This is a genomic window from Sphingopyxis sp. (assembly GCF_036261875.1).
GTDB lineage: Bacteria > Pseudomonadota > Alphaproteobacteria > Sphingomonadales > Sphingomonadaceae > Sphingopyxis.
In genome coordinates this window covers 57672-115342 of record NZ_DATAJZ010000022.1, presented here as the reverse complement: position 1 = coordinate 115342, position 57671 = coordinate 57672, and the positions used below count along the sequence as shown (strand labels likewise).

Annotated in this window: 49 protein-coding genes (1 of these 49 only partly in view); 24 read left to right on the top strand and 25 right to left on the bottom strand. The window is 66.4% G+C overall.

The genetic code is table 11. The annotated features are described in order from the left end of the window. The 3 genes in view from VHO04_RS09825 to VHO04_RS09815 are tightly spaced (at most 57 nt apart) and all read left to right on the top strand, a layout consistent with a single transcriptional unit that may run on beyond the window. On the top strand, positions 1 to 2 hold a 2-nt sliver of the coding sequence (locus tag VHO04_RS09825) for a hypothetical protein (protein WP_329628156.1). The gene continues 1213 nt to the left of window position 1, outside the view; just 2 of its 1215 coding nucleotides fall inside the window; its start codon lies beyond the left edge, outside the window; its stop codon straddles the left edge of the window (only 2 of its three bases are visible, at positions 1 to 2). 57 nt (positions 3 to 59) lie between these two features. Beyond that, positions 60 to 956 (top strand): hypothetical protein, encoded by an 897-nt coding sequence (locus VHO04_RS09820; protein WP_329628155.1) that lies wholly within the window; start codon positions 60 to 62, stop codon positions 954 to 956. Next, positions 953 to 2329, top strand: a complete 1377-nt coding sequence (locus tag VHO04_RS09815; protein WP_329628154.1) for a HAMP domain-containing sensor histidine kinase — start codon at positions 953 to 955, stop codon at positions 2327 to 2329. Before VHO04_RS09820 ends, VHO04_RS09815 begins: the two co-directional genes overlap by 4 nt. Before the next feature lie 158 nt (positions 2330 to 2487). Here the strand turns inward: VHO04_RS09815 and VHO04_RS09810 are convergent, their stop codons facing one another. Together VHO04_RS09810 and gltX are read right to left on the bottom strand one after the other, a co-directional pair. After that, positions 2488 to 3771 (bottom strand): citrate synthase, encoded by a 1284-nt coding sequence (locus tag VHO04_RS09810; protein WP_329628153.1) that lies wholly within the window; start codon positions 3769 to 3771, stop codon positions 2488 to 2490. Between the two features lie 39 nt (positions 3772 to 3810). Next, on the bottom strand, positions 3811 to 5277 hold the full coding sequence (gene gltX, locus VHO04_RS09805) for a glutamate--tRNA ligase (RefSeq protein ID WP_329628152.1): 1467 nt from the start codon (positions 5275 to 5277) through the stop codon (positions 3811 to 3813). 98 nt (positions 5278 to 5375) lie between these two features. On the opposite strand from gltX, the gene VHO04_RS09800 reads away from it, so the two are divergent. Next, positions 5376 to 7517, top strand: coding sequence for a ComEC/Rec2 family competence protein (locus tag VHO04_RS09800; protein ID WP_329628151.1), 2142 nt, complete (start codon positions 5376 to 5378; stop codon positions 7515 to 7517). Here the strand turns inward: VHO04_RS09800 and lexA are convergent. The 9 genes from lexA to VHO04_RS09755 all read right to left on the bottom strand — a co-directional run bounded on the left by lexA (position 7471) and on the right by VHO04_RS09755 (position 17212). Continuing rightward, the gene (lexA, locus tag VHO04_RS09795; RefSeq protein ID WP_329628150.1) at positions 7471 to 8154 is read right to left on the bottom strand and encodes a transcriptional repressor LexA; all 684 of its coding nucleotides are present in this window, start codon (positions 8152 to 8154) and stop codon (positions 7471 to 7473) included. The two genes, VHO04_RS09800 and lexA, sit on opposite strands and share 47 nt — an antisense overlap. 77 nt (positions 8155 to 8231) lie before the next feature. Further along, positions 8232 to 9419 (bottom strand): molybdopterin molybdotransferase MoeA, encoded by a 1188-nt coding sequence (locus VHO04_RS09790; protein WP_329628149.1) that lies wholly within the window; start codon positions 9417 to 9419, stop codon positions 8232 to 8234. After that, positions 9416 to 9889: a cyclic pyranopterin monophosphate synthase MoaC gene (moaC, locus tag VHO04_RS09785; RefSeq protein WP_329628148.1), complete on the bottom strand. Its 474-nt coding sequence runs from the start codon at positions 9887 to 9889 to the stop codon at positions 9416 to 9418. Before moaC ends, VHO04_RS09790 begins: the two co-directional genes overlap by 4 nt. A gap of 315 nt (positions 9890 to 10204) precedes the next feature. Further along, on the bottom strand, positions 10205 to 10990 hold the full coding sequence (trpC, locus tag VHO04_RS09780) for an indole-3-glycerol phosphate synthase TrpC (RefSeq protein WP_329628147.1): 786 nt from the start codon (positions 10988 to 10990) through the stop codon (positions 10205 to 10207). Then, on the bottom strand, positions 10987 to 11985 hold the full coding sequence (gene trpD / locus VHO04_RS09775; protein WP_329628146.1) for an anthranilate phosphoribosyltransferase: 999 nt from the start codon (positions 11983 to 11985) through the stop codon (positions 10987 to 10989). The genes trpC and trpD overlap by 4 nt, the downstream gene beginning before the upstream one ends. Then, positions 11982 to 12572: an aminodeoxychorismate/anthranilate synthase component II gene (locus VHO04_RS09770; protein ID WP_329628145.1), complete on the bottom strand. Its 591-nt coding sequence runs from the start codon at positions 12570 to 12572 to the stop codon at positions 11982 to 11984. Before VHO04_RS09770 ends, trpD begins: the two co-directional genes overlap by 4 nt. Positions 12573 to 12653: 81 nt before the next feature. Beyond that, entirely contained in the window at positions 12654 to 13715 is a 1062-nt protein-coding gene (locus tag VHO04_RS09765; protein ID WP_329628144.1) for an alpha/beta fold hydrolase, read from the bottom strand. Positions 13716 to 13751: 36 nt separating this feature from the next. After that, positions 13752 to 15269 carry an anthranilate synthase component I family protein gene (locus VHO04_RS09760; RefSeq protein ID WP_329628143.1) on the bottom strand — a complete coding sequence of 506 codons (1518 nt, stop codon included), beginning with the start codon at positions 15267 to 15269 and terminating at the stop codon, positions 13752 to 13754. Then, positions 15269 to 17212, bottom strand: a complete 1944-nt coding sequence (locus VHO04_RS09755; RefSeq protein ID WP_329628142.1) for a SurA N-terminal domain-containing protein — start codon at positions 17210 to 17212, stop codon at positions 15269 to 15271. Before VHO04_RS09755 ends, VHO04_RS09760 begins: the two co-directional genes overlap by 1 nt. Positions 17213 to 17381: 169 nt before the next feature. Between VHO04_RS09755 and tpiA the strand changes: the two genes are divergently transcribed. The 7 genes from tpiA (at position 17382) to VHO04_RS09720 (ending at position 24276) form a co-directional block, all read left to right on the top strand. Continuing rightward, positions 17382 to 18131, top strand: a complete 750-nt coding sequence (tpiA, locus tag VHO04_RS09750) for a triose-phosphate isomerase (protein ID WP_329628141.1) — start codon at positions 17382 to 17384, stop codon at positions 18129 to 18131. A 163-nt stretch (positions 18132 to 18294) separates the two neighbouring features. Then, positions 18295 to 18729 carry a preprotein translocase subunit SecG gene (gene secG, locus VHO04_RS09745; protein WP_329628140.1) on the top strand — a complete coding sequence of 145 codons (435 nt, stop codon included), beginning with the start codon at positions 18295 to 18297 and terminating at the stop codon, positions 18727 to 18729. A 121-nt stretch (positions 18730 to 18850) separates the two neighbouring features. Beyond that, on the top strand, positions 18851 to 20479 hold the full coding sequence (locus VHO04_RS09740; RefSeq protein ID WP_329628139.1) for a CTP synthase: 1629 nt from the start codon (positions 18851 to 18853) through the stop codon (positions 20477 to 20479). Positions 20480 to 20505: 26 nt separating this feature from the next. Then, positions 20506 to 21192: a Crp/Fnr family transcriptional regulator gene (locus VHO04_RS09735; protein WP_329628138.1), complete on the top strand. Its 687-nt coding sequence runs from the start codon at positions 20506 to 20508 to the stop codon at positions 21190 to 21192. Between the two features lie 631 nt (positions 21193 to 21823). Beyond that, complete coding sequence (locus VHO04_RS09730; protein ID WP_329628137.1) at positions 21824 to 23074, top strand: lipoprotein-releasing ABC transporter permease subunit; 1251 nt, start codon at positions 21824 to 21826, stop codon at positions 23072 to 23074. Next, a complete protein-coding gene (locus VHO04_RS09725; RefSeq protein WP_329628136.1) occupies positions 23067 to 23744 on the top strand; it encodes an ABC transporter ATP-binding protein in 678 nt (225 codons plus the stop codon). Before VHO04_RS09730 ends, VHO04_RS09725 begins: the two co-directional genes overlap by 8 nt. A 55-nt stretch (positions 23745 to 23799) precedes the next feature. Then, entirely contained in the window at positions 23800 to 24276 is a 477-nt protein-coding gene (locus tag VHO04_RS09720) for a glutathione peroxidase (protein ID WP_329628135.1), read from the top strand. Positions 24277 to 24289: 13 nt separating this feature from the next. Here VHO04_RS09720 and VHO04_RS09715 read toward each other — a convergent pair whose 3' ends face one another. After that, a complete protein-coding gene (locus tag VHO04_RS09715) occupies positions 24290 to 25105 on the bottom strand; it encodes a hypothetical protein (RefSeq protein ID WP_329628134.1) in 816 nt (271 codons plus the stop codon). A gap of 323 nt (positions 25106 to 25428) precedes the next feature. Between VHO04_RS09715 and dnaE the strand changes: the two genes are divergently transcribed. Further along, the gene (dnaE, locus tag VHO04_RS09710) at positions 25429 to 28932 is read left to right on the top strand and encodes a DNA polymerase III subunit alpha (protein ID WP_329628133.1); all 3504 of its coding nucleotides are present in this window, start codon (positions 25429 to 25431) and stop codon (positions 28930 to 28932) included. Positions 28933 to 29006: 74 nt separating this feature from the next. After that, positions 29007 to 30611, top strand: a complete 1605-nt coding sequence (locus VHO04_RS09705) for a long-chain fatty acid--CoA ligase (protein ID WP_329628253.1) — start codon at positions 29007 to 29009, stop codon at positions 30609 to 30611. A gap of 112 nt (positions 30612 to 30723) precedes the next feature. Here the strand turns inward: VHO04_RS09705 and VHO04_RS09700 are convergent, their stop codons facing one another. From VHO04_RS09700 to VHO04_RS09685, 4 genes are all read right to left on the bottom strand, one after another. Further along, the gene (locus tag VHO04_RS09700; protein WP_329628132.1) at positions 30724 to 31812 is read right to left on the bottom strand and encodes a PA0069 family radical SAM protein; all 1089 of its coding nucleotides are present in this window, start codon (positions 31810 to 31812) and stop codon (positions 30724 to 30726) included. A 76-nt stretch (positions 31813 to 31888) separates the two neighbouring features. Further along, the gene (gene moaB, locus VHO04_RS09695) at positions 31889 to 32413 is read right to left on the bottom strand and encodes a molybdenum cofactor biosynthesis protein B (protein WP_329628131.1); all 525 of its coding nucleotides are present in this window, start codon (positions 32411 to 32413) and stop codon (positions 31889 to 31891) included. Then, positions 32403 to 34154: a lytic transglycosylase domain-containing protein gene (locus VHO04_RS09690; RefSeq protein WP_329628130.1), complete on the bottom strand. Its 1752-nt coding sequence runs from the start codon at positions 34152 to 34154 to the stop codon at positions 32403 to 32405. The genes moaB and VHO04_RS09690 overlap by 11 nt, the downstream gene beginning before the upstream one ends. A 14-nt stretch (positions 34155 to 34168) precedes the next feature. Further along, positions 34169 to 34954: a uracil-DNA glycosylase family protein gene (locus VHO04_RS09685; RefSeq protein ID WP_329628129.1), complete on the bottom strand. Its 786-nt coding sequence runs from the start codon at positions 34952 to 34954 to the stop codon at positions 34169 to 34171. Between the two features lie 120 nt (positions 34955 to 35074). Between VHO04_RS09685 and VHO04_RS09680 the strand changes: the two genes are divergently transcribed. From VHO04_RS09680 to VHO04_RS09645, 8 genes are all read left to right on the top strand, one after another. Next, positions 35075 to 36730, top strand: coding sequence for an electron transfer flavoprotein-ubiquinone oxidoreductase (locus VHO04_RS09680; protein WP_329628128.1), 1656 nt, complete (start codon positions 35075 to 35077; stop codon positions 36728 to 36730). Positions 36731 to 36779: 49 nt separating this feature from the next. Beyond that, entirely contained in the window at positions 36780 to 38384 is a 1605-nt protein-coding gene (locus VHO04_RS09675; RefSeq protein ID WP_329628127.1) for a hypothetical protein, read from the top strand. Further along, positions 38384 to 39232 (top strand): 4-(cytidine 5'-diphospho)-2-C-methyl-D-erythritol kinase, encoded by an 849-nt coding sequence (locus VHO04_RS09670; RefSeq protein ID WP_329628126.1) that lies wholly within the window; start codon positions 38384 to 38386, stop codon positions 39230 to 39232. Before VHO04_RS09675 ends, VHO04_RS09670 begins: the two co-directional genes overlap by 1 nt. Continuing rightward, complete coding sequence (locus VHO04_RS09665) at positions 39229 to 39960, top strand: N-formylglutamate amidohydrolase (protein WP_329628125.1); 732 nt, start codon at positions 39229 to 39231, stop codon at positions 39958 to 39960. Before VHO04_RS09670 ends, VHO04_RS09665 begins: the two co-directional genes overlap by 4 nt. A gap of 59 nt (positions 39961 to 40019) precedes the next feature. Further along, the gene (gene ilvD / locus VHO04_RS09660; protein ID WP_329628124.1) at positions 40020 to 41879 is read left to right on the top strand and encodes a dihydroxy-acid dehydratase; all 1860 of its coding nucleotides are present in this window, start codon (positions 40020 to 40022) and stop codon (positions 41877 to 41879) included. Continuing rightward, complete coding sequence (locus tag VHO04_RS09655; RefSeq protein ID WP_329628123.1) at positions 41876 to 42262, top strand: hypothetical protein; 387 nt, start codon at positions 41876 to 41878, stop codon at positions 42260 to 42262. The genes ilvD and VHO04_RS09655 overlap by 4 nt, the downstream gene beginning before the upstream one ends. Positions 42263 to 42381: 119 nt before the next feature. Beyond that, a complete protein-coding gene (locus tag VHO04_RS09650; RefSeq protein ID WP_329628122.1) occupies positions 42382 to 43728 on the top strand; it encodes an NAD(P)H-hydrate epimerase in 1347 nt (448 codons plus the stop codon). A gap of 1 nt (position 43729) precedes the next feature. Then, positions 43730 to 44929 carry a class I SAM-dependent RNA methyltransferase gene (locus VHO04_RS09645; protein ID WP_329628121.1) on the top strand — a complete coding sequence of 400 codons (1200 nt, stop codon included), beginning with the start codon at positions 43730 to 43732 and terminating at the stop codon, positions 44927 to 44929. Positions 44930 to 44964: 35 nt separating this feature from the next. On the opposite strand, the gene VHO04_RS09640 is transcribed toward VHO04_RS09645, so the two are convergent. The 5 genes from VHO04_RS09640 to VHO04_RS09620 all read right to left on the bottom strand — a co-directional run bounded on the left by VHO04_RS09640 (position 44965) and on the right by VHO04_RS09620 (position 50014). Next, entirely contained in the window at positions 44965 to 45399 is a 435-nt protein-coding gene (locus tag VHO04_RS09640; protein WP_329628120.1) for an MAPEG family protein, read from the bottom strand. Positions 45400 to 45409: 10 nt separating this feature from the next. Next, complete coding sequence (locus tag VHO04_RS09635; RefSeq protein ID WP_329628119.1) at positions 45410 to 45841, bottom strand: MAPEG family protein; 432 nt, start codon at positions 45839 to 45841, stop codon at positions 45410 to 45412. Positions 45842 to 45906: 65 nt separating this feature from the next. After that, positions 45907 to 47067 carry a CoA transferase gene (locus VHO04_RS09630; RefSeq protein WP_329628118.1) on the bottom strand — a complete coding sequence of 387 codons (1161 nt, stop codon included), beginning with the start codon at positions 47065 to 47067 and terminating at the stop codon, positions 45907 to 45909. Positions 47068 to 47149: 82 nt separating this feature from the next. Further along, positions 47150 to 48499, bottom strand: coding sequence for an NADP-specific glutamate dehydrogenase (gene gdhA / locus VHO04_RS09625; protein WP_329628117.1), 1350 nt, complete (start codon positions 48497 to 48499; stop codon positions 47150 to 47152). Positions 48500 to 48820: 321 nt separating this feature from the next. Then, positions 48821 to 50014 (bottom strand): type III PLP-dependent enzyme, encoded by a 1194-nt coding sequence (locus tag VHO04_RS09620; RefSeq protein WP_329628116.1) that lies wholly within the window; start codon positions 50012 to 50014, stop codon positions 48821 to 48823. A 333-nt stretch (positions 50015 to 50347) separates the two neighbouring features. Here VHO04_RS09620 and VHO04_RS09615 point away from each other — a divergent pair, with 333 nt between their 5' ends. Beyond that, complete coding sequence (locus VHO04_RS09615) at positions 50348 to 52006, top strand: FAD-dependent oxidoreductase (RefSeq protein ID WP_329628115.1); 1659 nt, start codon at positions 50348 to 50350, stop codon at positions 52004 to 52006. Here the strand turns inward: VHO04_RS09615 and VHO04_RS09610 are convergent. The 4 genes from VHO04_RS09610 to VHO04_RS09595 all read right to left on the bottom strand — a co-directional run bounded on the left by VHO04_RS09610 (position 51987) and on the right by VHO04_RS09595 (position 55938). After that, positions 51987 to 53159, bottom strand: a complete 1173-nt coding sequence (locus tag VHO04_RS09610; RefSeq protein ID WP_329628114.1) for a carboxynorspermidine decarboxylase — start codon at positions 53157 to 53159, stop codon at positions 51987 to 51989. The two genes, VHO04_RS09615 and VHO04_RS09610, sit on opposite strands and share 20 nt — an antisense overlap. Positions 53160 to 53175: 16 nt before the next feature. Next, a complete protein-coding gene (locus VHO04_RS09605) occupies positions 53176 to 53526 on the bottom strand; it encodes a DMT family protein (protein WP_329628113.1) in 351 nt (116 codons plus the stop codon). After that, positions 53523 to 54611, bottom strand: a complete 1089-nt coding sequence (locus VHO04_RS09600) for an alpha/beta hydrolase (RefSeq protein ID WP_329628112.1) — start codon at positions 54609 to 54611, stop codon at positions 53523 to 53525. Before VHO04_RS09600 ends, VHO04_RS09605 begins: the two co-directional genes overlap by 4 nt. A gap of 106 nt (positions 54612 to 54717) precedes the next feature. Beyond that, positions 54718 to 55938, bottom strand: coding sequence for a saccharopine dehydrogenase family protein (locus VHO04_RS09595; protein ID WP_329628111.1), 1221 nt, complete (start codon positions 55936 to 55938; stop codon positions 54718 to 54720). Between the two features lie 67 nt (positions 55939 to 56005). Between VHO04_RS09595 and VHO04_RS09590 the strand changes: the two genes are divergently transcribed. Next, positions 56006 to 56995, top strand: coding sequence for a threonine/serine dehydratase (locus VHO04_RS09590; protein WP_329628110.1), 990 nt, complete (start codon positions 56006 to 56008; stop codon positions 56993 to 56995). 49 nt (positions 56996 to 57044) lie between these two features. After that, complete coding sequence (locus tag VHO04_RS09585) at positions 57045 to 57485, top strand: hypothetical protein (RefSeq protein WP_329628109.1); 441 nt, start codon at positions 57045 to 57047, stop codon at positions 57483 to 57485. Positions 57486 to 57671: the final 186 nt, after the last annotated feature.

The following is a 57671-nucleotide window of genomic DNA, read 5'->3' as shown; positions in this document are numbered from 1 at the left end:
AAAACAAAGCGCTGCAAGGTTTAACGCCTATTAACGATAGGCTGCTATCGCGGGCGTGCATGGCCGAATCCCTTTCCTCGCCCGGCATCGAATTGCCGTCGCCGATGCTATCGGCGCGCCTGCGCGAACTCGCCGGTTTCCTGGCGGCGCCGATGGCCGGACGGCTGACCGAGGAGCAGCGCGCGCTGTCGCTGGGCATCGCGCGGCGACTGGTCGCCGATGCGGCGCAGATGCCGGGAGACGCGATCGATGCCGCGATGCTGTGGGGAGAATGGCTCGAAGGCGGATTGCCGACGGCGGCACGGTTGGCGGCCGCCTGCTATGCCCGCGCCGAAGAGCATCGCTGGCGCGAGCATTCGGCGATGCGGGCGATCGCGCCTGTGTCCGCAGCCGACGAGTCCGGCGACCCCGCCACTGCCGCCGTGCCGGAGATGCCGCCCATGGTTGACCGCGCCTATCTGGCGCTTCAGATCGCCGACCGGCGGCGCTTCGACGCGCGCGGCCATCCGCGCATCGCGCTGGCCGATGCCGACCCCGAACTGCTCCGCGCGCTGCTTGGCGACATTGCGGCGTGGCGCGTGCGCCAGCCGGGCAAGGGCGGCGTGTCGGCGTTCGACCCCGACGATTTCGTGCAGCGCGCGCTCGATCGGCATTCACCGGCTGCGGGGATCGACCGCGCCGCGCGGGCCTATCATGCGTCGCTCGGCACCGCTTCCGCCGTTGCTGCAGCGGCGACAGCGGCGATCGCGGCGCACGACTGGCCCGCGCTGATCGCGCTTGCCGCGTGCGAGCAGCGGCGATCCTATGCCGATATGGCGTTCGCGCTGCTCAGCGCCGAGCCTGCGGCGCTGCCGGCGCTGCTCGCCCCGTTGCGTCTCGACCGGGCGGCGCTCGCGCCGCTAGAAGCGTCGCTGGCAGCGCTTCCGTCGCGCACCGATGGCGAGGCGGCCCGATGAGCGAACGCGTCATCCGCGGGCGGATCGACCGCGCGGGCGCGCTGGTCAGCGCCGATGCGCCGTTGCTCCGGCTTCAGCAGCGCGCCGGGGCCGGGATTGGCAAGCCGCTCGCGCTGCCGCACCTCGCGCGGCTCGTCGCGCTGGCGCAGCGGCTGCAACGCGACCTTTCGCGGCCGCTTTATGCCGCCGACGATCATAGCGATATTCACGCGCTCGTCCGCGTTCTGCCCGACGGTGACGGCGCCAGTCTGGAAATTAGCGACTGGCGCGCCGGCGCAATGACGATGCCGCAAGCGGCGACCGCCGACGCGGCCCCGCCGCTTCGCGGATGGACATGGGAATGCGACCAGCAATTGCGGATGATCGCCTTGCAGGGCGCCGCTAATGCGCCACTCGTTCCTGCGGAGTGGGAAGGACGGTCGCTGTCCGAACTGTTCGAGTTGCAGCCCGATGAGCAGGGACGGTTTCCGGTGCTGCGCGCGCTCGCGAGCCAATCGCGTTTCGAGGGGCAGCGCGTCCGCGCCGACGGTTCGACGGGGCGGGTCGCGATGACGCTTGCCGCCGCCCCCATCTTCGATGCGACCGGACGCTTTACCGGCTTTCGCGGCGAGGCGGATGTCGAGCAAGAGACTGCGGCGAGTGGGGGCAGCGTGACCGCCACGCTCGCCGACCCCGCGTTCGGATCGCTGCCGCTGTCGGACCCGCAATTCGGACGGCGGATCGATGGCGCGCTGCGTGGACCATTGAGCCGCATCATCGCGACCGCCGAGACGATCCACGGCCAGTTCGACGGGCCGATCCGCGCCGATTATGCGCGCTATGCCGGCGATATCGCGCACGCCGGGCGCCATTTGCTCGGGCTGGTCGACGATCTCGCCGATTTGCAGAATATCGAGCGTCCCGGGTTCAAGGCGGCGGCCGACGAGATCGACCTTGGCGACCTGGCGCGCCGCGCGGTCGGACTCCTCGGCATGAAGGCCGAGGAAAAGCGCATTCGCATCGACGCGCCGAAGATCGATGACAAGATGCCCGCGACGGGCGAATTCCGCCGCGTCTTGCAGGTGCTGCTCAACCTGCTCGGCAATGCGATCCGCTATTCGCCAGAAAACTCGCAAATCTGGATCCGCGTCGATCGCGAGGGCGACCGCGCGATGGTCACCGTCGCCGACCAGGGACAAGGGATTTCGGGCGAGCAGCAGGCGGTGGTGTTCGAGAAGTTCGAGCGGCTCGGCCGCACCGACAGCGGCGGATCGGGGCTGGGCCTCTATATCGCGCGGCGTCTGGCGCGGGCGATGGACGGCGACCTGACGGTCGAAAGCGCGCCGGGGCAGGGAGCGCGGTTCACGCTGAGCCTGCCGGCGCGGGATAGCTAAGGTCGTCGCCCCCGCGAAGGCGAGGGCCGTCAGAGGTGCAGCGCAAGGCTGCCTGCGGCCCCCGCCTTCGCGGGGGCGACGATTGTCTTGGGGTGTACCGCCACGAAAAAGGGGCCGCGGAACGGCCCCTTTTCCTGATTTCGATTTCTCGCGAGTGTTTAACGCTTGTCGACGGGCACGAACGGACGGTGCGTCGGGCCTGTGTAGAGCTGACGCGGACGACCGATCTTCTGCGCGGGGTCGGAGATCATTTCGTTCCACTGCGCGACCCAGCCGACGGTGCGGGCGAGCGCGAAGAGCACGGTGAACATCGTCGTCGGGAAACCGATCGCCGACAGGATCACGCCTGAATAGAAATCGACGTTCGGGAACAGCTTCTTCTCGATGAAATAGGGGTCGTTCAGCGCCATTTCCTCAAGCTGCAACGCAACCTCGAACACCGGATCGTTGACCTTGAGCGCGTCGAATACCTCGCGCACCGTCTTTTGCATCACGGTCGCGCGCGGGTCGTAATTCTTGTAGACGCGGTGGCCGAAGCCCATCAGGCGGAACGGATCGTCCTTGTCCTTGGCGCGAGCGAGATATTCGGGGATGCGTTCGGGGCGCCCGATCTCGCGCAGCATGTTGAGCGCCGCCTCGTTCGCGCCGCCGTGCGCCGGACCCCACAGGCAGGCAATACCCGCCGCGATGCACGCGAAGGGATTCGCGCCCGACGAGCCCGCGAGGCGGACTGTCGAGGTCGAAGCATTCTGCTCGTGATCGGCGTGGAGGATGAAGATGCGGTCGAGCGCGCGGACGACCGCCGGATCGACCTCATATTCCTCGGCCGGGACGCCGAAGGTCATGCGCAGGAAATTATGCGTGTAGCCGAGGTCGTTGCGCGGATAGACGAAGGGCTGACCGACCGAATATTTATACGCCATCGCCGCGATCGTCGGCATCTTCGCGATCAGCCGGTGGCTGGCGATCATGCGCTGGTGCGGATCGTGAATCTCGGTCGAATCGTGGTAGAAAGCGCTGAGTGCGCCGACGATGCCGCACATTAGCGCCATCGGATGCGCGTCGCGACGGAAGCCGCGGAAAAAGGTCGACAATTGTTCGTGGACCATCGTGTGGCGGGTGATGGTATTGTCGAAAGCCGTCAGTTCCTCAGCATTCGGCAGTTCGCCGTTGAGCAGCAGATAGCAGGTTTCCATGAAGGTCGAATGTTCGGCAAGGTCGCCGATCGCATAGCCGCGGTGCAGCAGCACGCCTTCGTCGCCGTCGATATAGGTGATCTGCGATTCGCAGCTCGCGGTCGAGGTGAAGCCGGGATCGTAGGTGAAGGCGCCGGTCTGGGCATAGAATTTGCGGATATCGACGACATCGGGGCCGACCGTGCCCTTGAGCACCGGATTTTCGACGGTGGTGTCGCCCAGGGTGATTTTTGCGATATCGGTCATTTTCTTTCCCCTGAAGGTTTAGGGCGGGAGACGTTGCGGCTACGCCCCTGCCGGATAATATTGCGCTGCGTCAAGTCGCGCCAGGCTCGCATCGCGGCCGAGCAGCAGCAACACGTCGAAAATTCCCGGAGATACCGTGCGTCCGGTCAGCGCGGCGCGCAGCGGCTGCGCGAGTTTGCCGAGCCCGATTCCGGCCGACTCGCTCGTCTCGCGAACCGCGGCCTCGATATCCTCCGCATTCCAGTCGTTCAGCCCGCGCAGCTTGTCGGTGACGCTGGCGAGCACTCCCTCCGGCGCATCCCTTAGCACCTGCGCGGCCTTTTCGTCCACCGCGAGCGGCAGCGCCTCGAAAAGGAAGGTCGCGCCCTCGGCGATCTCGTCCAGCGTCTTGGCGCGGGGTTTCAGCGACTCCATCGCGCGCACCAGCAGATCGCGTTCGGCATCGCCCAGCGCGCGGCCGACGCACTTTTCGACGCGCGGGGCGACGAGATCGGCGAGGCGGGCGTCATCGGCTTCGCGGATATAATGGCCGTTCAGATTTTCGAGCTTTTTGAAGTCGAAGCGCGAGGGCGAGCGGCCGACATGATCGAGGTCGAACCATTCGACCGCCTGCTCGCGGCTGATGATCTCGGCGTCGCCGTGCCCCCAGCCGAGGCGAAGCAGATAATTGTTCACCGCTTCGGGCAGATAGCCCATCTCGTCGCGATAGGCGTCAACGCCGAGCGCGCCGTGGCGCTTCGACAGCTTCGCGCCGTCGGCGCCGTGGATCAGCGGGACATGCGCATAGACCGGCTCGCGCCAGTTCATCGCGCGGATCAAAGCAAGCTGGCGGAAGGCGTTGTTGAGATGGTCGTCGCCGCGGATGACGTGGGTGATCCCCATATCATTGTCGTCGACGACGACGCTCAGCATATAGGTCGGGGTGCCGTCGCTGCGCAGCAGGATGAAATCGTCGAGCTCGGCATTCTGGACGGTGACGTCGCCCTGCACGCGGTCGCGGATCGTGACTTCGCCGTCCTGCGGGGCGCGCAGGCGGATGACGTGCGGCGCTGCGGGATCGCCGTCGTCGCGGTCGCGCCACGGGCTGCGGACGCGGAAGGGGACGCGCTTTTCCTGCGCTTCGGCGCGCATCGCCGCGAGTTCGTCCTGCGTCAGATAGCAGCGATAGGCTGCGCCCCTGGCAAGCAGGTCGTGCGCAACCTCGGCATGGCGCGGCGCGCGCGCGAACTGAAAGACGGCATCGCCGTCCCAATCGAGATCGAGCCATTTCATGCCGTCGAGAATCGCGTCGATTGCGGCGTTGGTCGAGCGCGCGCGATCGGTATCCTCGATGCGAAGCAGGAACTTGCCGCCATGGTGGCGCGCGAACAGCCAGTTGAACAGCGCGGTGCGCGCGCCGCCGATGTGCAGATATCCGGTCGGGGAGGGGGCAAAGCGCGTCACCACGTCGGAGCCGGTCGCCTCGGGGGTCGCTTCTGCCAATTTGGTCGGGTTTTCGGTTGCCACTGCGGCCTCTTTCACTCAATTTGCCGCTCCGGTCAGGGGGACCGGGACGGAGGATCGGGGCAGCCCCTAGCATGGCGGCAAGGTCGCTTCAAACGCCCATGTTCGCGCACGCGATTGCGGCCCTTCGCGGGCTTTCGGAACGCGCCGAGGCGTGGCTCGACGTTGAGCGTGAGCGGATTGGGCTCTGGCTTCCCGTCGCGCTCGGCGCGGGGATCGCGGCTTGGTTCACCTTGCCGACGCGGATGCAGTGGGTCGGGCTGCTTTTCCTGCTCGCTGCGGGAGCGCTTGTCGGTTTGCTGGCCGGATGGCAGCGGCGGTTGGGTCGCATCGCAGCGGTCGGCTCTGCGGTGATGGCGGCGGGACTGCTGCTGATCTGGGCGCGCGCGGCATGGGTCGCGGCGCCTGTGCTGGCGCAACCCGCGGTGACCGCCTTTTCGGCCGAGGTCGAAGCGGTCGAGCCGCAGCCCGCGCGCGAGCAGGTGCGGTTGATCGTCCGTCCGCTCGGTCGTCCCGATCTGCCGCCACGCGTCCGGCTAACGCTGCGCGGCAATGGCAGCGATATTGCGCCGGGCGAGTTCGTCGGGCTGCGCGCGCGGTTGATGCCGCCGCCAACGGCGAGCCTGCCGGGCGGCTATGATTTTGCGCAGCGCGCCTGGTTTGACCGGATCGGCGCGGTCGGGACGGTGCTCGGCGACGTCGCCCGGTCGCCCGGACCGCGTCGCGGCGGCCAGCCGCTGCGCGCGCGGCTGAGCGCGCATATCCACGAACAGGTCGCGGGATCGCCGGGCGGGATCGCGGCGGCGCTGGTCACCGGCGATCGCGGCGCGATTTCGCCCGAGGATGACGAGGCGATGCGCCGTGCGGGCCTCGCGCACCTGCTGTCGATCAGCGGGCTGCATGTGACCGCGGTGATCGGTTTCGCGATGCTCGTCGCGATGCGGCTGTTCGCGCTCAGCCGGCGGCTGGCGCTGGCGGGATATGTGCTGCCTATCGCCGCCGCTGCCGGGGCGCTCGCGGGGGCGGGCTATACGTGGCTGGCGGGGGCCGAAGTGCCGACGTTGCGGTCACTGATCGCGGCGCTGCTCGTTCTTGTCGCTTTTCTGATGGGGCGCGAGGCGTTGACTTTGCGGCTGGTCGCAGCGGGGGCGCTGATCGTGCTGTTATGGCGCCCCGAATCGCTTGCAGGGCCTAGTTTTCAGCTCAGCTTCGCGGCGGTGACCGCGCTCGTCGCGCTTCATGAAAGCCCAGCGATGCAGCGCTTCCTCGCGCGCCGCGACGAGGTTCTGCCGCTGCGATGGGGACGGGCGTTGGCCGGATTGCTGATCACCGGTCTCGTGGTCGAGCTGGCGCTGGCGCCGATCGCGCTGTTTCATTTCCACAAGGCGGGGCTTTACGGTGCGCTCGCCAATGTCGTGGCGATCCCGCTCACGACCTTCGTCATCATGCCGATGGAGGCGGCGGGGCTGCTGTTCGATAGCGTCGGGCTCGGCGCGCCCTTCTGGTGGGTGGCCGATCACGCGCTGCGCCTGCTAATCGCGCTCGCGCATCGGGTCGCAGACACACCGGGCGCGGTCGCGACGCTGCCGAGCTTTCCGCGTTGGGGCTTCGCGCTGACCGTCGGCGGCGGGCTCTGGATTCTGATCTGGCGGACGCGCTGGCGCTGGGCGGGGGCGGCGCCGCTGGCGATCGGCATCGCGGCGCTGCTCGCGCAGCCGCGCCCCGATCTGCTCATCACCGGCGACGGGCGCAACATCGCGGCGGCGGTGCCCGGCGGCGGCTATGCGTTGCTGCGCGACCGCGCGGGCGATTTCGTGCGCGATACGATGAGCGAAGCAGCGGGGGTCGACGTGCCGCTGGGCGCGCTCGCCGAGCTCGACCATGTCGAATGCAACGCCGATTTCTGCCGCTGGCAACAGGGCGCGGGGCAGAATGAGACGAGCGCGCCGTACGTCATCCTTGCCTCGCGTGGTCGGGACCGGATCGAGGGCGCCGAAATGGCCGCCGCCTGCGCCGCAGCCGATGTCGTGATCAGCGACCGCTGGCTGCCGCGCGAGTGCGTCGGGCGCTGGCTGACGATCGACCGCGACAGTCTGGCGCAAAGCGGCGGGCTGGCGATCTATCTGGGGGAAAGGCCGCGGGTCGCCGCCGCGCTACGCGCGGGTGACGAGCATCCGTGGCGTCGCCCCGATCAACTCAGTGGTAACGACGAAGCAGTCCCGACAGACGTCCTTGCACCATGACGCGCCCGGCTTCGTAGCGCTGCGGCTCATAGGCGCTGTTGGCGGGATCGAGCCGGATCATCTTGCCCTCGCGGCGGAAATATTTGAGCGTCGCATCCTGCCCGTCGACCAGCGCGACGACGATGTCGCCCTCGCGCGCGGTGTCGGCTTTCTGGATCAGCGCATAATCGCCGTCGAAGATTCCCGCCTCGACCATCGAGTCGCCCGACACTTCGAGCGCATAATGCTCGCCCGCGCCGAGCAGCGCGGCGGGAACAGCGAGTTGGTTGTGATCCTCGAACGCTTCGATCGGCACACCCGCGGCGATCTTGCCGTGCAGCGGCACCTCGATGATGTCGTTCGCGGCGATCGGGCGCAGCGCGGGCGCGGGTTTGCGCAGTGGGACGATATTGTCACGATCACTCAGCACGGGAGCCTTCGCGCCTTCGGGGGTCTTGAGCACCTCCAGCGCGCGGGCGCGGTTGGGAAGGCGGCGGAGAAAACCTCTTTCTTCCAAGGCGCTTATCAGGCGATGGATACCCGATTTCGACTTGAGACCGAGCGCTTCCTTCATCTCCTCGAACGACGGCGAGATCCCGCTCGCGTCGAGGCGCTGCTGGATGAAGTGGAGCAGTTCATGCTGCTTGGCGGTCAACATCGATCATTCTCCATGATGCCCCGAATGGACCGGGCGCCGGACATAGAGAGAACGATAGTGGAACAAATCGGAACTTGTCAAGCGATGTCGATATAATCGGCCAGTTCGCCCGCGGCTTTGGCGGGTGCGCCGATCTCGCGGATCACGAGCGCGTCGGCGTCGGCGAGCGGGAAGGTGCGGCCGCTGTCCTGTCCGTCGAACGGCATGAGGCGCTCGCCGTCACGGCGCGCGCGCAGATAGTCGCGCCGCGTGCCGCCGGGGCCGAGCGCAGCCGCGAGCGGCGCGTGCCGGATTTCGGGCAGCGGGTTGCGCGCGCCTGCAAGATGGCGGACGAGCGGGAGCAGGAACAGGGTCGCGGTGACGAAGGCCGACGATGGATTGCCGGGCAGGCCGAGCAACAGCGCATCGCCGATGCGACCCGCGATCAGCGGCTTGCCCGGCTTCATCGCGATCTTCCAGAAATCGACGCGCCCGCCTGCATCCTCGAGCGCGCCGCGGACATGGTCATGATCGCCGACCGACGCGCCGCCGACGGTGACGATGACGTCGTGACGTCGCGCCAGATCCTTGAGAACGCGGGCGATCATCGTCCGGTCGTCGCGCATGTGCAGCGGCAGCCCGACGTCGGCGGGTTCGCGCGCGAGCAGCGCCGCGAGCATCGGGCCGTTGCTATCGGGAATCTGACCGGGGGCGAGCGTGCGGCCCGGCTGGACCAGTTCGTCGCCGGTGGTCATGATCGCGACGCGCGGGCGCGCGCCGACCGCAAGCTGCGCCGCGCCGCCCATGATTGCGGCGGCGATGGCACCCGGGGTCAGGCGCGTTCCGGCAGTGAGCAGCCGGTCGCTTGCGGCGAAATCACTCGCGCGGGCGCGGATATGCTGACCGCGCGCAGGCGCGTCGCCGGTCAGGGTGAGCGTCGCCCCATCGGCGGCGGCATTTTCTTGGATGAGGATGGTGTCGGCGCCATCTGGAAGCATGGCGCCGGTGAAGATGCGTGCCGCCTCGCCCGCGCCGAGCGGCGCGGATGGCGCGGTGCCTGCGGCCACCTCTCCGCTGATCCGCCAAGGGCCGGGAAGATCGTCGAAGCGGATCGCATAGCCGTCCATCGCCGACAGCGGCGCCGCGGGCTGGTCGCGTTCGGCCGCGATGTCTTGTGAAAGATAATGGCCAAGCGCTTCCGAAAACGCGATAGTTTCCGGCGCGAGCGGCGGGCGCAAGGCGAGCAGGCGCGCCTGTGCCTCCTCGACGGCAAGCAGGCCGCTCATGCGGCGCGCCAGTCGCCCGAGCGGCCGCCGCTCTTTTCGAGCAGGCGGATGCCCTCGAGGATCATCGCGCGGTCGAGCGCCTTTGCCATGTCGTAGAGCGTCAGCAGCGCGACCGAGGCGGCGGTGAGCGCCTCCATCTCGACCCCGGTCGGGCCGGTCGTTTCGGCGGTAGCGCGGACCGAAACGCCGGTGCCTTCCCAGTCGAATTCGACCGAAACCTTGGTGAGCGCGAGCGGGTGGCAGAGCGGGATCAGGTCGGACGTGCGTTTCGCGGCCATGATGCCGGCGATGCGCGCGGTCGAGAGGACGTCGCCCTTGGGCGCGTTGCCGCTGCGGATCGCGTCCAGTGCCTCGGCTGACATCGCGATGCGGCCGCCCGCGACGGCGCGGCGGCGGGTGGCGGGCTTGGCGCCGATATCCACCATATGCGCGGCGCCGCTGTCGTCGAGGTGAGTCGGTTTGCTGGTCATCGGGGCGAGCGAAGCAAGGCAGCGTAAGAAAGGCAAGGGGAGATGGCGGCTTTCGACCGGAAGCGGACCTACCTTACATCGTCATCCCGGACTTGATCCGGGATCCATTCATCCGGCGCTGAGAGAATGGATCCCGGATCAAGTCCGGGATGACGAAAGTCTGAAAGTCGCGCGCAGCATCTCTTATCTTCGTCATTCCCGCGAAAGCGGGAACCCAGAGCGTGCGTCGGCTGACCCCACTCTGGGTTCCCGCTTTCGCGGGAATGATGAAAGTGGGGAAAAGGCCGCTTCCCACCCCAATGCGGAAATGGCGTTTTACCCGTTCAGCAGCGCCCTTGTTGCCGCCTCGACATCCGGCTGGCGCATCAGGCTTTCGCCGACGAGGAAGGCGTGGACGCCGCTCTGCGACAGGCGGTGGCAGTCGGCGTGGGTGGCGATGCCGCTTTCGCCGACGAGCAGCGTGTCGGGCGGCACCAGCTTCGCCAGCCGCTCGGTCACCGCGAGGTCGGTTTCGAAGGTGCGCAGGTCGCGGTTGTTGACCCCGATCAGGCGCGAGCGCAGCTGCGTCAGCGCGCGGTCGAGTTCGGCCTCGTCGTGCACTTCGACGAGGACGTCCATGCCGCGCTCGATCGCCGCATCCTCGATCTCGCGCATCGCGCCGTCGCCCAGCGCTGCGACGATGATCAGGATCGCGTCGGCGCCGATCGAGCGCGCCTCGGCGACCTGCCACGGGTCGATCATGAAATCCTTGCGGAGGACCGGAAGGTCGCACGCGGTGCGCGCCGCGATCAGAAATTCCTCATGCCCCTGAAAATAGGGCGCGTCGGTGAGCACCGACAGGCAGGCGGCGCCGCCCGCGGCATAGGCGCGGGCGTGTTCGGCCGGATTGAAATCTTCCCTTATCAATCCCTTGGATGGCGAAGCTTTCTTGATTTCCGCGATCAGGCCGAAGCCGCCCGCGCCGATCTTTGCCCGCAGCGCTGCCGTGAAACCGCGCGGGGCGCCGGCGTCGATGCCGTCGAGATCGGGAATCGAATAGGCCTGGCGGCGCTGCGCCACCTCCTGCGCCTTGGTGACAAGAATTTCGGTGAGTTTGTTCATTTATAGGCGATCCAGCAATTGAGCAGGGCGTTGGCGAGCCCCTTGTCGATCGCCTCGGCCGCTTCCTCGACGCCGTCGGCGAGCGTTTCGGCGGCGCCCGCGACGACCAGCGCTTCGGCGGCATTGTAGAGCACCGCGTCGCGATAGGCGCCGGGCTCGCCCAGCAGCAGTGCGCGGAGCGCCGCCGCGTTCGCCGCTGCGTCGCCGCCGCGGATGGCGGTGATCGGATGGTTGGGAAGACCGGCGTCGGGGGCGGTGCTGCGCTGCATCCGCACGCCTTCGCGGGTGACGACCGCGACCTCGTTGCCGCCCGCAAGCGACAGTTCGTCGAGCCCTTCGTCGCCCGAAATCACGCGCGAATGATCGGTACCGAGCCGATGCAGCGCCTCGGCATAGACGGGGACATAGGCGGGACGCGCGATGCCGACGAGCTGGCGCGAAACGCGCGCGGGGTTGGCGAGCGGGCCCATCAGGTTGAAGATGGTACGCTGCCCGATCGCCTTGCGGATCGGCTGGATACGCTTCATCGCGGGGTGATGGTTCGCGGCGAAGAGGAAGCAGATGCCCAGATCGGCGAGCTGCGCTTCGGCCATCGCCCCGGCGCGCTCCATGTCGAGGCCGAGCGCCTCCAGCGTATCGGCGGCGCCCGATTTCGATGAAGCCGCGCGATTTCCGTGCTTTGCGACTGGAACCTCGCATGCCGCGACAACGATCGCGACCGCGGTCGAAACGTTGAGCGTGTGGTGGCCGTCGCCGCCGGTGCCGCAGACGTCGATCGCGTTTGCGGGGGCGTCGATCGGGATCATCCGGTCGCGCATCGCCTGCGCCGCGGCGGCGATCTCGACCATCGTCTCGCCGCGATCGGAAAGCGCGATCAGGAAGCCGGCGATCTGCTCGTCGCTCGCGTCCCCGTCGAGGATCGCGGCGAACGCGGTGGCCGCTTCGTCATGCCCCAGCAGCGCGGCGGGGTCGGGGAGCGGGCCGAAACGGCTCATGCCGCGCGCCGCGCCGCGACCGGCAGCCCTGCTATCTTCAGGAAATTGGCGAGCATCGCATGACCCTGCTCGGTCGCGATGCTTTCGGGATGGAACTGGACGCCATGGATCGGCAGTTCGACATGGCGGAAGCCCATCACCGCGCCGTCGTCGCTCGTCGCGTTGATCGCGAGAACCGGCGGAATGTCAACGACCTCAAGGCTGTGATAGCGCGTTGCGGTCAGTGGCGAGGGAAGGCCGGTGAAAAGGCCTGTGCCGTCATGGCAGACCGGCGAGGTCTTGCCGTGCATCAGATGGCCGCGCTGGACGGTGCCGCCGAAATGCTGGCCGATCGCCTGATGGCCGAGGCAGACGCCGAGCAGCGGCTTCCTCGCATCGGCGCAGGCAGCGACGAGATCGAGGCTGATTCCCGCTTCGTTCGGAGTGCAGGGGCCGGGGGAAATCAGGAAGGCCGCGGCACCGGTTGCGAGCGCTTGCGACGCGGTCAGCGCGTCGTTGCGCTCGACGCGCACCTCGGCCCCGAGCTCGATCAGATAATGAACGAGGTTGAAGGTGAAGCTGTCATAATTGTCGATGACGAGGATCATGGCGGCGCCCTAACGGTTTTGCGGCGCGGGGGGAAGCTTTACGAACTATCGGGCGAGCAATTCCACCTTCATCCTTCGGAATCATTCGGCCATCAGCTTCGCCAGATCATCCTTCCAGAATTTCGCCCATGTGTGGGTGCTATGCCCCTTTGTTTCAGCGCTGGCGGGGATCAGGATGAACTTCGCCGCGGGCATCCGCGCAACCGCTTTTTTGGTGATGCCATAACCGGGCGGGTTGATGAAATCGTCGGCGGAATTGATCCACAGCACCGGCACTTCGATCTTTTCGAGATTCGCCCATGGGTTGTAATTTCGGGACGAATCAAACTGATAGATGATGTCGTTGGCATCGTTTCGGCCAAAGGTGCGTGCGAAGGCTTCGTCCTTGTATGTTTCCGCGGCTTCGCGCGTCGGATATTGCGCCTGCAACGCATAGGGGTTCGCGCCCGCGATCATCGACAGCGACGCCGCGGTGCGCAGCCCCGACAGCGGCGGGTCGGTATAATTGCCGTCCTTCCACAGCGGGTCGGCCTTGATCGCGTCGATCGACAGGGTGCGCCACATCCGGTTTTCGCCTGCGATCTCGACCGGCAGGCAGGCGAAGGGCGCGAGCCTTTCGGCGAAGCCCGGATGCACCTCGCCCCAGACGAAGGCGTGCATACAGCCCATCGAAGTGCCGAGGATCAGCTTCAGTTTCGTCACGCCGAGCTTTTCGGTGAGCATCCGATACTGGGCGGCGACCATGTCGTCATAATCATAGCGCGGGAACGCCATTTTGAGGCCGTCGCTTGGCTTCGACGAGCCGCCGTGGCCGATATTGTCGGGCAGGATCACGTAATATTTGCCGGCGTCGAGAACCTGCCCGGGTCCGAACAACTCGTTCGCGAACTGCGGCTGGAAGAATTGCTTGCCGGTGCCGCCGGTGCCGTGGAGGATCATCACCGCGTTGGTGACATGGCCCTGCCGGTCGCGCTGCGGCTTGCCTAGCGTCGTGTAATGGATTCGCAGCTCGGGCAGCTTTTCGCCGGTGCCGAAGGTGAAATCCTTGAGGATCGCGTCACCCTCGACGGCGCTTTCGGGCTGCGCGTGAGCGGGACTGGCTGCGGCGAGGAGCAGGGCGAGCGGGGCGAGGCGTTCCAGCATGGCGACGAAGCTAGCGCTCGCCGGCACCGGGTCAAGCTATTGCCCGTAGTCTGCTTGGCCCGCGATGCGCACCGCTTCGCGCGCCGCCGCGAACAGCGCCCCCGCCTTGGCCTCGCATTCGCGCTGCTCATAGGCGGCTTCGCTGTCGGCGACGATGCCGGCACCGGCCTGGACGTGCATTTCGCCATCCTTGACGATCGCGGTGCGCAGCACGATGCAGCTGTCCATATTGCCGTCGGGGGCGAAATAGCCGACGCCGCCCGCATAAGGCCCGCGCGCGTCGACCTCCAACTCGGCGATGATCTGGCAGGCGCGCACTTTAGGCGCGCCGCTGACGGTGCCCGCCGGGAAGCCCGCGAACAGCGCGTCGATCGCATCCCTGTCGGGCGCGATTCGGCCGATGACGTTCGACACAATGTGCATGACGTGGCTGTAAAATTCGACCGTATAGCTGTCGGTCACCGTGACGCTGCCGCCGGTCGCGGCGCGGCCGACGTCGTTGCGGCCGAGGTCGAGCAGCATCAGATGCTCGGCGCGCTCCTTGGGGTCGGCGAGCAAAGATTCGCGATTCTCGACATCTTCCGCGCTTGTCTTGCCGCGCGGGCGGGTGCCGGCGATCGGGCGGATGGTGATCTCGCCGTCGCGGACGCGCACGAGGATTTCGGGCGACGAGCCGATGATCGCGAAGCCCGGCAGATCGAGGAAATAGAGGAAAGGCGACGGGTTGATGCGGCGGAGCGCGCGGTAGAGGTCGAAGGGCGGCAGGTCGAACGGAGTCGAGAAGCGCTGCGACAGCACGACCTGAAAAATGTCGCCGGCGGCGATATAATCCTTTGCCGTGGCGACCATCTCGGCAAAGCGCTCGGGCGTCGTCGCGGGGATCGCGGCGATGTCGGCGGGCAGCGTCTCGGTGCCGGCGCGCTCGCCGTGGGCGCTGGCGGTTGCGAGGCGCGCGGCGATGGCGTCGAGGCGGTCGGCCGCGGCGTCGATCATCCGGTCGATCGGCGCGCCCGCGTCGGGCCAGATCGGCGCGATCAGGAACAATTCGTCGGCGAGACGGTCGAAGACGAGGATCGTCGTCGGGCGGACGAACACCATGTCGGGCAGGCCGAGCCCGGCGCCCGGCGCGCGCGGGATGCGCTCGACGAGACCGATGGTTTCATAGGCGAAGAAGCCGACGAGCGTCGCGAGCGCCTTCGGCAGCCCCTCCGGCACGTCGAAGCGGCATTCGGCGACGAGGTCGCGCAGCGCCTGCAGCGCGCCGGTTTCGAGCGGGTTGAAGGCGTGTTTGTCGTGCCGCCAGTCGCGGTTGATCCGCGCGGCATCGCCAGTCGCCTCGAACAGCAGGTCGGGGTCGAGCCCGATCAGACTGTAGCGCCCGCGCGTCTCGCCGCTTTCGACCGATTCGAGCACCCAGTCGCCACGGCCTGGCTCGATCAGTTTAAGCGCGGCCGAAACGGGGGTCTCGATATCGGCAATCAGCCGCTGCCAGACGACCGCGCCGCGGCCGCCCGCGAGCGCTTCGAGCGCCGCAGCCCTGCCTTCGAGCGCCACTATTCGGCGACCGGCGTCGCGCCGGTCAGTTCCTTGCGAAGCTGTTCGAGCAGATCCTTGTTGATCTTCACCCCGATGCGGCGCTTCGCCTCGCCGGCGAATTGCTCGACCAGCTCGTTGCCGAAAGCGGGAGCGAGCGGCTGCGCGATCGCATCGACGCGGGCGGGATCGATCGCTTTCGGATCGGGGCGGTCGACCTGGGTCAGCGCGATCACCATCCAGCCGCGATTGCCGGGGATTTCGAGCGTCTTGACGCTGCCCTTCGCCATAGAGAAGAGCAGTGCGAGTTCGGGCGGAACCGGCTTGCCGTCCTGGCCGAGCTCGGCGCGGCGGCCGCCGATCGTCTGGACGCCGGCGTTGGGCCCGGAGGCTTTCGCGGCTTCGGCCAGGCTCTTGCCGCCTTCGACCGCCTTGACGATCGCGCGCGCCTTGTCGCGGGCGACCTTCTGCCCCTCGGCAAAGCGCCATTCGCTGAGCAGGTCGCCGCGAATCTGCGCGAAGGGCGGCGGCGCCGCGGCGACGATCGACTTCACCGAATAGACGGCGAATTTCTCATTCTCGACCAGTGTCGCGAGCTGCGCTTCGCCTTCGCCGCTGGTCTGGAAGGCGCCGCCGATCATCGGCGCATATTCGGGGGCGAGCGCGAAGCCCGGGGTGCCCGGCGCGCGGCCGCTGGGGAGCAGGGCGGGGGTTTCCTCGACCTTGAGCTTGCGGTCGGCGGCGATCTCCTCGATCGAGGCGCCGCTGTTCACCGCGTCCTGGATCGCGTTGTAATAATCGACGATCGCCTCGTTCGCCTTGTTCTTGCTCAGTTCGACGCGAATCTCGGGCGTCGCGGCGGCGAGGTCGCGGGCGGGCTTGGCGGTGACGCCTTCGACGCGCGCGACGACCCAGCCGAGGCCCGACTGGACCGGGCCGAGAAGCTCGCCCTGCTTTGCCGTGAAAGCGGTCTTGGCGATCGCGTCGCTGGTCGTGGCGGCGTAGGCCGATTGCGTCAGTTCGCCGGTCGTCGAGGCCGAAAGCCCCGCGGCCTGCGCAGCGGCGGCGAGCGATGCGCCGCCGCGGACCTTCGCGGCGATGGCGTTCGCAGTCGCCTGATCGGGGGCGATCACCTGCGCGAAGCGGCGCGTCTCGCTTGCGGCATATTGCGCGGCGTTGTCCTTGTAGGCCTTGGCGATCTCGGCGTCGCTAACCGCGGGGACAGGCACGGCGCTGCGGTCGAACAGCGCATATTGCACCACGCGGCGCTCGGGCACCGTGAATTTCGAGGCATTTTGTTTCAGAAAGGTCTTGAGCGTGGCGTCGCCGGGGTCGCCGGCCGGCGCGAAGGCGCTTGCCGGGATGAAGGTCGCCTGGCCCTGCCGCTGTTCGAGCAGAAGCGCCGCATAAGGGCGCGCCACGCCGGGCGAGACGCGAGGAATCGTCCCAATCGGAATACCGATCTGTTCGAGCATGAGCTGCTGCCTGAGCTCCTGGCGGAGTTGCGCTTCGGTCATGCCGTTCTGACGCAGGAAATTCTCGAACGTCTTTTGGTCGAACTTGCCCGACACGCCCGAAAAGGCCGGAATGTCCGCGATACGGCCGTCGATCTGGCGCTTGCTGACGCTGAAGCCGATCTTGGTCGCAAATTGATCGAAGGCCAGACCGTCGACGAGTTGGCCGAGCACCTGATCGAGCCCGCCGCCCTCGACGAAGGCCGCCATGGTAAGGCCCGGCTGCTGCTCGCGCGCCTGATTATACGACTGGCGCACGCGGTCGCGCAGCTCGCCGAGGCCGATCTCGCGATCGCCGACCTTGGCGACATTGGCGCCGCCAAGGCCGCCGAACGAGGCGTTGCCGGTCACGTCGCCCAGCGCGAACAATATGCCGATCAGGACGATGAAGGCGAGCGCGAGGAACTTGCCGATCGTCGAACTGAAAAGGTTGCGGAGGTTCGTGATCATGAAGCGGTCAGTCTTTCGGCAGGCGCGGACGTGCGCGGTCGCGCGCTGCTTTAGGCGGGACGGGAGAGCGCATCAAGGCGGGAAAGTGCGAGCGCGCGTGACCGGCTTGCCTTCGCGGCTTCTGCGCCGCTAGGGGAAACGATCGGATCGATGAACAGGGGAATGGGCGATGACGCGGCGCAAATATGTGGTCGGCAATTGGAAGATGAACGGGCTGATAGCCGCGCTCGACGAGGCGAAGGCGATTTTCGCCGCCGCCGAAGCACATTCTTCAGTAGATGTCGCGCTCTGCCCGCCCTTCACGCTGATCGGCGCGATGGTTGCCGCGGTGCCCGGCGCGGCGGTCGGGGGGCAGGATTGCCATGCATCGGCCTCGGGTGCCTTTACCGGATCGGTCGCGGCGCCGATGCTGGCCGATGCGGGCGCGCACCTCGTCATCGTCGGGCATAGCGAGCGGCGCGAGGGGTTCGGCGAAAGCGACACCGACGTCCGTGCCAAAGCTGAGGCCGCGCTGGCGGCGGGGCTGTCGGTGATCCTGTGCGTCGGCGAGCCGCGTGCGGTGCGCGAATCGGGCGGGGCGATCCCCTATGTGCTGGCGCAGGTTGCGGGATCGCTGCCCGGCGAATTCGATCCGGCGCGGCTTGCCGTCGCTTATGAACCGATCTGGGCGATCGGCACCGGGCTGGTGCCGACGGTCGCCGATGTCGCCGACATGCACGGCGCGATCCGGGCGAAGCTGAACGAACAGGCCGGCAGCGAAGCCGCGAGCGTCATGCGTCTACTCTACGGCGGGTCGGTGAATGGCGACAATGCCGCCGAGTTGCTGGGGGCAGGCGACGTCGACGGCGCGCTCGTCGGCGGCGCCAGCCTGACCGCGGCGAAGTTCGTGCCGATCGTCGAAGCGGCGGCCAGTCTCTGATCGTCGCCCCCGCGAAAGCGGGGGCCGCCATCGGCCTTGCGCAAGGTTGCCAGCGGCCCGCGCCTTCGCGGGGGCGACGTATGGCTTGAACCCCCGCCGCTTCGTCTCTATGTGCGCCGCGGGCGTGGTCCGTATGGGGCCATGCAAGTTCCGGGAAATATAGATGTCCAGTCTCTTCACCTTCCTGCTCGTCGTCCAGGCGCTGATCGCCGCGGTGATGATCGGCGTCATTCTGATGCAGAAGTCGGAAGGCGGCGGCCTGGGGGTCGGCGGCAGTCCCGCGGGGCTGCTCTCGGCGCGCGGTGCGGCGGATTTCATGACCCGGGCGACCACGGTGCTCGCGACCTTGTTCGTTGGTCTGTCGATCGTTCTCGCGGCGCTGGCCTCGGTGGGCGGAGCCGGCGGTTCGACGATCGATACCTCGCTGTCGAAGACGGCGCAGCAGAGCAGCGGCGCGCCCGCCTCGTCGCTGACCGGCGCGGCGCAGAACGCCCCGGCCCAGAGCGCTCCCGCTTCGGACGATCCGCTCGCCGCCGCATCCGCCGCGGCCAGCCAGAAGGCGGTTCCGGCCCCGACCGAAGCGCCCGCCAAGAAATAAGTCTGTAAAATACCGGAAGGCCTCGGCTTTCCGGCTTCGCGCGCGGCGGCGGAAAAATTTCCGCGTCGGGCGATTCGACGGCTTGCGCCGTCCCCCTCCTGTTGAGTAAGTCTTTCCTCCCATGGCGCGGTTCATTTTTATCACCGGCGGCGTGGTCTCCTCCCTTGGCAAAGGTTTGATGGCGGCTAGCCTTGCGGCACTGTTGCAGGCGCGGGGCTATCGCGTCCGCATCCGGAAGTTCGATCCCTATCTGAACGTCGATCCGGGGACGATGTCGCCCTATCAGCACGGCGAGGTCTATGTGACCGACGACGGGGCCGAGACCGACCTCGACCTCGGCCATTACGAACGCTTCACCGGCGTCGCGGCGCGGCAGAGCGACAATGTCACCTCGGGCCGCATCTATCAGCAGATCATCACCAAGGAACGCCGCGGCGACTATCTGGGCGCGACGGTACAGGTGGTTCCGCACGTCACCGACGCGATCAAGGCCTTTGCCCGCGCCGAGACCGACGACCTCGATTTCGTGCTGTGCGAGATCGGCGGCACCGTCGGCGACATCGAATCGCTGCCCTTCATTGAGGCGATCCGCCAGCTCCGCAACGAGGAGGGGCGCGAGAATACGCTGTCCGTCCACGTCACTTTGGTGCCCTATATCGCCGCCGCGGGCGAGCTGAAGACCAAGCCGACCCAGCATAGCGTGCGCGAGCTTGCCTCGCTGGGCGTTCAGCCCGACGTGCTGCTTTGCCGCTGCGAAAAGCCGCTGCCCGAGGGCGAGCGCGCGAAGATCGCGCAATTCTGCAATGTGCGGAAGGAAGCGGTGATTCCGGCGCTCGACGCCGATTCGATCTATTCGGTGCCGGTACAATATCATGGCGAGGGGCTCGATTCGGAGGTGCTGCGCGCTTTCGGCATCCACGACGCTCCCGAACCCGACCTGACCGCCTGGTACGACATCATGGACCGCAAGCAGCACCCCGAGGGTGAGGTCACGATCGGCGTCGTCGGCAAATATGTCTCGCTTCCCGACGCCTATAAATCGCTCAACGAGGCGCTGGCGCATGGCGGCATGGCGAACCGGGTCAAGGTCAACATCCGCTGGCTCGACGCCGAAATGTTCGAGGAAGGCGACCTCGCGGCCAAGCTGGAGCCGATGCACGGCATTCTTGTGCCCGGCGGCTTCGGCGAGCGCGGGTCGGAAGGCAAGATCGCGAGCGTCCGCTTCGCGCGCGAACAGGGGGTGCCGTTTCTCGGCATCTGTCTGGGGATGCAGATGGCGTGCATCGAGGGTGCGCGGAACACGAGCGGGATCGCCAAGGCGTCGAGCACTGAGTTCGGCGCGACCGACGAGCCCGTCGTCGGCCTGATCACCGAATGGATGAGCGCCGAGGGCCTGCAGCAGCGCGGCGCGAACACCGATATGGGCGGCACGATGCGGCTTGGCGCCTATGACGCGAAGCTGTCGCCGAACAGCCATGTCGCGAGCATCTATGGCGCGACCGACATCAGCGAGCGCCACCGGCACCGTTATGAGGTTAACGGAGCGTATCGCGAAGCGCTCGAAAAAGGCGGTCTGGTCTTTTCAGGCATGTCGCCCGATGGCATGCTGCCCGAAATCGTCGAGCGGCCGGACCATCCGTGGTTCATCGGGGTGCAGTTTCACCCCGAGCTCAAATCCAGACCCTTTGATCCGCACCCGCTGTTCAAGGGATTCATCGAAGCCGCGGTGAAGCAGAGCCGGCTCGTCTAACGCAAAAGCAAAGGGATGACAGGGGCATGGATCACGCGAAACTCGCTGCACTGCAGGGCCCCGACAGCATATTCTCGGGCCTGACCGTCGAGAATTGGGCGGAGATTGCGAGCCGGTCGGTGCAGATCAGCTTTGCCAAGGGCAAGGAATTGCTCGTCCAGGGCGATCCCGGCGACATGATGCTGATTCTGACCGAGGGCACAGCGCGCGTGTCGATGCTGACCGCGGGCGGGCGCGAGATCGTCCTTGCTTATGCCGAGCCCGGCGCCGTGCTTGGCGAGATTGCGCTGCTTGACGGCGGGGAGCGCACCGCGTCGGTGACCGCGACCAGCGCGGGGAGCGCGCTTCAACTCGGTCGCAATGCGCTCAAGGATTTTTCGGCGAGTCACCCCGAATTCACCTGGTCGCTGATGCAGCAGCTCGCGCGGCGGCTGCGCACCGCCGACCAGACGATCGAGAGCGACCGCGCCTATGCCTCGGGCCCGCGGCTTGCGCGCTATCTCAAGCGGCTGATCCGCAAGGATGCGGCGGAGACGACGCATCGCGTCGAATTGAGCCAGACCGAACTCGGCAATTTTGCGGGGATGAGCCGCGAGCATATCAACCGCCAGCTTCGCAGTTGGGAGGAATCGGGCTTGATCTCGCTGGAGCAGGGGCGGGTGCGCGTGCTCGATACCGATATGCTCGAGGATATCAGCGAGAGCGAGGGGTAGGTCGACGAACGTCGGCTGACGACCGGGAAGCTGACCTACCTTATATCGTCATCCCGGACTTGATCCGGGATCCATTCTCTCAGCGCTGGTTGAATGGATCCCGGATCAAGTCCGGGATGACGAGAGTCTGAAAGTCGCGCTCAGCATCTCTTAATCTTTGTCATTCCCGCGAAAGCGGGAACCCAGAGTGGGGTCAGCCGACGCACGCTCTGGGTTCCCGCTTTCGCGGGAATGACGAAAATTAGGAAGGGGCCGCTTCCCACTTCAAAGCTGACATCTGCTGCGCCGCCACCCGAATCACAACGCCCGGGCCTCTCGCGAGACCCGGGCGCCTGTGACGAACACTCGCCATCCCCCTTGTGCGCAGACCCGGCGAAGAGCCTGCACTCCCTGGAGCCGGGCCTTTGGGCCGCGTTGAACCAGAGAGTGTGGGCTAGGGCCAAGGGGGGGATTTGTCACCCTTCGGCACGCCTGCCGCGTTTCTTTTGGCCCGGCCTGTGGCCGATGGGCAACATATTATGCGAATCGTTCGCAACAGGACGACGCGTCGCCCCATTGCCAGTATCGCCGCCGCTGCCTAAAGCGAGGCCATGACCGCACCGCGCATTGCGCCAAAAAGGCCGCTCGCCCCATGATCCTGCGTGCGTATGAACGCGCCATCTTCAAACGCTACCTGCTCCCCCAGCGCGGCGAAGGCTTCATCTTCGTCGCCGCGGCGTTCAGCTTCATCGCGGTGACGCTGGGGGTCGCGGCGCTGGTGATCGTGATGAGCGTGATGAACGGCGTCCGGTCCGACCTGTTCGACAAGATCGTCGGGCTGAACGGCCATGCGGTGGTGCAGGGCTTCGGCGGGCGGATCGACGATTGGCAGGATGTGCTGAAGCAGGCGAAGGCGACGCCGGGCGTCACATCGGCGACGCCGCTGATCGAACAGCCGCTGCTCGTGACGTTCAGCGGGCGCGTCGAGGGGGTGCTGGTGCGCGGCATGACCGTGCCCGACATCCGCAAGAACGACGTGCTGGGCGACAAGGTGCTGCAGGGCAGTCTCAATTCGCTCACCCCGGGTTCGGGCAATGTCGCGCTCGGCAGCGAGCTGGCGCGCAATCTGGGGGCGACGGTCGGGTCGACGGTGACGATTATCAACCCGCAGGGGCGCTCGACCCCCTTCGGCACGGTGCCGCGCGAAATCGCCTATCGCGTGTCGGCGATCTTCGAGATCGGCGTCTATGATTTCGACAAGGCCTATGTCGTGATGCCGATGGAGGATGCGCAGCTTCTGCTGCTCAGCGGCGACCAGATCGGGATGATCGAGGTCAAGGTGACCGACCCCGACCATGTCGGCGACATCCTCCAGCCGCTGGCCGAAAAGGTCGCGGCGAAGGCGGTGATATCCGACTGGCGATCGATGAACGCGAGCCTGTTCGAGGCGCTGTCGATCGAGCGCGTCGCGATGTTCATCATCCTGTCGCTGATCATCCTGGTCGCGGCGTTCAACATCATCTCGTCGCTGATCATGCTGGTGCGCGCCAAGATGCGCGACATGGCGATATTGCGGACGATGGGGGCATCGCGCGATTCGGTGATGCGCATCTTCATCGCGATCGGGCTGGCGATCGGGGTCGCGGGAACGCTGATGGGCATGGCGATCGGTTTCGGCCTGCTTTTCTTCCGCCAGAATGTCCTGCGCGGGTTCGAGATCATCACCGGGCAGTCGCTGTGGGATCCGTCGATCCGCTTCCTGACCGAGCTGCCCTCGAAACCCGACCCGTTCGAAATCGCCGGGATCGCGGTGATGACGATCGTGTTCAGCTTCCTTGCGACGCTCTATCCGGCCTATAAGGCGGCGAACACCGATCCGGTGCAGGTGCTCCGCTATGAGTGACGTTCTCCTCGAACTCACCGGGCTCAAGCGCAGCTTCACGCAGGGCGACGTCACCATCGAGGTGCTGCGCGGGATCGACGCAAATCTTCGCCGCGGTGAGATCGTCGCGCTGCTCGGGCCGTCGGGGTCGGGCAAGTCGACGATGCTGCAAGCCGTCGGCCTGCTCGAAGGCGGATTCGACGGCACGATCCGCATCGACGGCGAGGATGTCACGCGCTTCGACCAGGGCGCGCGCACGAAGACGCGGCGCGAGAAGATCGGTTTTGTTTATCAGTTCCATCATCTGCTCCCCGATTTCACCGCGATCGAGAATGTTGTGCTGCCGCAATTGATCCGCGGCGCGGGGCAGGCGGAGGCCGAGGAACGCGCGACCGATCTGCTTGGGCGGCTGGGGCTCGCCGAGCGGCTGCATCACAAGCCGAGCAAGCTGTCGGGCGGCGAGCAGCAGCGCGTTGCGGTGGCGCGCGCGCTCGCGAACCGGCCTTTGCTGGTGCTCGCGGACGAGCCGACGGGCAATCTCGACGAAGCGACCGCCGACCGCGTGTTCGACCAGTTCGTCAAGCTGGTGCGCGACCATGGCTCGGCGGCGCTGGTCGCGACGCACAACGAGCGGCTGGCGGCGAAGATGGACCGCGTGCTGCGCTTGCACGAGGGGCGGATAGAGGGGTAGGCTTCCCCGAAAACCCCTCCCTCAAGAGGGAGGGAATGAAAAGAGGAGACGGCAAATGACTCTCTACGATCTTTCGGCGAAGCTTCCCGGCGGCGGGTCGCAATCCTTGGCCGATTATCGCGGCAAGGTGCTGCTGATCGTCAACACCGCGTCGAAATGCGGCTTCACCCCGCAATATGAGGGGCTGGAAGAACTCTATCGCGATTATAAGGATCGCGGGTTCGAGGTGCTGGCTTTCCCCTGCAACCAGTTCGGCGCGCAGGAGCCGGGCGATGCGGCGGAGATCGCGAATTTCTGTTCGCTGACCTATGACGTGACCTTTCCGGTGATGGCGAAGATCGACGTCAACGGATCGGACGCCGATCCGATCTTCAAACATCTGAAAGAGGAAAAGACCGGTCTGCTCGGCAGCGGGATCAAGTGGAATTTCACCAAATTCCTGGTGGGTCGCGACGGCAAGACCGTGTCGCGCCACGCGCCGACGACGAAGCCTGAGTTGCTGCGGAAAGAGATTGAGGAATTGCTGGGTTAGGGAGGCCGCGAACTCAGTTTGAAATATACACTTCGGGGAATCCCTGCTTCCGCCACCGTTCAACATCAGCCTGCATCTGTGCACGCTTCGCGGCCGGGGATATGTCGTCCGTTGCGAATTCCACATTCTCGCTAACAGGTGTGCCGTATCGACGGCACTGTTGGAGCATCAGTGGGAAATAGCTCTTGATGATGGGCAGGGCGTTCTTCAGCGTTGGTGAACTTCCCCGATAGCCCTCGGGTGCCGGCTTGCGCTTGATTGCGTGGAAGCAGGCGGCATTCATGCCATTGATCGGCTCGCGAAGCTGCACCCACATCATAAAATTCATCGGTTCGCCGGCAACGGATCCGGTCGGTGCTCCCGTTCCCGTCGCGGGTTTGGGCGTATTCGCTGGAGAAGACGAAGATGTTGCATTGTTCGATGCGGTTGGAGAAGCCGTATAGGCCCAGACATCGAACGGGTTGGCGATCTTGATCTCGCGGCTCGCGGGTGGTGCCTGGGCGAGCTGAATATGCGCTTTGGCCAAATCCAGCGCAGCCTTCTCGCTGTATCTGTGATCACATTTGATGTTGCGCGACCACCCTTGCGCTGTCGGATAGAGTCGTTCCGACAGGGCGCTCAATTGTTGCATCATGACCGCCTCACCGCCGAAGCCCGGATCGGCAAAGTCAGCCGGGGCGACAACGATCAGGTTGGAGTTCGGCCCGTCGCATTCGCCCTTGGAACATATTTCGACGGCACAGGTGCGCCAATCCTGTTGCTGAGCATGCGCCGTACCAATCGAAAGGATGATCGCCAAACAGGTGAAAGCCACGCGTGAAATCGTCATGAGCACCCCTCGATTTTCGGCCTGTCCTGGCGCGCTGCTCAAGATGAACGGCGCGCGACACGGCTACGGAATCTAGGCGAGGCGCCCGAACGCGGGCATCCCTTTTTGTGGGGTAAAAACAAGGGTGCGCAACGTTAAGCGCGTCGGGACTCTACTCTATCACATTCGCATTTGTCATTGCGAGCGAAACGAAGCAATTCAGAGCGGTCGAGCGCAGCTCTGGATTGCCGCGTCGCCCCGGATCAAGTCCGGGCCTCACCGCAATGACGATTTTGTGAATCGAGACCATGGTCGAATCGCCGTCGTCACGTTAGCGTAACCAAATGGCCTACAGCCCCTTCGTTCCCCTGCGCGTCTTTTCCAGTTTCACCATGCTGGAAGGGGCGATCGATCCGAAAGCCATTGCCAAGGCCGCGCGCGAGCGAGGGTTTCCGGCGATCGCGGTTGCCGATCGCAACGGGCTTTATGGCGTCATGGCGTTTGGTGAAGCGTGCAAGGCGGCGGGGGTGCAGCCGGTCATCGGCGCGCTGCTGAGCGTCGCGCGGCCGGGGCAGCGGCTTGCGAACGGCGCGCCGATGGTCGACTGGCTCGCGCTCTATGCGCAGGACGATGCGGGCTACAACAATCTCTGCGCGCTCGTCTCGCACGCGCATCTCGGGCGGCCGGTCGAGCAGGAGCCGCATGTCGCGCTCTCCGACCTCGCGGGCCGCACCGATGGGCTGCTCTGTCTGACCGGCGGCGGCGAGGGGGCGCTCGCGCGACTGCTCGCGGGGGAGCAGAAGAGCGCGGCGGACGATTATGTCGAGCAGTTGGAGGCGCTGTTCGGCGGACGGCTCTATATCGAGCTGTCGCGACGCGGCGACGCGACCGAGACGGCGGCCGAGGAGGCGCTGATCGACATGGCCTATGCGCGGGCGCTGCCGCTCGTCGCCACCAACCCCGCCAATTTCGTCGAACCGCAATTCCACCCCGCGCACGATGCGATGCTGTGCATCGCGCAATCGGCTTATGTCGAAAGCGAGGATCGCCGGGTGTCGAGCCCCGAGGCGTGGCTGAAGCCCGCCGAGGCGATGGAGGATGCCTTTTCCGACCTGCCCGAGGCGATCCGCAACACGCTGGTCGTCGCGCAGCGCTGCGCCTTCATGGCGCCGAAGCGCGCGCCGATCCTGCCCAGCCTCGCGGGCGACCGCGAAGGCGAGGCGGCGCAGCTCGCGGCCGATGCCCGCGCGGGGCTGGAGGCGCGGCTCGCGCTATATCCCGAATTGAGCGCGGAGGAGCGGCAGGCCTATGTCGAGCGGCTCGATTTCGAGGTCGGGGTCATCACCCAGATGGGGTTCCCCGGCTACTTCCTGATCGTCGCCGACTTCATCAAATGGGCGAAGGCGCACGATATTCCGGTGGGGCCGGGGCGCGGTTCGGGCGCGGGGAGCGTCGTCGCCTGGGCGCTGACGATCACCGATCTCGATCCGCTCAAGCTCGGCCTGCTGTTCGAGCGGTTCCTAAACCCCGAGCGCGTGTCGATGCCCGACTTCGACATCGACTTCTGCGAAACGCGGCGCGGCGAGGTGATCCGCTATGTGCAGGAGAAATACGGCCGCGACACCGTCGCGCAGATCATCACCTTCGGAAAGCTGAAGGCGCGCGCGGTTCTGAAGGACACCGGCCGCGTGCTCCAGATGAGCTATGGTCAGGTCGACCGGCTCGCGAAGCTGGTGCCGAACCATCCGACCGACCCCTGGACGCTCGAACGCGCGCTGAACGGCGTATCCGAGCTGATGACCGAATATAAGCAGGACGATGGCGTCCGCCGCCTGTTCGACATGGCGCGCCAGCTCGAAGGCCTGCCGCGGCACAGCTCGACCCACGCCGCGGGCGTCGTGATCGGCGACCGGCCGCTCGACCAGCTCGTCCCGCTTTATCGCGACCCGCGTTCGGACATGCCGGTGACGCAGTTCGACATGAAATATGTCGAGACGGCAGGGCTGGTGAAATTCGACTTTCTCGGCCTCAAGACACTGTCGGTGCTCAAGGAAGCGCGGCGGCTGCTCGCGCTGCGGGGGGTCGATGTCGATCTCGACCAGCTCGCGTGGGACGACGAGGAAGTCTATGCCCTGCTCCAGCGCGGCGAGACGGTCGGGGTGTTCCAGTTGGAATCCGAAGGGATGCGGCGCACGCTGTCGGCGGTGAAGCCGACCAATTTCGGCGACATCATCGCGCTCGTCGCGCTCTATCGCCCCGGCCCGATGGACAATATTCCGCTGTTCGGCGCGCGCAAGAACGGGCGCGAGCCGATCGCCTATCCGCACCCGCTGCTTGAGGGCATCCTCGCCGAAACCTATGGCATCTTCGTCTATCAGGAACAGGTGATGCAGGCGGCGCAGATTCTCGCCGGCTACAGCCTCGGCGGCGCCGACCTGTTGCGCCGCGCGATGGGCAAGAAGATCCAGGCCGAGATGGACGCGCAGCGCGAGACTTTCGTTGCGGGCTGCGGCGAACATAACAAGATCGACGCGAAGACCGCGAACGAGCTGTTCGACTTGATCGACAAGTTCGCGGGATACGGCTTCAACAAGAGCCATGCCGCGGCCTATGCGCTGCTGTCCTATCAGACCGCGTGGCTGAAGGCGCATTATCCGCACGAATTTTTCGCGGCGTCGATGTCGTTCGACAGCCACCAGACCGACAAATTGTCGATCTTCATCGACGATATGCGCCGGCTGGACATTGCGGTCGCGCCGCCGTCGATCAACGACAGCGAGGCCGATTTCTCGGTCGGGCGTGCGGTGGAAGGAGGGGGCGAGGAGGGGCTCGCGGTGCGCTATGCCCTCGGCGCGCTGAAGGGCGTCGGCGAAAAGGCGATGGAGGTGCTCGTCGCCGAGCGCCATGCCAAGGGCGAATTCGCCAGCCTCGACGATTTCGCGAGCCGCATCGATCCCAAGCAGCTCAACCGCCGCCAGATCGAGGCGCTGGCGGGGGGCGGCGCCTTCGACTGTGTCGAGCCCGACCGGCCGCGCGCCTTTGCCGGGGCCGAGGCGCTGCTCGCCTGCGCGAACAGTTCGGCGCACGAGCGCTCGACGGGGCAGGGCGGGCTTTTCGGCGGCGACATCGCGATCGCGCCCGCGCTCCAGCTTCCAGCCGCCGAGCCGTGGACGCTCGCCGAGCGGATGACGCGCGAGAAGGAAGCGTTCGGTTTCTATTTCTCGGCGCACCCGGTCGAGCAATATGAGGCGATCGTTCAGGCGCGCGGCGCGCGCAGCTATGGCGACATTTGCGAAAATGTCGAAATGACGCCGGGAACGCGCATCCCGATGCTGATGGCGGCGATGGTCGAAAGCGCGCGCGCGCGCGTGTCGCAGCGCGGCAACCGCTTTCTCAACCTGACGCTGTCGGACCGCAGCGGGCAGTTCCAGTCGAGCTGTTTCGACGAGCAGGCGGGCAAGGTGCTGGAAGCGCTGGCGGCCGAAGGGGGCTGCGCGATCCTGTCGGTCGAGCTCGACCTGCTCGAAGGGGAAGAGACGCCGCGGGTGACCGTGCGCGGGGCGCAGTCGCTGGCGGACATCGCCGCGACCGCGGCGCTGCAACTGACATGCCGGGTCGAGCTGGCCGACGCGGTGGCGGAGATTGCGGGGCTGCTCGAACGGCGCGAGGATGCGCGTGGCAAGGTGATCATCGCGACCCGCGATCCGCTCACCGACGACGACATCCGGATCGAACTCGGGAGCCGTTTCGCGCTTGGCCCCGACACCGTCTCGCGCCTTGAAATGGTTGCGGGTGTAACCGACGCTGCGCTTGCACTCGTCGCGCCGCGCGATTTCAGGGTTCGTTAGCCCGCTTCACCCTTGCATCGCTCGCATTTTCAGCCCTATCCCTGAGGTGCAACGATAATCGAGGGATGTCTGAAATGGGAATGCAGGGCCAGCCGCTGCTCGTCACGAGCCTGATCGACCACGCGGCGCGCGAGCATGCCGCGCGCGAGATCATCTCGCGCTGGGCCGACGGCAGCGTGACGCGATCGACGTGGGGCGAGGTGGGCAGTGATGCGCGCCGCTTCGCGGCTGCGATGGTGAAGCTGGGCATGAAGAAGGGCGATCGCATCGCGACGTTGGCGATGAACCACGGTCATCATCTGGTGAGCTGGTACGGGACCGCGGGGATGGGCGGGGTTCTGCACACCGTCAATCCGCGGCTGTTCGACGAGCAACTCGTCTATATCATCAACCATGCCGAGGACCGGGTGCTGTTCCTCGACGCGGCTTTCCTGCCGATCATCGAGCGGCTTAGGCCCGAATTGAAGAGCGTCGAGTATTTCGTCCTGTTCGATGCACCCGCGCAGGACGGCTATCTGTCCTATCGCGACCTGATCGCCGCCGAGGACGGCAGTTTCGCCTGGGTGGAGCTCGACGAGCGCGATCCGGTCGGGCTTTGCTATACCAGCGGCACGACGGGCAATCCCAAGGGCGTGATCTACGAGCATCGCTCGAACGTCCTGCACGCGATTACCGAGGTTCAGCCCGACGCTTTCGACCTGTCGAACCGCAGTGTGATCCTGCCGATCGTGCCGATGTTCCACGCGAACAGCTGGGGCGTTCCCTTCGCAGCGGCGACCGTGGGCGCGAAGATGGTCTTTTCGGCAACCAACGACGCGCAGGCGCTGTGCGACCTGATGCACGCCGAGGGGGTGACGCACAGTGCGGGGGTGCCGACCGTGTGGCTCGCGATGTTCGCGCATATGGACGCAACCGGCATCGGCTATGGCGCGCTCCAGCAGGTCAACATCGGAGGATCGGCGGCGCCGCGCGCGATGGTCGAACGTTTCATGAAGGCGGGCGTCTATGTCGGTCATGCCTGGGGCATGACCGAAACCAGCCCGATCGGGACGATGGGCCGGCGCCCGTGGAACTGGGACAGCCTGAGCTTCGACGAGCAGGTCGATGTCATCTGCCACCAGGGCTGCCCGCCGTTCGGGGTCGAACTGCGCATCGTCGACGACGAGGATCATGTGCTGCCGCGCGACGGCGTGACGAGCGGGCGCCTGCAATGCCGCGGACCGTGGATCATCCAGCGCTATTTCAAGGCCGATGCCGATGCTGCCGACGCCGACGGCTGGTTCGACACCGGCGACGTGTCGGTAATCCACCCAGACGGCGTCATGCAGATCACCGATCGCGCGAAGGATGTCATCAAGTCGGGCGGCGAGTGGATTTCGTCGATCGAGCTCGAAAATGCCGCGGTCGGCGCGCCGGGGGTGCAGGAAGCAGCGGCGGTCGGCGTGTTCCACCCGAAGTGGGACGAGCGGCCGATCCTGCTGATCGTGAAAAAGCCCGGCGCCGAGGTGAGCGAGGCGGGCATCGTCGATTACCTCAAGGATAAGGTCGCGAAATGGTGGCTGCCCGACGAGGTCGTTTTCGTCGACGAACTGCCGCACACCGCGACGGGTAAAATCCTGAAGCGGCAGATTCGGGACGATTACAAGGATTACAAGCTGCGGTCGCTGGTGGAGGCGTAGCGTCATTGCGAGGAGCATAGCGACGAAGCAATCTCCAGCTCACGTTCATTCAGGACGATAGCTGGAGATTGCTTCGCTTCGCTCGCAATGACGGCTTTGGCTGGGCGGTCGATCAGAACAACTCCATCTGCCCATCGCGCTCGGGTGGCCGGAACAGGTCGCAGCGGAGCGGTGGGAAGCGGCGGTCCATGCCGTGTTCGCGCGCGGCGCGCTTGACGCGCTGGCGGATGAGCTGCGGCCAGATGCCTTGGCCTTTCATGCGAGTGAAGAAGCCGGGGTCGTTGTCGCGGCCGCCACGGATGTCCTGAACCATATGCATCACCTTGTCGGCGCGGTCGGGATAGTGGGCGGCAAGCCAGGCGCGGAAGAGCGGGGCGACTTCGTAGGGCAGGCGCATCACTATGTAGGAGGCGCGGATCGCCCCGGCCTCGGCGGCGGCGGCCATGATCGCCTCTATCTCGTGATCGGTGATCGCTGGGATAATCGGCGAGATGTTGACCTGCGTCGGTACGCCGGCGTTGATGAGGCTGCGGATCGCCGCGAGGCGGCGGCGCGGATGCGGCGCGCGGGGTTCGAGCGTGCGCGCGAGCGCCGCGTCGAGCGTCGTCACCGAAATCGCGACCCCGACCAGATCGTCGCGCGCCATCGCCGCGAGCAGGTCGATGTCGCGGAGCAGCCGGTCGGATTTGGTGGTGATGAGCAGCGGGTGCTTCGTTTCGGCCAGAACTTCGACGACTGAGCGGGTGATGCCCCATTCGCGCTCAATCGGTTGATAGCCGTCGGTGTTGGTGCCGATCGCGAGCGGCGCGACTTTGTAATTGCGCTTCGTCAGTTCCTGCCGCAGCAGTTTCGCGGCATCGGGCTTGGCGAAGAGCCGGCTTTCGAAATCGAGGCCGGGCGACAGGTCGTGGAAGGCGTGGGTCGGCCGCGCGAAGCAATAGATGCAGCCATGCTCGCAGCCGCGATAGGGGTTGATCGAGCGGTCGAAGCCGATGTCGGGCGAACTGTTACGCGCGATGATCGTCTTTGGATGTTCGACGGTCACCGTCGTTCGCAGCGGCGGCGGCGCGCCGTCGATATCCTCGGCCGCGTCGAGCCAGTCGCCGTCGGCCTCGCGATCCAGCGAGCCGGTGCGGGTCGGACGGAGATTGGTCGGGGCGCCGCGGCCCGCAATCGGGGGGAGGGGTTTCGGCGATTCCATCGGGGGAGGATATTCCGCCGATGAGAACATATAAAGAACAAAAAAAACTTCTTCCCCCTCCCGCTTGCGGGAGGGGTTATTCGGTCAACCGCGGCATCAGTTCGACGAAGTTGCAGGGACGATGACGACTGTCGAGCTGGGTCGCCAATATGCCTTCCCACGCGTCGGTCACCGCGCCGGTCGAGCCGGGGAGCGCGAAGATATAGGTGCCGCGCGCGACGACCGCGCAGGCGCGCGACTGGATCGTCGAGGTGCCGATCGTCTGGTAGCTCAGCCAGCGGAACAATTCGCCGAAGCCGGGAATATCCTTGCCGTCGAGGCGGTGCAGCGCCTCCGGCGTGACGTCGCGGCCGGTGAGGCCGGTGCCGCCGGTGGTGATGATGACATCGACGTCCGGGTCGTCGATCCAGCCCAGGAGGCGCGAGACGATCAGGTCGCTTTCGTCGCCGATGATCGCGCGCGCGGCAAGGATATGACCCGCATCGCTCAGCAATGCCTCCAGCTTGTCGCCCGATTTGTCGTCGGTAGCGCTGCGGCTGTCCGAAATCGTCAGAATCGCAATGCGAACCGGCCGGAACGGCAGGCTGGCATCAATTGGCATCGGCGAGGCCGCCGGCCCAGCTCAGCCGGGTGCGATCCTTGCTGTCGGGGAAGCGCGGCCATTTGCCCTGCGCGAGCGCCGCGCGGCTGACCGACGGCTTGCCCTGCTGCGCTTCGTACATCCAGTAATTGCGCAGGACGGTGCCGACATAGCCGCGCGTTTCCCAATAGGGGATCGATTCGATGTAGAGCAGCGGGTCGCCATTGTCGCGAATCTCGCTCTGCCAGCGCGCGATCGGCGCGGGTCCGGCGTTATAGGCAGCGATCACCTTGGGCAGCAGGCCGCCTGTCGAGCCGTCCTTGCTGAGATATTCGAGATAGCGCTGGCCGAAATCCATGTTGACCGCGGGCGTCTTGAGGTCGCCCGGCGCACGGCCGTCGCCGTTCCAGCGCGCAAGGTCGGATGCGGTGCCGGGGCGCACCTGCATCAGCCCCATCGCACCCGCGGGGCTCACGACCGCGCGCTGGAACCGCGATTCCTGGAGCGTGTGGGCAAAGACGAGCGCCGGATCGACGCGCCAGCCGCCATTGGGCTCCCATTTGGGCTGCGGATAGCGCGCCGCCGTCGCGAGCTTGCGGCCTTGCGGCGTGTTGTGCGCGAGATAGAGCTGGGTTTCGGGAAGGCTGAGCGCCTGCGCCATGCCGGCGAGCTGGGCGTGCTGGTTCGGATTGCCGATGCGCGCCTGATGCTTCAGCAGTTCGCCGGCATAGGCGTCCTCGCCGATCTCGGCGAACGCCATGGCGGCGCGGACGTTGGGCAGATCTTCGAGCGCGCGCCAGGCGCTGCGGTCGGGACGGACATTCTCGCGCTGGCTGCCGGTCTCGATGCCCAGCGTTTCGGCGGCGAGCAGGCCATAAAGGGTTTCCTCGTTCGCCGCGGCGGCGCGCAGGCGCGCCTGCACCGACTGCGGCTGGCCCGAGGCGATCGCGGCGCGCGACGCCCAATAATAAGCCGCGGCGCGCAGTTCGCTGTCGGGCGCTTCGCGCGCGACGCGGTCGAACGAGACGAGCGCGGTCGGATAGTCGCGCAGGCGCCACGCGGCGAGCCCCTGCACCCACGCGGCCTGCGTCGCCCAGGCGCCGCGTCCTTCGGTGCAGGCCTGCGACAGGCGCAGCGCATTCTGATCGTCATTCTCGATATAATAGGACCAGGCGATTTTTTGCCGCCATTCGTCGCGCGCCTCGGGCGTCAGCTTGTCGGCGACCGCCATGTAGAGCGATTCGGCGCCCGCCGGGTCGTCGTTCTTGATCCGGTCGGGGATCGAACGCGCGAGCCCTGCGGCGAACGGGTCGCTGACGCTGTCGGCGCCGACGCGGCGCGGCGCGGTGCCCGACCAGCTCAGGCGGTTCTGATAGGGGAGCGTGGGAATGTCGGTTGCACCGCGCTTGGTCGCGAGGCGGCCGAGCTGTTCGGCCTGCGGCAGTTCGGACGAGCGCGCGAGGATCGGCATGATGTCGGCGACTTCGGCACGCGGACTGTTCGCGGCGGTGAGCAGTTCGGCGCGCAGGAAATCGGCGAGCGGGCCGTTGTCGTCGCCGAGCAAGGATTTCGCTTCGGCCCAGCGCTGGCCGCGGATCGCGGCGAGCACCTGCGTATAGAGCTGCTTCTGTTTCGAGGAGAGAATGTCGGGCACCGTCTGCGGTGCGGCGAGCAGGTCGGGCGTCCCGGCATCGGCGGCGAGCGCGGGCGAGGCCGTCGCAGCCAGGGCCAGAAGCGCGCCCGAGAGCAATTTTGCGGTCATAATCTTCATCTCTGTCAACGTCCCCGGTTGAACAGTTTCAGGCTATCCCAGGCGGCCGCCTTTTGCGCGGGCCGGGCAAGCAGCATCGCGGGGTGCGCGACTGCCACGGCCTCCATCTTGCCGCCATCTTGGTTAAGATCGAGTAACCTTCCGCGCGCGTCGGGAAGCGACAGGCCCGCCGCCATCTGCACGACGTCGCTACCGACCAGCAGCAGGCGCTGCGGCTTTGCGAGCCCGAGGTGATGCCAGAGCAGCCGGTCGAGCTCGCCCTTGTCCTTCTCGTCGCAGCGGCCGCCGGGCGGGCGCGTGACGGCAAGGCTGGCGAGATAGCAGTCGGCGCGCGCCATTCCGATCGCGCGCAGCATCGCGTCGAGAAGCTGGCCCGCGGGGCCGGAAAAGAGCGTGGCGTCGCGCTGGTCGTCGATCTCGGGCCAGGCGGTGAGCAGCATCAGCGGCGCTTCGGCCTGCCCCGCGGGAAGCACGCGGCGCGCGTCCCACTGGCTGCCCGGCACGTCGGGGCCTTCGGCCAGCCATGTCTGGAAGGTGTTCCAGTCGTCCGGAAAGATGACCGGGCCTTTGGGGGCGGCTTCGGCGGGCACTTCGCGGCGCTGGAGCGCGGCAGGAAGCGGAGGGGCTTCGGGCTCGGCGACCGGCGACGGTTTGGGCCTTGCCGCAACGTCATTGGCGACCGGCACGTCGAGCCAGCCCGCCGGCGCTTCGCCGACGAGCGAATCCACTCCAGCCAGCGACCACCAGTCGTGATAGCTTGTCGCCAGCAAGGTTGAATTGCGCCCACCCATGATTTTGTTTCAAACAGGCAGTTGACGGGGCCGTCAATTGGCGGGCATCGCAATATGTGACAGAGTGAGCGCGGGACACGATGAATGATCCCGCGCGGGGACGGCAGAAAGGTACTTGCGGTGAGCGAACGGGAATCGATGCCCTATGACGTCGTGATCGTCGGGGCGGGGCCTGCGGGGCTTTCGGCGGCGATCCGGCTGAAACAGCTGGCGAACGAGGCGGGCAGCGAATTGTCGGTCTGTATCCTCGAAAAGGGGTCCGAAGTCGGCGCGCATATCCTGTCGGGGGCGGTGATCGACCCCAAATCGCTCGACGAACTGATCCCCGAGTGGCGGGTTCAGGGTTGCCCGCTCGCCGAAGTGCCGGTGAACGACAATCAGCATTGGGTGCTGACCAAGGCGAAGAAGTTCGGGGTCCCGCACTTCATTACCCCCGGCTTCATGCACAACAAGGGCACTTACACGGGCAGCCTCGGCAATCTCTGCCGCTGGCTGGCCGAGCAGGCCGAGGGGCTGGGTGTCGAAATCTTCCCCGGTTTCGCGGCCGCCGAAATCCTCTATAATGACGATGGATCGGTGAAGGGCGTCGCGACCGGCGACATGGGCATCGCGCGCGACGGCAGCCACAAGCCCGACTATGCCCCCGGCCTCGAACTTCATGCGAAATACACTTTCTTCGCCGAGGGCGTGCGCGGGCACCTCACCAAGATGCTCAAGCCGCAATTCGCCCTCGACGCCGATTGCGAGCCGCAGGTTTACGGCATCGGGGTCAAGGAACTGTGGGACATCGATTCCGAAAACCATGCGCCGGGCCGCGTCATCCACACGCAGGGCTGGCCGCTCGATGAGAATGCCAATGGCGGCGGCTTCCTCTATCATCAGGCGAACGGGCAGGTCGCGCTGGGCTTCGTGACCTGGCTCAACTATCGCAACCCGCACATCTCCCCTTTTCAGGAGATGCAGAAGTGGAAGACGCATCCCGAGATCGCCAAGATTCTCAAGGGCGGCAAGCGCGTCTCCTATGGCGCGCGCGCGATCAGCGACGGCGGCTGGCAGTCGGTGCCGAAGCTCGCCTTTCCGGGCGGCGCGCTGATCGGCGACACCGCGGGATTTCTCAACGTGCCGCGCATCAAGGGCACGCATACGGCGATGAAATCGGGCATGATGGCGGCGGAGGCAGCCTTTGCCGCCGTCACCGCGGGGCGCGAGGGCGATGTGCTGACCGCCTATCAGGATGCCTATGACGAAAGCTGGGTGAAGAAGGAACTCGGCATCGTCCGCAACGTGCTGCCGCTGGTCGAGAAGTTCGGCGACCTCGCCGGAACGATCCTGTCGGGCATGACAATGTGGCTCGAAACGCTGGGCATCCGCGTGCCCTTCACGATGAAGCATCACCCCGACAACACGACGCTCTATCGTGCCGACCAGATGAAGAAGCCCGACTATCCGAAGCCCGATGGCGTGCTGACCTTCGACCGCCTGTCCTCGGTGTTCCTGTCGAACACCAATCATGAGGAGGATCAGCCGGTCCATCTGCAATTGAAGGACCCGTCGATCCCGATCGAATATAATCTGCCGCTCTATGACGAGCCCGCGCAGCGTTATTGCCCGGCGGGGGTTTACGAGGTCGTCGGGCAGGACGAGGGCAATCCGCGCTTCGTCATCAACGCGCAGAATTGCGTCCACTGCAAGACCTGCGACATCAAGGACCCGACCCAGAATATCAACTGGGTCACTCCCGAAGGCGGCGGAGGCCCCAATTACCCCAATATGTAAGTCCGTTCGCCTGATTTTCGCTGTCGGCGCCCTTGCCGCCGCCGGTCCCGTGCAGGCGGCCGTCGACGATGGCGCCACGCTCGCGGCGCTGGCGGATGCGCGGCTGGCCGAGGAAGCGAACGATCCGGCCGCGGCCCTGACGGCGCTGGCCCGCGTCGCGAGCGCAGCGCCTGAGCTGCCCGGGCTGCGCGGCCGGATGCTCGAACAGGCGATTCAAGCGGGCGACCTGCCCGCCGCACGCAGCGCCGCGCTCCGGCTCTGGCAGGGCGGCGACCGGCGTTTCGACGCTCAGCTCGTGCTTGTCGTCGATGCGATGCGGCGTGCGGATTGGAAGGGCGCGCGCGACTATCTGAACGGCCGGTCCGACAAGGCCGGCGGCGATCCGATCACCCGGTTGATCCTTCCGACCTTTCAGAGCTGGATCGATGTCGGCGCGCGCGAAAAGGCGCCCGAGCGGCATCTGCTCGCCGCAGCGGGGAAGGGGCGCCCCGAACCCGCGCTGGAACTGGAAGCGGCGCTCGTTCAGCTTGCGGCGAAGCGCCCGGCCGAGGCGGCGACGCTGGCGGCTGAAACGACCCCGACCGACCGCCTGAGCCAGCTTGTCGCGCTGCGCCTCGCCGCAACGCTCGCCGCAGCGGGCGAAGCAGAGGCGGCCGACGCGCTACGCGGGCGGATCGCACTGGCGGCGGGTGGGCGCGAAGATCCAATGCTGCTGCTGCCCGACCAGCCGGTGTCGACGCCGCGCGGCGGGATGGCGCATTGGCTCGCGCTGCTCGGCGACGGCTTTGCGCGGATGCCGAACGGCAGCGCCAAACTGTCGCTGCTGTTCGGCCGCGCCGCCTATTGGCTGGACGATGGTGATTGGGCGGTGCGTTCGGCGCTCGTCGAATCGCTCGATCGCGGCGATCGGGAGCGTGATGCCATGGCGCTGCTGGCAGGCGGCCGAACGGCGCTCCCGCCGGTGCTTCAGATGCGCCGCGCCGAACTGATGGCCGACGCGGGCGAGCTTGCGGGGGCGACCGCGCTTGCCGAAGCGGCGGTGAAGGCCTCTCCGGCGCGCAGCATGTTCGCGCGCTTCGCGGACATCGCGCGGCGCGCCGAAGACCGCGAGGCCACGGCGCGCGCTTATGCGGGAATCGAGGCGACGCTGGGCGAGGGCCCCGAGGATCGCGCCTTGCGCGGGAATCTGCTGATTGCGCGCGCCGAACTGCGATTGCTGGCCGATGATTGGGATGGCGCGTCGGCGCTGATCGAGCAGGCGGTCGCGCTGCGCCCCGATGATCCGGCGGTGCTCAACTTCGCGGGCTATTCGGCGATCGAGCGGCGCCAGAATGTCGCGCAGGCGCTCGCGCGGATCGAGGCGGCGTGGCAGGCCGAGCCGCAGGACGCCGCGATCACCGATTCGCTCGGTTGGGCCTATTTCCTCACCGGGCGCACCGCCGATGCGGTGCCGCTGCTCGAAAAGGCGCAGGCGGGAGATCCCGGCAATGCGGTGATTGTCGAGCATCTGGGCGATGCCTATTGGCAGGCGGGGCGTAAGTTTCAGGCGCGTTACACCTGGCGCGCGGCGGCGCTGCTCGCCGAGGCCGACATGGCGGCGCGGCTCGCGGCGAAGCTGCGCGATGGGCTGACGACCGCGACGACGGCGCCGTGATGGCTATCCTGCGCGAAACCGGTTGGGCGAAGATCAACCTGGCGCTGCATATCCGCGCGCGGCGCGCCGACGGCTATCACGAGATCGAGACGTTGTTCGCTTTCGTCGATGCGGGCGATGCAATCACGGCCGAGGTGGCGGGCGCCGACCGGCTGATCCTCGATGGCGAATTTGCCGAGGGACTGTCGGACGGCGCCGACAATCTGGTGCTGCGCGTGCTGGCGTTGATGCGCGCGCGTCATGGCGCGGACCGCGTGCCGCCGTTGGATATCCGGCTGACCAAGACCCTGCCCGTGGCGGCGGGGATCGGCGGCGGATCGGCCGATGCCGCGGCGATGGCGCGGCTGGTGCGGCGGCATTTCCTGCCCGAAATCGGCGACGCGCCGCTGGCGCGGCTGGTCGCGCCGCTCGGCGCCGATATCGCGGCTTGTGTCGCGAGCGCCACCTGCCTCGGCACCGGCGTCGGCGAGCAATTGAGCGCGGCGCCGGAACTCGCGCTGAGCGGAACGCCGGTCCTGCTCGTCAATCCGCGCCAGCCGGTCGCGACGGGGCCGGTGTTCGCGGCGTGGGACGGCGTCGACCGCGGCCCCCTGTTCACCGGCGCCGATCTGCGCGCGCAGCTTTTTGCCTCGCGCAATGATTTGCAGCGCCCCGCGATCGCTCAATGCCCCGCGATTGTCGATGTCCTGACCGAACTGGGGGCGCTGAAACCCTGGCTCGCGCGCATGTCGGGATCGGGCGCAACCTGCTTCGCGTTGTTCGACGCGCCTGCCGAGCGCGATGCGGCGGCGGCGCGGCTCGCGGCGAGCCACCCGCACTGGTGGCACCTCGCGGGGGCGCTCAGATGAGCGAGGCGTGGCGGCAGTTGGGAACAGCGCGCGCGGGCGGCGTGTTGTTGATCGGCGATCATGCTTCGGCGCATGTGCCGGAGGATATCGATCTCGGCATCGAGGCGGCGCTGCTCGCCAACCATATCGCGATCGATATCGGCGTCGCCGAGGTGGCGGCGCTGCTGGTCGAGGCGGGCGCGGTCGATGCCGCGATCCTCGGCGGCGTGTCGCGGCTCGTCGTCGACTGCAACCGCGACGAGGATGCGCCGGGCGCGATCCCGATCGCCAGCGACGGTCACGCGATCCCCGGCAATGCGCTCGATCGGGAGGCGCACGAAGCGCGGCTGGCGCGCTTCTTCCGCCCCTATCACGACCATATCGCCGGGGTGATCGCGGCGCATCGCCCGGCAATGATCCTGTCGCTGCACAGCTTCACACCCTTGCTGGCGAGCGACCCGGACCAGACGCGGCCTTGGCAGGTCGGGGTGCTCTACAATGAAGACGACCGGCTTGCGGGGCCTGCGATTGCCGCGCTGGCGGCGGAGGGGTTGATCGTCGGCGACCAGCTTCCCTATTCGGGCAAGCTGCTCAACGCGACGATGAATCGCCATGCCGAAGCGAACGCCATTCCTTACGTGGGGATCGAGATGCGGCAGGATCTGGCCGGCGATGCTGCGGGGCAGGCGCTGTTCGCCGAACGGCTGGCGCGGATGTGCAGGAAGCTATCGTTGAAACTGCCCGCATAGGCGTGTAGAGGCGCTTTCAATCGTTGATTTATGAAATAATATTATCAGGAACTCTCCAAATGGCTTCTTATCGTTCTCGCACCACCACCCATGGCCGCAACATGGCGGGCGCGCGCGGGCTCTGGCGCGCGACGGGGATGAAGGACGGCGATTTCGGCAAGCCGATCATCGCGGTGGTCAACAGCTTCACCCAGTTCGTTCCCGGCCACGTCCATCTGAAAGACCTCGGCCAGATGGTCGCGCGCGAGATCGAGGCCGCGGGGGGCGTCGCCAAGGAATTCAACACGATTGCGGTCGATGACGGGATCGCGATGGGGCATGACGGCATGCTCTATTCGCTGCCGAGCCGCGACCTGATCGCCGACAGCGTCGAATATATGGTCAATGCGCATTGCGCCGACGCGATGGTGTGCATCTCCAACTGCGATAAGATCACGCCGGGGATGCTGATGGCGGCGCTGCGGATCAACATCCCGGTCGTGTTCGTTTCGGGCGGGCCGATGGAGGCGGGCAAGGTCGTGCTGAAGGGCAAGGAGGTCGCGCTCGATCTCGTCGATGCCATGGTCGCCGCCGCCGACGAAAAATACAGCGACGCCGACGTGACCGCGATCGAGCAGGCGGCTTGCCCGACCTGTGGAAGCTGTTCGGGCATGTTCACCGCCAATTCGATGAACTGCCTGACCGAGGCGCTGGGGCTGTCGCTGCCGGGCAATGGTTCGACCCTGGCGACGCACGCCGACCGCAAGGCGCTGTTCCTGCGCGCGGGGCGGATGATCGTCGAGATGTGCCGCCGCCATTATGAGGAAGGCGATGACAGCGTGCTGCCGCGCACGATCGCAAGTTTCGAGGCGTTCGAGAATGCGATGAGCCTCGACATCGCGATGGGTGGGTCGACCAACACCGTGCTTCACCTGCTCGCCGCCGCGTACGAGGCAGGGGTCGATTTCACCATGGCCGACATCGACCGGCTGTCACGCCGCGTCCCCTGCCTGTCGAAGGTCGCGCCCGCGAAGCAGGACGTCCATATGGAGGACGTCCACCGCGCGGGCGGGATCATGGCGATCCTCGGCCAGCTCGAGCGCGCGGGGCTGCTCCACGCGCACCTGCCGACCGTGCATAGCGCGACGCTGGGCGATGCGCTCAACAAATGGGATATCTCGCGCACCAACGATCCCGATGTCCAGACCTTCTTCATGGCGGCGCCCGGCGGCGTGCCGACGCAGACCGCGTTCAGCCAGGATCGGCGCTGGGACTCGCTCGACCTCGATCGCGAGGCGGGGGTGATCCGTTCGGCCGATCATGCGTTCAGCAAGGACGGCGGGCTCGCGGTGCTGTCGGGCAATATCGCGCTCGACGGCTGTATCGTGAAGACCGCGGGGGTCGACGAATCGATCCTGACATTCGCGGGACCGGCCAAGGTTTATGAAAGCCAGGACGCCGCGGTCGCGGGCATATTGACCGGACAGGTCGAGGCGGGCGACGTCGTCGTCATCCGCTACGAAGGACCGAAGGGCGGACCGGGAATGCAGGAAATGCTTTATCCGACGAGCTATCTCAAATCGAAGGGGCTCGGCGCCGCCTGCGCGCTGATCACCGATGGGCGCTTTTCGGGCGGCACCTCGGGCCTGTCGATCGGCCATGTCTCGCCGGAAGCGGCCGAGGGCGGGGCAATCGGGCTGGTCGAGAATGGCGACCTGATCGAGATCGACATTCCGGGGCGCAGCATCAAGCTGGTCCTGTCCGACGCCGAGCTCGCGGCGCGGCGCGCGGCGATGGAAGCCAAGGGTGACGATGCCTGGCAACCCGCCAAGCCGCGCCCGCGCAAGGTTTCGGTAGCACTTCAGGCCTATGCCGCGATGACGACCAGCGCCGCGCGGGGCGCGGTGCGCGACCTGTCGCAGTTGAAGGGCAAAAGATGAAGGCATTTGGGGGTGTGATCGCGGTCTTGCTCGTCGCGGGCTGCAACGGCGGCCCCGACAATGGCAAGCTCGCCGAGGCCGAAGCGCGCGGCAGCAAGGAAGCGGCGCTCGACGGCCTCATCGACTGCGCGCTCGAAGACGCGAAGGCGTTCGACCGCGACTGCACGATCACCGAAATGAGCGGCGCCGACGGCACTGTGCTGGTGGTCGGCAAGGCGGACGTCGGATATCGCCGGCTGCAGATCGCGAGCGACGGGCGCGGGGTGGTATCGGCTGATGGCGCCGAGTCCGCGAAAGTGACGATCGTCGGCGACGGGATGATCGAGGTTGCGGTCGGCGCCGATCGCTATCGGCTACCCGCGAATACCGGCGTGACGAAATAATCAACTCGTCATTGCGAGCGCAGCGAAGCAATCCAGGGCGGTTTACGCGCACTCTGGGTTGCTTCGCTGCGCTCGCAATGACGATTTCCTTGAATGGCCCGATGTCCTAAAACCACGCCATGCCCATTCCCGCCGATGCCCCGATCCTGACCAGCGCGGCGATGCGTGCCGCCGAGGCGGCGTGCGCGGCGGCGGGGACGTCGCTGTCCGAACTGATGGAGCGCGCGGGTGCAGCGGTCACCGATTGCGCGTGGCGGATGGCCGCTGGCGCGCCGATCCTGATCCTCTGCGGTCCCGGCAACAATGGCGGCGACGGCTATGTCGCGGCGCGATTGCTGCGCGAACGCGGGGCGGCGGTTCGCGTGGCGGCTTTGGCGCCGCCCGCGACCGATCTCGCCAGGGCAGCGCGCGAGGCATGGGCGGGCGAGGTCGAGCCGATCGACGATCATCTGTCGCCCGCGCCGGTCATCGTCGATGCGCTGTTCGGCGTGGGACTGACGCGCCCGCTCGCGGGCGATCTGGCCCGGTGCCTGCGCGGCTTGGCCGATAAGCGGATATTGGCGGTCGATGTGCCGAGCGGCGTGGATGCCGACGGTCATCGGGACTGGGAGCCGCCGCTGCCCGCCCATGTCACGCTCGCGCTGGGCGTGCTAAAGCCCGCGCATGTCCTGCTTCCCGCCGCGCGGAATTGCGGCGATGTCCTGCTCGCGCCGATCGGGATTGTCGCCGACCGGGCGATGCGAAGCCTGCCGCGGCTGGCCGCCCGGTCGCCCAACGCCGGCTCGCACAAGTTCAACCGGGGGATGATGCTGGTCCGCGCCGGGCCGATGGCGGGGGCGGCGGGCCTTGCGGCCGCGGCGGGGCTGCGCGCGGGCGCGGGCTATGTCGTGCTCAGCGGCGGCGATGATGCGCCCTTTTCGGCGATCATCGCCGAGCGTGGCGCGAACTATGCTCAGCGGCTTGGCGATAAGCGGCTCGGTGCAGCGGTGATCGGGCCGGGCTATCCGGCGAGCGAGGCGCTGGACCGCGACGTCGCGGCAGCAATCGATGCGGGTAAGCCGCTGGTGCTCGATGCGGCGGCGATCGATGCGGCGCTGCCGCGTCTGGGCAGGGTGACTGCGATCCTGACCCCGCACGAGGGCGAGTTCGCGCGCGCCTTTCCCGATCTCGCCGGAAGCAAGATCGAGCGGGCGCGGGCCGCAGCCGAGCGCACCGGCGCCGTCGTGATCTACAAGGGCGCCGATACCGTCATCGCCGCCCCCGACGGGCGCGTCGTCGCGGCGTGGCCGGGAAGCCCCTGGCTTGCGACCGCGGGAACGGGCGATGTGCTGGCTGGGGCGTGCGGGGCGATGCTTGCGGGCGGCGGCGACGCGTTCGACGCGGCGGTCGCGGCGGTGGGCTGGCATATCGCCGCCGCGCGCCGTATAGGCCCCGGCCTTGTGGCCGACGATCTGATTAGGGACTGATATGAACGACAGCGCGCTGATCGAGCGCATCGCCGCGCGCGGCGATGGCGTGACCGCCGACGGGCGCCATGTCGCGGGCGCGGTGCCCGGCGACCATGTCTTGGCCGACGGGACGCTGGTGCCGGGGCCTAACCGCGCCGAGCCGGTGTGCCGTCATTTCGGCAAATGCGGCGGCTGCCAGTTGCAGCATGTGTCCGAAGCCACGCTCGCCGACTTCGTGCAGGGCCGTGTCGTGGGCGCGCTCGAGGGGCAGCAGGTCGCGGCGGGGGAGGTGTTGCCCGCCTTGCTGTCGCCGCCGCAGAGCCGCCGCCGCGCGGCGCTCACCGCGCTCAAGATCGGCAGGCAGATCGCGCTCGGCTTCAACGCGGCGCAGAGCAACCAGATCGTCGACATGCGCATGTGTCCGCTGCTGGTGCCTGAACTGTTCGCGCTCGTCGCCCCGATCCGCGCTTTGCTGGACGGCATTGCGCCGCAGCGGCGTCCGGTGAAGGTCAAGCTGCAGATGCTCGACCAGGGCGCCGAGGTGGTGCTGGAGGGCGTGCGCGCCGAGGGGCTCGACGCGGCGATGGCGCTGCAGGATTTCGCGGGCGACCATGCGCTAGCGCGGCTCGCGATCGATCAGGGCGACGGGCTGGAAACCGTGTGGCAGCCCGAGCCGCCGACCGCGCATTTCGGGGCCATTGGCGTCGAGGTGCCGCCCTTCGCTTTCCTGCAGGCGACGGCGGCGGGGCAGGCGGCGCTCGTCGAGGCGGTGCGCGATGCGATCGGCGACGCGGGGGCGGTTGCCGACCTGTTTGCGGGCGTGGGCACCTTCGCGCTGTCGGTGCAGGCGGGACGAAAAGTCTATGCCGCCGAGGGCGCACGCGATGCGATCGCGGCGCTGACCGGCGCGGCGAATCGGGCGCGAGCGCTGGTCGCGACCGAGCATCGCGACCTGTTCCGGCGGCCGCTGGTGCCCGCCGAGCTTAATCGCTTCGGCGCCGTCATCCTCGATCCGCCGCGCGCGGGGGCCGAGGAGCAGGTGAAGCAGATCGCCGCGTCGAGCGTGCCCGCGATTGCCTATGTGAGCTGCAATCCCGCGAGCTTTGCGCGCGACGCCAAACTGCTTTTGCAGGGTGGCTATCGGCTCGACTGGGTAAGGCCCGTCGGGCAGTTCCGCTGGTCGACGCATGTCGAACTGGCCGGGCGCTTTTCGCGATAGACCTTCGCCCCCGCTTGCGCGGGGGCGACGTCTTCTCAATGCACCACGAAACCGATGAAGGCGTGCAGGCAGAGCGCGATCAGCGCGAGGCTGGCGAGCGCGAACACCGCGAAGCGCCACATCACGCGGTTGACCGTCGCCTGAATCAGGCTGTGCAGGATACGCAGGCCGACATAAGCCCAGGCGATCTGCGCATTGAGCCCGCCGCCCAGGCCGCCGACGGCAAGCGCCAGCGCGACGGCGTAGAAGACCGTCGGCTGCTCCATCAGGTGATTGTAATTATGCGCCTTCCACTGGACTTCGGCGGGCAGCACGTCGTCGAGTCCGCGGCCCGTCGTGCCGACGAGATTCTTCGCGTCGATCTTGGCGCGGCTCATCGCGGGGATGCGCGTCGCATACATCCACACCCACATGATCATCGACCAGAGCGCGAGCGTCGCGACCGGTCCCAATATAGCGTTCGTTTCCATGGTTTCCCCCTCAGCCCAAGGTTGCGATCACGGCGAGCAATGCCAGCACGAACAGGCATAGCGTCGACAGCAGGAACAGCATGAAGCGGACCGGAATCCGGTTTACCGTCACCTGCCAGAGGCTGTGGACGATGCGGATGACGACATAGGCCCAAGCGAGCCCGCGCGTCAGGCCGGTGTTGCCGCCCGAAAGGTGCAGGAAAATGATCGTCGCGTAGAAGATCGTCGGCTGTTCGAGCAGATGGGTGTAATTGTGCGACTTCCAGTTCACCGCGGGCGGCAGGACGCCTTCCAGATCGGCGCCGCGGCCGCCGGGCGGCGCGGTCTTGAGGTCGACCCCCATTTTCTTGAGTGCGGGCAGGCGCGTCGCGGCGACCCAGCCGGCCATCACGAGCGTCCACAGGACGAGAATGGCGCCGGGCGCGAGCAGGCTTTGTGACATGAGCATCCCCCTTTTCGATGTGCGGGGATGCTAGGGCGCGCGCGCCAATATGCAACGGGGGATGTTCAGTCGCGCCGCGCCGCCAGTTCGGCGCGGATCGCTTCGCCGTCGCCGTCGATGCGCGGCGCATAGCCAAGGTCGCGCGACGGCGCGGCGCCATATCTGACCGGCGGCCGCATCTCGAAAAAGGCGCCGACATCGGGATGCTCGCGAGGACGAAAGAAATCGGTCGCGGCGAAATGCGGGTCGTTCCGGATATCGTCGAGATCGCGAACGCGCATCGCGGGAATGTCGTTGGCCGCGAAGATTTCGAGCCATTCGGCGGTGGTCCGGGCGGGCGTCCGGCGCGCGATCTCGCTATAGATCAGCGGCATGTGCCGACCCTTCGCCTTTGCCTCTTCATAGGCCGGCGAGGCGAGCATGTCCTCGCTGCCGAGCAGTTCCATCAGGCGCGCGGTCGATGCGGGCGTATAGGGGACGATCGCGATATGGCCGTCCCTGGTGGGGAAGGGCTGCCGCGTCGGGTCGAGCTGGCGCGGATAGCCCGCCGGGCCGATCGCGGGGTCGAGCGTCGCGTCGCACAGATGCTCGGTCAGCATGAAGGCGGTGAAGCATTCGAACATCGGCACCGCGACCTCCTGCCCCTCGCCGGTGCGGAATTTGTGGACGAGCGCGGCCAGGATCGCCTGCGCGCCGAAATGCCCCGCCACCTTGTCGGCGATCAGCGAGGGGAAATAGCGCGGGCTGGGGTTGCCGTCGGCGCGCGGAAGCAGGCTGGTCGTCCCGCTCGCCGCTTGGATCACGTCGTCATAGGCCTGAAGATCACGATAGGGACCGTCCTGGCCGAAGCCGGTGCCGTGAACATAGATGATATCGGGTTTGATCGCCTTGCAGCTTTCATAATCGAAGCCGAGCCGCGCGATCGCCTTGCCGCGGATATTGTGGAACAGGACGTCGCCGGTCGCGATCAGGTCGCGCAGCGTCGCGGCATCCTCGGGCTGCTTGAGGTCGAGCGCGATCGAGCGCTTGCCGCGGTTCACGGTGAGGTGGATCGACCCCATCGTCGGGTCGGGCCTGCCGTTGCCGAGATAGCGTGACACGTCGCCGAGGCCGGGCGTCTCGACCTTGATCACTTCGGCGCCGAGGTCGGCGAGCATCTGCGTCGCATAGGGGCCGAAGATGACCGTGGTGAGATCGATGATCCTGATTCCCTCGAGCATCGCCATCGCCGTTCCTTCTCCCGGAGTTTCGAATGGCGATGCCCGAACGCGGGGGCTTTGTCACCCCGCGCCGAGGATAGGGGGACGATCAGATGACGCCGAGCGACTGCATCGCTTCGGCGACGCGGACGAAGCCCGCGATATTGGCGCCGAGGACGTAATTGCCCGGCGCGCTATATTCGTCGGCGGTCGCGGCGCAATTGTCGTGGATGCCGCGCATGATCTGCGCCAGCCGCGCTTCGGTCTGGTCGAAGGTCCAGCTATCGCGCGAGGCATTTTGCTGCATTTCGAGCGCCGAGGTCGCGACGCCGCCGGCGTTCGCGGCCTTGCCCGGCGCAAACATCACGCCGTTCTGGTGGAACAGATCGACCGCGTCGGGGGTCGAGGGCATGTTGGCGCCTTCGCCGACGACCTGAACGCCGTTTTTGATCAGCGTCGTCGCATCCTTGCCGGTGAGTTCGTTCTGCGTCGCGCAGGGGAGCGCGACGTCGCACGCGACGTCCCAGATCGAGCCGCCCTCGATATAATGGGCGCCGGCACCCTTCATGCGAACATAGTCGGACAGGCGCTCGCGGCGGATTTCCTTGACCTCCTTCAAAAGGTCGAGATCGATGCCGTCCTCGTCGAGGACATAGCCGTTGGAATCGGAGCAGGCGACGACCTTGCCGCCGAACTGCCGCACCTTGTCGATGGCATAGATGGCGACGTTGCCCGAGCCCGAGACGACGACGCGCTTGCCGTCGAGCGTCGCGCCTTTGGTCGCCAGCATCTGCTGGACGAAATAGACGAGGCCGAAGCCGGTCGCCTCAGTCCGTGCGCGCGACCCGCCATAGACGAGTCCCTTGCCGGTCAGCACGCCCGCCTCGTAGCGGTTGGTGAGCCGCTTGTACTGGCCGAACATATAGCCGATCTCGCGCCCGCCGACGCCGATGTCGCCCGCGGGGACGTCGGTATACTCGCCGAGGTGGCGCTGCAGCTCGGTCATGAACGCCTGACAGAAACGCATGATCTCGCCATCCGAACGGCCGCGCGGGTTGAAGTCCGACCCGCCCTTACCGCCGCCGATCGGCATGCCGGTCAGCGCATTTTTGAAAATCTGTTCGAACCCCAGGAATTTGATGATGCCGAGGTTGACCGACGGATGAAAACGGATGCCGCCTTTATAGGGGCCGAGCGCCGAGTTGAACTGGACGCGGAAGCCGCGGTTGATCTGGACCTGGCCGCTGTCGTCGACCCAGGGAACGCGAAAGATGATCTGCCGCTCCGGTTCGCAAATCCGCTCGATCAGCGCGTGATTCGCATATTCGGGATGTTTGGCGACGACGCGCCCGAGGCTTTCCAGCACTTCGTGGACCGCCTGGTGGAATTCGGCTTCCCCAGCGTTACGGCGCAATACTTCATCAAGAACCGGCTGCAACTTTTCATCAATCTTGCTCAAAACATCCTCCTGACCGCATGAATCGAACGGGCGTGTGGACGATGCGCGGCTGGGCCGCAAGGCTGCGGGGCAAGAAAAATGGCTTGATTGGAGGCTGTTCGCCGAAAAGACCGTGGTCCTGAAGCGCGATCTGCTCAGGCACAAGCACCGCGTTCCCCCTCTCGTCATCCCGGCGAAGGCCGGGATCTCGCCGGTGCGTCAGGCCGAGAGGGCGAGATCCCGGCCTTCGCCGGGATGACGATTCCTGGCACACTGCGAGCCAAGAAAAAGGCCGGTCCGCGCATGGCGAACCGGCCTTTTGAAGCGGGTATCCGGCAAGTTTTAAAAAAGCTTGGTCACCGTCGCGCTGCGGCGTTCCTGTTCGACTTCGCCGGTGTAGAGGCTGGCCATCGGTTCGTCGCTGACGACATGGATTTCCTCGGCACCGAAGCCGTTGAATTTCGTCCGCATTGCGCAGCCATAGGCACCGAGCATCCCGATCTCGATGAAATCGCCCGCCTTGACGTCCGCCGGCAGATAGAAGGGGCCCGCCATATGATCGAGGTCGTCGCACGTCGGGCCGTAAAAGCTGAACGCGGTCATTTCGGCTTCGCTCGCGGCTTCGCGCAGCAAGGTCACCGGAAAGCGCCAGCCGACATGCGCTGCGTCGAACAGCGCGCCATAGGCGCCATCGTTGATATAGAGCTCGTCGCCGCGGCGCTTTTCGACGCGCACGATCAGCGAGCTGTATTCGGCCGACAGCGCGCGGCCCGGCTCGCACCAGAGCTCGGCCGAATAGCTGATCGGCAGGCTTTCGAAGCTGCGGTGGATCGTGTCGAAATAGGCTCCGAGCGGCGGTGGCTCCATGCCCGGATAGGTCGAGGGGAAGCCGCCGCCGACATCGATGATGTCGACCGTCACCGCCGCCGCGACGATCGCGGCGCGGACGCGTTCCATCGCCTGGGCGTAAGCGTGCGGCGTCATCGCCTGGCTGCCGACGTGGAAGCAGATGCCGAGCGCGTCGGCCGCCTGACGGGTCGCCATCAACAGTTCGGCGACTTCGTCGGGCTCGGCGCCGAACTTGGCGGCGAGGCTGAGCTTCGAATGGTCGGACGAGACGCGCAGGCGCACGAGCAGGTTGAGGTCGGCCGCGCCCTCGGTCGCGCGGACGATCTTCTGAAGCTCGTCCATCGTGTCGAGCGAGAAGGTGCGCACGCCATGCTTCCAATAGGCTTCGGAAATCGCTTCCTCGGCCTTCACCGGATGCATGAAGCAGAGCGTCGCCTGCGGCAGGGTGCGCGCGACGAGCCGCACCTCGGCGATCGAGGCGACGTCATAATGAGTGACGCCCGAATCCCAGAGGATGCGCAGCAGGTCGGGCGACGGATTCGCCTTGACCGCGTACATGGTCGTGCCGGGAAATCGCTCGATGAAGAAACGCGCTGCGCGCGCCGCGGCGTGCGGACGGACAAGCGTAACAGGTTCGACCGGCGAAAGTGCCTGAATCAGCCCGTGGGCGCTATGATGCTGGTGCAACTCAAGGGACCCCCAAAAATAACGTTAAACATCCAAGGCTGCCTTGCGGTTATTGGAAGTCCCCCTGGGGCAGCGGAGGGCGATATATGCAGGGGGGTCCCCCCTGTAAAGACCCTATCGCGCAATTTTGTAACGCGGCGGCGACACAAGCGCCGAAACGGGGCTGGGCTGCGCCGAAGGGGGAAGAGACAAGCGGCGGTCGCCACGCTAAAACGAGGCATCATTCCATTTGAGGCGATGTCCGGACGAAAGTCGGTGTCTCGCCCCTGGGGAATGGCGCGGCGTCGGGATCCCGGCCTTCGCGGGGATGACGAGGAAAGAGGATATGCGCCCATGGTTTCCCGTGCCGAGGTGAATCACACTTTCACGGACGCCGAACTCGATGAACTGAAAGCCTTCGGCGCGGTCGAATCGCATTTTGCGGGCGACCTGATCGTCGAGGAAGGCGCGATGGCGCCCGATTGCATCATCACCCTATCGGGGCATACCGATATTTTCGCGTCGACCGACGAAGGGCGGAAGCGCGTCGGCTGGATGGAGCGCGGGCAGTTCGCGGGCGACCTGTCGGTGCTGACGGGGCAGCGGCATCTGTCGCGGGTCGAGATGGGTCAGGATGGCGAGATATTGCGCATCGCGCACGCCGATTTCCAGCGCCTGATCGCCGGAAATTCGCACTATTCGGACATTTTCGTGCGTGTGCTGTCGGCGCGGCGCGAGTTCAGCAACCACCGCGGCTTCGCGGCGGTCATCGTGATCGGCGCGGCGATGGACCGCGGCGTCTATGCTGTGCGCGACCTGCTCGCCAAGCATGGCGTCGCACACCGCTGGTTCGACCCTGCCGATGGGCCGGTAGCGGCGCATCTGTTGGCCGAGCGCGGCCTGATCGAAGAACAGTTGCCCGCGGTCATTCTCGGCGCTGCCGATGTGTTGATCCAGCCGACGCCCGAACAGCTCGCCCAGGCGCTGGGCCTCGATCTGCTCCCCGATGGTGCGACCGCTGACGTGATCGTCGTCGGCAGCGGGCCCGGCGGGCTTGCCGCTGCGGTTTACGCCGCGTCCGAGGGGCTGTCGGTGATCGCCATCGATTCGCTCGCGCCGGGCGGACAGGCCGGCACCTCGTCGAAGATCGAGAATTACCTTGGTTTTCCGACGGGCATATCGGGCAACGAACTGGCCCGCCGCGCGACGGTGCAGGCGCAGAAATTCGGCGCGCGCATCGTCGCGCCGGTGCGTGCGGGCGCGCTCGACCGCGACGGCGACGCCTATTGCCTCAGCCTTGCCGACGGACGGCGGCTACGTGCCCGTGCGGTCGTGATCGCATCGGGCGCGCAATATCAGCGGCTGCCGATCGAGGGGACCGAGGCCTATGAGGGACGCGGCATCTTCTACGGCGCGACGCCGATGGAAGCGCAGCTTTGCAGCAATGCCGAAGTGACCGTGGTCGGCGCGGGCAATTCGGCGGGGCAGGGCGCGATCTATCTCGCCAGCGTGGCGAAGAAAGTCCGGGTCGTGTTCCGCCGCGCCAGCCTGCGTGACACCATGTCCGAATATCTGGTCAAGCGGCTGGAGGAACATCCGAATATCGAGATCATCGCGTCGACCGACGTCGTCGCTCTGCACGGCGAGGAGCGGCTGGGAGGCTTGACCTATCGCTGCCGCGAGACCGGCGCCCAAGGGCGGTGCGACTGCGGCTTTCTGTTCCTGTTCATCGGCGCGAGCCCGAACACGCGCTGGCTGCCGAGGGAAATGGTGTGCGACGAGCGCGGCTTCGTGAAAACCGGGAGCGACATCGCGCCGCTCGAACTCGTCAAGGCGGGCTGGTCGCTCGACCGCATGCCGAGCCGCTACGAGACGAGCTGGCCGCGCATCTACGCCGTCGGCGACGTACGCAAGGGATCGGTGAAGCGCGTCGCTTCGTCGGTGGGCGAGGGATCGGTGGTGGTCAGCGACATCCACCAGGCGCTGGCGGAGGTCAGCTCAGCCGCGTCTTGAAATCCTCATAACCGAACTCGCGGACCAATTTCAGCGCGTCCGTCTCGCTGTCCCACAGCCAGATCGACGGCAGCGGGACGCCGTTGAAGCCGTTCGTCTTGACCATTGAATAATGCGCCTGGTCGAGGAAAGCGAAGCGTTGACCGATGCGCGCGCCGCCGGGCAGGCGGTAATCGCCGATCACGTCGCCCGCGAGGCACGAGGGACCGCCGAGACGCGTTGCCATGCCTTCGCTGCCTTCGTTGAGCATCGCGGGCCGGTAAGGCGCCTCGATCACGTCGGGCATATGGCAGGTCGCTGAAATGTCGGTGATGCCTACGGCCATCCCATTGTCGAACAGGTCGAGGATTTCGCCGACGAGGATGCCCGCGTCGAGCGCGACGGCTTCGCCGGGCTCGATCATCACGTCGCAATCGGTCGCGGCGCGCACCTGTTTCAGGAAGGCGATCAGCTCGTCCACCTGATAATCGGCGCGGGTAACATGGTGGCCGCCGCCGAAGTTGATCCATTTGAGCTGGCTGAAGAAGGGGCGCAGCATCGGCTGCACCGCGTTCCAGGTGCGCTCAAGCGGCGGGAAATCCTGTTCGCAGAGGCTGTGCATATGGACGCCGTCAACGCCCTCCATATGCTCGGGGAGCAATTGGGTGACCGGGAAGCCGAGGCGGCTGCACGGCGCCGCGGGGTCGTATTTCGGGGTCTCGCCCTCGCTGTGCATCGGGTTGATGCGCAGACCGATGTCGAATGTCTCGCCCTTTGCGCGGAACTCGTCGAGCAGCGGGCGGAAGCGCGCGATCTGGCCCGGTGAGTTGAAGATGAGATGATCGGACAGCGCCGCGATCGCGGGCAGGTCGGCCTCCTTGTAGCCCGCACAATAGGTCGCGACCTCTCCGCCATATTCCTCGCGCCCCAATTTCGCTTCGTAGAGGCCCGACGCGCAGACGCCGTCGAGATACTCCGCCACGACTGGCCCCAGCGACCACATCGAAAAGGCCTTGAGCGCCGCGAGCACGCGCGCGCCCGACGCGTCGCCGATCTGGCGCAGCACCGCCAGATTGGCGCGAACCTTAGCCGCATCGACGACGAAGGCGGGCGAGGGGACGCGGGTCAGGTCGAAACGGGCAAAAGCTCCGGGATCGCCGGCACGGGTTTCCATGTCGTTATTGTTCCTGTCAGGCCGCGATCGGCCCCTTGAAGATGAAGAACGCCCCCGCCGCTATCAATGCGAAGCCGACGAGATGATTCGCGGTCAGCTTCTCCCCGAGCCAGAAGACCGCGAACCCTGCGAATATGATTAGGGTGATCACCTCTTGCAAGGTCTTGAGTTCGGCGGTGGTGTAGACGCCGTGGCCGATGCGGTTCGCCGGGACCGCGAGGCAATATTCGAAGAAGGCGATGCCCCACGCCATCACGATCGCGAGCCACGTCGGGCGCGATAGATCGCCGAGATGGCCGTACCAGGCGAAGGTCATGAAGATGTTCGAGAGGCAGAGCAGGGCGATGGGGGCGAGATAGGACGTCATGGCTTGTCCTTTGCCAGCGGCAGGACATCGCGGAGCAGCGCGGCGAAGAAGAGGCCGGGTTCCTCGACCATCGGCATATGCGCCGAATGTTCGAGCCAGACGAGCGTCTTCGATGGCGCCTTGACCTTGCCGAACCATTCGGCCGCGACCGGCGACGGTACGGTATAGTCGTGCCGCCCGAGCAGGAAGACGATCGGCACCTCCATGGTCGTCACATTGGTGAAGCTGACATCGGCGAGCCGCGGCCAGAGCGTCGTCACCGAAAATTCGCTGCCCTTGCCCCATGCCTCTATGTCGGCAGGGCCATATTCGGGAGACAGGCGCGGGGTCTGGAAATAATATCGGAGGTCGGGCTTGTTATAGATGAGCGAGCCGTAGGGGATCGCATATTTGCGCCAGCCGTCGGCCTTGGCGATGGTGAATTCGCCCTGCGGATAGGGCGCCAGCGCGTCGATCGCCTGCACCGCCGCGCTGTCGCCCGCGGCCAGCGCCTTGGCCCGCGTCCACGCCATGCCGGCCTTTTCGCCGGCGCGGAAATCGATGCCCTGACCGACGCCGACATAGGCGTAAAGGAGGTCGGGGCGCTTCACCGCGACCGATAGGCCGACGATCGAGCCCCAGCTATGCCCCATCAGCACGACCTTGCGCTTGCCATAGCGCTTCTTGAGCAGCTCGATCAGTTCGATGGCATCGTCGCGGTAGCGGTCGGGCGTCATGGTCGGGGCGAGCGTGGCGGGATCATTGAGCGGATAGGAACGCCCGGCGCCGCGCTGGTCGTACTGGACGACGGTAAAGACATCCTCCCATGGCCGCTGGAATGCCCACGCGAACGGCATCTCGACCGCGCCCGGACCGCCGTGGACGAAGACGAGGATCGGATTGTCGCGGTCGGCGCCGCGGACGTTGACGATCTGGCGCGCCCCGCCGAGGGGCGCCTCAAAGGTCTCCTGCACGCCGTTAGGCGTCACGATCTTGCCGATATCGGCGACGATCGCGCGCGCGGGGGCGTAGGCATCCCCGGATTGAGCGGCGACAGGCGCAGCCAGGACGGCGAGCAATAGGGTCACCACGATACGGATCGTCATAGCGTCAATCCTTTGTCATCCCCGCGAAAGCGGGAATCCAGTTCCGGCGTTGCTACTGGGTTACCGCTTTCGCGGGAACGACAAAAAGAGATCGGCTGCAAGCGGATCAGAAATCGAGCGGACCATCCAGTTCCTTCACCTGCCACGGCAGACCATGCTTGTTCAGCATGTCCATGAAGGGATCGGGGTCCATCTGCTCCATGTTGAACACGCCCCCCTCACCATTTGGGCCGCTCCACGTGCCCGTCACCATCATCGCGGCGCCGATCATCGCGGGGACGCCGGTGGTGTAGCTGACCGCCTGGTTGCCGGTTTCGGCATAGGCGTCCTCATGGTCGCAGATATTGTAGAGGTAGAGCGTCTTTTCCTTGCCGTCCTTGCCCAGGCCGGTGGCGATGACGCCGATATTGGTCTTGCCCTTGGTCGTCTCGCCGAGGCTCGACGGTTCGGGGAGCACGGCTTTCAGGAACTGGAGCGGAATGATCTCCTTGCCTTCGTAGATCACCGGGTCGATCCGCGTCATGCCGACGTTCTGGAGCACGGTGAGGTGCTGGATATAGGCGTCGCCGAAGGTCATCCAGAAGCGGATGCGCCCGATCTCGGGCAGGTGGGTCTTCAGGCTTTCGATTTCCTCATGATACATGAGGTACATATTCTTCGGACCCACAGCCTCGAAGTCGAAGCTCTGCTTCACCGACATCGGCGGGGTTTCGACCCAGTCGCCATTTTCCCAGTGACGCGCGACCGCGGTCACTTCGCGGATGTTGATCTCGGGATTGAAATTGGTCGCGAAATGCTGGCCGTGATCGCCGCCGTTGCAATCGAGGATGTCGAGCGTGTCGATGCGGTCGAAATGATGCTTGCGGAGCCAGGTGGTGAAGACGCTCGTCACGCCGGGGTCGAAGCCCGAACCGAGCAGCGCCATCAGCCCCGCCTCCTTGAAGCGGTCCTGATAGGCCCATTGCCAGTGATATTCGAACTTCGCCTCGTCGCGCGGCTCGTAGTTGGCGGTGTCGAGATAATGGGCGCCGGTCGACAGGCACGCCTCCATGATCGTCAGATCCTGATAGGGGAGCGCGAGGTTGACGACATGCGTCGCGCCGATCTGGCGGATCAGTGCGGCGGTCGCGTCGATATGGTCGGCATCGACCTCGGCGGTCTTGATCGTGACGCCGGTGCGTTCCTTGACCGACGCGGCGATCGCGTCGCACTTGAACTTGCGGCGGCTCGCGAGGGTGATGTCGGGGAAGATGTCGGCGTTCATCGCCATCTTGTGCACCGCGACCGAACCGACGCCGCCTGCGCCGATCACTAGAACCTTGCTCATCGTGAAAAATCTCCTGTCGCGAACCTGCGCCGCTTGTGATCTATGAGCGGCCCTATAGGACGAAGCCATGACAGAACAAAGCCCCGAAGCCCTGCTCGACCCGGCGCGCGCGCCGACCCTCGCGGGTGTCAAACGCGCAGCAGCGAAAGTCGCTGCCATCCTGCCGCAAACGCCGCTGCTGCCGCTCGAGGTCGATGGGCGGACGATCTGGTGCAAGGCCGAATGCCTGCAGCCGGTCGGCGCTTTCAAGATTCGCGGCGCCTGGCACCGATTGACCGACCTGACGCCCGAACAGGCCGCGGCCGGCGTCGTCGGCGTGTCGAGCGGCAATCACGCGCAGGGCGTCGCCTGGGCGGCGAAGCGATTGGGCATCAGGGCGACGATCGTGATGCCGAGCAACGCTCCGGCGATGAAGCTCGCCGCAACGCGCGCGCTCGGTGCTGAGGTGGTGCTCTACGACCGTGTCACCGAATCGCGCGACGCGGTTGCGGCGCGGCTGATCGAGGAACGCGGCGGGACGCTGGTTCACGCCTATGGCGATCCCTGGATCATCGAGGGGCAGGGGACAGCCGGGATCGAAGCGCGCGCACAGATGGTGGCGCGCGGACTGGGCGAGCCCGATCTGGTGGTTGCGTGTTGCGGCGGCGGGGGATTGTCGGCGGGGGTCGCGCTCGCTTGTCCGGACGCCGCGATCGTCGCGGTCGAGCCCGAAGGCTGGGACGATGTGACGCGCAGTCTGGCGGCGGGGAAAATCCTGTCGGTCGAGGATATGGCCTGGCCGACCGAATGCGATGCACTGCAGACGCCCGAGACCTGGCCGATCAATTTCGCGGTGCTGCGCGCGCGAGGCGTGCGCGGGATGGCCGTCACGCGCGACGAAGTGCGTAGCGCGATGCGGCTGGCCTTCGAGCGCTTGCACCTCGTCGTCGAGCCGGGCGGCGCGGCGGCGCTGGCGGCCATCCTTGCGGGCAAGGTCGATGTTACCGATGCGACGCTGATTACCTTGTCGGGGGGCAATGTCGATCCGCAGAAGTTCGCCGAGATCATCACCGAATAGGAAACCTATCGACGGCGGGGCGTGTTTGAGAGGGATAAGGAGACGCGAGATGCAAAAGAGCATGATCCTGACGGGCGCCGCGGCGCTGGTGCTGCTGACCGGGTGCGAAAAGGCCGAAGCGCCGGCGCCGGCCGAGACGACGACCACCGAGGTGCCGGTCGAAACCGTTCCCGACGAGACCGCACCCGACGATTCGGCAACTGCGTCGCATCGCTTCGCGAGCTGGGCGGGCAAATGGACCGGGGTCGAGGGCATGTATGTGACCATCACGACCGCCGAGCCCGGAAAATACAAGCTGGAGATGCAGTCGGACCTCGACACCAAGGGCAGCTATGACGGCGAAGACAGCGAGCATGGCATCAAGTTCAAGCGCGGTAGTGAAGAGCTGTCGCTCCGCCGTGGCAGCGGCGACGAGACGGGGCTCAAATATCTGGCGGGCAAGAAGGATTGCCTCATCGTCAAGCCCGGCGAGGGATATTGCCGGGATTAACCGACAATTTGTCATTCCCGCGAAAGCGGGAACCCAGCTTCTTTCTCCCTTAATTCTTCGCGCCTTTGCGCCTTTGCGTGAGTCTTTTGAAAATCTCACGCAAAGGCGCAAAGGCGCGAAGAAGGAAAAGCTGGGTTCCCGCTTTCGCGGGAATGACGAACGGGGGAGCGAGAATGACGACGGGGG

Coding starts and splice junctions, on each gene's coding strand:
- VHO04_RS09820 (WP_329628155.1), top strand. CDS start 60: ATGGCCGAATCCCTTTCCTCGCCCGGCATCGAATTGCCGTCGCCGATG.
- VHO04_RS09815 (WP_329628154.1), top strand. CDS start 953: ATGAGCGAACGCGTCATCCGCGGGCGGATCGACCGCGCGGGCGCGCTG.
- VHO04_RS09810 (WP_329628153.1), bottom strand. CDS start 3,771: ATGACCGATATCGCAAAAATCACCCTGGGCGACACCACCGTCGAAAAT.
- VHO04_RS09800 (WP_329628151.1), top strand. CDS start 5,376: ATGTTCGCGCACGCGATTGCGGCCCTTCGCGGGCTTTCGGAACGCGCC.
- lexA (WP_329628150.1), bottom strand. CDS start 8,154: ATGTTGACCGCCAAGCAGCATGAACTGCTCCACTTCATCCAGCAGCGC.
- VHO04_RS09790 (WP_329628149.1), bottom strand. CDS start 9,419: ATGAGCGGCCTGCTTGCCGTCGAGGAGGCACAGGCGCGCCTGCTCGCC.
- moaC (WP_329628148.1), bottom strand. CDS start 9,889: ATGACCAGCAAACCGACTCACCTCGACGACAGCGGCGCCGCGCATATG.
- trpC (WP_329628147.1), bottom strand. CDS start 10,990: ATGAACAAACTCACCGAAATTCTTGTCACCAAGGCGCAGGAGGTGGCG.
- trpD (WP_329628146.1), bottom strand. CDS start 11,985: ATGAGCCGTTTCGGCCCGCTCCCCGACCCCGCCGCGCTGCTGGGGCAT.
- VHO04_RS09770 (WP_329628145.1), bottom strand. CDS start 12,572: ATGATCCTCGTCATCGACAATTATGACAGCTTCACCTTCAACCTCGTT.
- VHO04_RS09765 (WP_329628144.1), bottom strand. CDS start 13,715: ATGCTGGAACGCCTCGCCCCGCTCGCCCTGCTCCTCGCCGCAGCCAGT.
- VHO04_RS09755 (WP_329628142.1), bottom strand. CDS start 17,212: ATGATCACGAACCTCCGCAACCTTTTCAGTTCGACGATCGGCAAGTTC.
- tpiA (WP_329628141.1), top strand. CDS start 17,382: ATGACGCGGCGCAAATATGTGGTCGGCAATTGGAAGATGAACGGGCTG.
- secG (WP_329628140.1), top strand. CDS start 18,295: ATGTCCAGTCTCTTCACCTTCCTGCTCGTCGTCCAGGCGCTGATCGCC.
- VHO04_RS09740 (WP_329628139.1), top strand. CDS start 18,851: ATGGCGCGGTTCATTTTTATCACCGGCGGCGTGGTCTCCTCCCTTGGC.
- VHO04_RS09735 (WP_329628138.1), top strand. CDS start 20,506: ATGGATCACGCGAAACTCGCTGCACTGCAGGGCCCCGACAGCATATTC.
- VHO04_RS09730 (WP_329628137.1), top strand. CDS start 21,824: ATGATCCTGCGTGCGTATGAACGCGCCATCTTCAAACGCTACCTGCTC.
- VHO04_RS09725 (WP_329628136.1), top strand. CDS start 23,067: ATGAGTGACGTTCTCCTCGAACTCACCGGGCTCAAGCGCAGCTTCACG.
- VHO04_RS09720 (WP_329628135.1), top strand. CDS start 23,800: ATGACTCTCTACGATCTTTCGGCGAAGCTTCCCGGCGGCGGGTCGCAA.
- VHO04_RS09715 (WP_329628134.1), bottom strand. CDS start 25,105: ATGACGATTTCACGCGTGGCTTTCACCTGTTTGGCGATCATCCTTTCG.
- dnaE (WP_329628133.1), top strand. CDS start 25,429: ATGGCCTACAGCCCCTTCGTTCCCCTGCGCGTCTTTTCCAGTTTCACC.
- VHO04_RS09705 (WP_329628253.1), top strand. CDS start 29,007: ATGGGAATGCAGGGCCAGCCGCTGCTCGTCACGAGCCTGATCGACCAC.
- VHO04_RS09700 (WP_329628132.1), bottom strand. CDS start 31,812: ATGGAATCGCCGAAACCCCTCCCCCCGATTGCGGGCCGCGGCGCCCCG.
- moaB (WP_329628131.1), bottom strand. CDS start 32,413: ATGCCAATTGATGCCAGCCTGCCGTTCCGGCCGGTTCGCATTGCGATT.
- VHO04_RS09690 (WP_329628130.1), bottom strand. CDS start 34,154: ATGACCGCAAAATTGCTCTCGGGCGCGCTTCTGGCCCTGGCTGCGACG.
- VHO04_RS09685 (WP_329628129.1), bottom strand. CDS start 34,954: ATGGGTGGGCGCAATTCAACCTTGCTGGCGACAAGCTATCACGACTGG.
- VHO04_RS09670 (WP_329628126.1), top strand. CDS start 38,384: ATGGCTATCCTGCGCGAAACCGGTTGGGCGAAGATCAACCTGGCGCTG.
- VHO04_RS09665 (WP_329628125.1), top strand. CDS start 39,229: ATGAGCGAGGCGTGGCGGCAGTTGGGAACAGCGCGCGCGGGCGGCGTG.
- ilvD (WP_329628124.1), top strand. CDS start 40,020: ATGGCTTCTTATCGTTCTCGCACCACCACCCATGGCCGCAACATGGCG.
- VHO04_RS09655 (WP_329628123.1), top strand. CDS start 41,876: ATGAAGGCATTTGGGGGTGTGATCGCGGTCTTGCTCGTCGCGGGCTGC.
- VHO04_RS09650 (WP_329628122.1), top strand. CDS start 42,382: ATGCCCATTCCCGCCGATGCCCCGATCCTGACCAGCGCGGCGATGCGT.
- VHO04_RS09645 (WP_329628121.1), top strand. CDS start 43,730: ATGAACGACAGCGCGCTGATCGAGCGCATCGCCGCGCGCGGCGATGGC.
- VHO04_RS09640 (WP_329628120.1), bottom strand. CDS start 45,399: ATGGAAACGAACGCTATATTGGGACCGGTCGCGACGCTCGCGCTCTGG.
- VHO04_RS09635 (WP_329628119.1), bottom strand. CDS start 45,841: ATGTCACAAAGCCTGCTCGCGCCCGGCGCCATTCTCGTCCTGTGGACG.
- VHO04_RS09630 (WP_329628118.1), bottom strand. CDS start 47,067: ATGGCGATGCTCGAGGGAATCAGGATCATCGATCTCACCACGGTCATC.
- VHO04_RS09615 (WP_329628115.1), top strand. CDS start 50,348: ATGGTTTCCCGTGCCGAGGTGAATCACACTTTCACGGACGCCGAACTC.
- VHO04_RS09610 (WP_329628114.1), bottom strand. CDS start 53,159: ATGGAAACCCGTGCCGGCGATCCCGGAGCTTTTGCCCGTTTCGACCTG.
- VHO04_RS09605 (WP_329628113.1), bottom strand. CDS start 53,526: ATGACGTCCTATCTCGCCCCCATCGCCCTGCTCTGCCTCTCGAACATC.
- VHO04_RS09600 (WP_329628112.1), bottom strand. CDS start 54,611: ATGACGATCCGTATCGTGGTGACCCTATTGCTCGCCGTCCTGGCTGCG.
- VHO04_RS09595 (WP_329628111.1), bottom strand. CDS start 55,938: ATGAGCAAGGTTCTAGTGATCGGCGCAGGCGGCGTCGGTTCGGTCGCG.
- VHO04_RS09590 (WP_329628110.1), top strand. CDS start 56,006: ATGACAGAACAAAGCCCCGAAGCCCTGCTCGACCCGGCGCGCGCGCCG.
- VHO04_RS09585 (WP_329628109.1), top strand. CDS start 57,045: ATGCAAAAGAGCATGATCCTGACGGGCGCCGCGGCGCTGGTGCTGCTG.